Source organism: Ruegeria sp. HKCCA6837 (genome assembly GCF_013034475.1).
Lineage (GTDB): Bacteria > Pseudomonadota > Alphaproteobacteria > Rhodobacterales > Rhodobacteraceae > Ruegeria.
Window position 1 is genome coordinate 1 of record NZ_WQGD01000011.1, and the last position, 55,032, is coordinate 55,032.

The 55,032-nt window shown below is 57.5% G+C and carries 64 protein-coding genes and 2 pseudogenes (1 of these 66 only partly in view); 28 read left to right on the forward strand and 38 right to left on the reverse strand.

Annotated elements, in window-relative coordinates:
• Positions 1–170: 170 nt before the first annotated feature.
• Entirely contained in the window at positions 171–761 is a 591-nt protein-coding gene (locus GOV91_RS15195) for a hypothetical protein (RefSeq protein ID WP_171180722.1), read from the reverse strand.
• 97 nt (positions 762–858) lie between these two features.
• A complete protein-coding gene (parC, locus tag GOV91_RS15200; RefSeq protein ID WP_171236140.1) occupies positions 859–3,207 on the reverse strand; it encodes a DNA topoisomerase IV subunit A in 2,349 nt (782 codons plus the stop codon).
• A gap of 206 nt (positions 3,208–3,413) precedes the next feature.
• Between parC and GOV91_RS15205 the strand changes: the two genes are divergently transcribed.
• The 6 genes from GOV91_RS15205 to GOV91_RS15230 all read left to right on the forward strand — a co-directional run bounded on the left by GOV91_RS15205 (position 3,414) and on the right by GOV91_RS15230 (position 7,737).
• A complete protein-coding gene (locus GOV91_RS15205) occupies positions 3,414–4,058 on the forward strand; it encodes an SH3 domain-containing protein (RefSeq protein WP_245223292.1) in 645 nt (214 codons plus the stop codon).
• Between the two features lie 69 nt (positions 4,059–4,127).
• Positions 4,128–4,955: an SDR family NAD(P)-dependent oxidoreductase gene (locus tag GOV91_RS15210; protein WP_171180726.1), complete on the forward strand. Its 828-nt coding sequence runs from the start codon at positions 4,128–4,130 to the stop codon at positions 4,953–4,955.
• 77 nt (positions 4,956–5,032) lie between these two features.
• The gene (locus GOV91_RS15215; protein ID WP_171180728.1) at positions 5,033–5,236 is read left to right on the forward strand and encodes a twin transmembrane helix small protein; all 204 of its coding nucleotides are present in this window, start codon (positions 5,033–5,035) and stop codon (positions 5,234–5,236) included.
• Positions 5,237–5,809: a cob(I)yrinic acid a,c-diamide adenosyltransferase gene (locus GOV91_RS15220; protein ID WP_171180731.1), complete on the forward strand. Its 573-nt coding sequence runs from the start codon at positions 5,237–5,239 to the stop codon at positions 5,807–5,809.
• Positions 5,810–6,049: 240 nt separating this feature from the next.
• Positions 6,050–6,808 carry an electron transfer flavoprotein subunit beta/FixA family protein gene (locus GOV91_RS15225; RefSeq protein ID WP_171236141.1) on the forward strand — a complete coding sequence of 253 codons (759 nt, stop codon included), beginning with the start codon at positions 6,050–6,052 and terminating at the stop codon, positions 6,806–6,808.
• Positions 6,808–7,737 (forward strand): electron transfer flavoprotein subunit alpha/FixB family protein, encoded by a 930-nt coding sequence (locus GOV91_RS15230; protein ID WP_171236142.1) that lies wholly within the window; start codon positions 6,808–6,810, stop codon positions 7,735–7,737. Before GOV91_RS15225 ends, GOV91_RS15230 begins: the two co-directional genes overlap by 1 nt.
• 59 nt (positions 7,738–7,796) lie before the next feature.
• Here GOV91_RS15230 and GOV91_RS15235 read toward each other — a convergent pair whose 3' ends face one another.
• Complete coding sequence (locus tag GOV91_RS15235; RefSeq protein WP_371732327.1) at positions 7,797–8,765, reverse strand: DUF6473 family protein; 969 nt, start codon at positions 8,763–8,765, stop codon at positions 7,797–7,799.
• On the opposite strand from GOV91_RS15235, the gene GOV91_RS15240 reads away from it, so the two are divergent.
• Positions 8,764–9,639, forward strand: coding sequence for a 3-hydroxybutyryl-CoA dehydrogenase (locus GOV91_RS15240; RefSeq protein WP_171236143.1), 876 nt, complete (start codon positions 8,764–8,766; stop codon positions 9,637–9,639). The two genes, GOV91_RS15235 and GOV91_RS15240, sit on opposite strands and share 2 nt — an antisense overlap.
• Positions 9,640–9,714: 75 nt before the next feature.
• Here GOV91_RS15240 and GOV91_RS15245 read toward each other — a convergent pair whose 3' ends face one another.
• From GOV91_RS15245 to GOV91_RS15275, 7 genes are read right to left on the reverse strand one after another with little or no spacing between them, the layout of a single operon-like run.
• Entirely contained in the window at positions 9,715–10,614 is a 900-nt protein-coding gene (locus GOV91_RS15245) for a lysophospholipid acyltransferase family protein (protein WP_171236144.1), read from the reverse strand.
• A gap of 38 nt (positions 10,615–10,652) precedes the next feature.
• Positions 10,653–10,922, reverse strand: a complete 270-nt coding sequence (locus GOV91_RS15250) for an HPr family phosphocarrier protein (protein ID WP_171096062.1) — start codon at positions 10,920–10,922, stop codon at positions 10,653–10,655.
• Positions 10,923–10,938: 16 nt separating this feature from the next.
• Positions 10,939–11,331 carry a PTS sugar transporter subunit IIA gene (locus tag GOV91_RS15255; RefSeq protein ID WP_171180741.1) on the reverse strand — a complete coding sequence of 131 codons (393 nt, stop codon included), beginning with the start codon at positions 11,329–11,331 and terminating at the stop codon, positions 10,939–10,941.
• The gene (rapZ, locus tag GOV91_RS15260; protein WP_254440691.1) at positions 11,328–12,209 is read right to left on the reverse strand and encodes an RNase adapter RapZ; all 882 of its coding nucleotides are present in this window, start codon (positions 12,207–12,209) and stop codon (positions 11,328–11,330) included. Before rapZ ends, GOV91_RS15255 begins: the two co-directional genes overlap by 4 nt.
• Complete coding sequence (locus GOV91_RS15265; protein ID WP_171236146.1) at positions 12,206–12,676, reverse strand: HPr kinase/phosphorylase; 471 nt, start codon at positions 12,674–12,676, stop codon at positions 12,206–12,208. The genes rapZ and GOV91_RS15265 overlap by 4 nt, the downstream gene beginning before the upstream one ends.
• Positions 12,677–12,679: 3 nt before the next feature.
• Positions 12,680–14,398, reverse strand: a complete 1,719-nt coding sequence (locus tag GOV91_RS15270) for a sensor histidine kinase (protein WP_171236147.1) — start codon at positions 14,396–14,398, stop codon at positions 12,680–12,682.
• 31 nt (positions 14,399–14,429) lie between these two features.
• On the reverse strand, positions 14,430–15,134 hold the full coding sequence (locus GOV91_RS15275; RefSeq protein WP_171180748.1) for a response regulator transcription factor: 705 nt from the start codon (positions 15,132–15,134) through the stop codon (positions 14,430–14,432).
• 343 nt (positions 15,135–15,477) lie between these two features.
• Here GOV91_RS15275 and GOV91_RS15280 point away from each other — a divergent pair, with 343 nt between their 5' ends.
• From GOV91_RS15280 to GOV91_RS15290, 3 genes are all read left to right on the forward strand, one after another.
• On the forward strand, positions 15,478–17,076 hold the full coding sequence (locus tag GOV91_RS15280; RefSeq protein ID WP_171236148.1) for a phosphoenolpyruvate carboxykinase: 1,599 nt from the start codon (positions 15,478–15,480) through the stop codon (positions 17,074–17,076).
• Between the two features lie 313 nt (positions 17,077–17,389).
• Complete coding sequence (locus GOV91_RS15285; protein ID WP_254440692.1) at positions 17,390–17,728, forward strand: hypothetical protein; 339 nt, start codon at positions 17,390–17,392, stop codon at positions 17,726–17,728.
• Positions 17,729–17,740: 12 nt separating this feature from the next.
• A complete protein-coding gene (locus GOV91_RS15290) occupies positions 17,741–18,307 on the forward strand; it encodes a hypothetical protein (protein ID WP_254440693.1) in 567 nt (188 codons plus the stop codon).
• 4 nt (positions 18,308–18,311) lie between these two features.
• Here GOV91_RS15290 and GOV91_RS15295 read toward each other — a convergent pair.
• Positions 18,312–19,076 (reverse strand): annotated as a pseudogene (locus GOV91_RS15295) (TSUP family transporter).
• A gap of 144 nt (positions 19,077–19,220) precedes the next feature.
• Between GOV91_RS15295 and GOV91_RS15300 the strand changes: the two are divergent.
• From GOV91_RS15300 to GOV91_RS15310, 3 genes are all read left to right on the forward strand, one after another.
• A complete protein-coding gene (locus GOV91_RS15300; RefSeq protein ID WP_171236149.1) occupies positions 19,221–20,912 on the forward strand; it encodes an acyl-CoA dehydrogenase family protein in 1,692 nt (563 codons plus the stop codon).
• A 230-nt stretch (positions 20,913–21,142) separates the two neighbouring features.
• A complete protein-coding gene (locus GOV91_RS15305) occupies positions 21,143–21,697 on the forward strand; it encodes a hypothetical protein (RefSeq protein ID WP_171236150.1) in 555 nt (184 codons plus the stop codon).
• Between the two features lie 36 nt (positions 21,698–21,733).
• A complete protein-coding gene (locus GOV91_RS15310; protein WP_171180756.1) occupies positions 21,734–22,126 on the forward strand; it encodes an META domain-containing protein in 393 nt (130 codons plus the stop codon).
• Here the strand turns inward: GOV91_RS15310 and recO are convergent.
• Complete coding sequence (recO, locus tag GOV91_RS15315) at positions 22,110–22,835, reverse strand: DNA repair protein RecO (RefSeq protein ID WP_171236151.1); 726 nt, start codon at positions 22,833–22,835, stop codon at positions 22,110–22,112. The two genes, GOV91_RS15310 and recO, sit on opposite strands and share 17 nt — an antisense overlap.
• Before the next feature lie 195 nt (positions 22,836–23,030).
• Here recO and GOV91_RS15320 point away from each other — a divergent pair, with 195 nt between their 5' ends.
• Positions 23,031–23,282, forward strand: a complete 252-nt coding sequence (locus GOV91_RS15320; RefSeq protein WP_171180760.1) for a hypothetical protein — start codon at positions 23,031–23,033, stop codon at positions 23,280–23,282.
• 262 nt (positions 23,283–23,544) lie between these two features.
• The gene (locus tag GOV91_RS15325) at positions 23,545–23,934 is read left to right on the forward strand and encodes a VOC family protein (protein ID WP_171236152.1); all 390 of its coding nucleotides are present in this window, start codon (positions 23,545–23,547) and stop codon (positions 23,932–23,934) included.
• A 59-nt stretch (positions 23,935–23,993) separates the two neighbouring features.
• Here GOV91_RS15325 and GOV91_RS15330 read toward each other — a convergent pair whose 3' ends face one another.
• From GOV91_RS15330 to era, 3 genes are all read right to left on the reverse strand, one after another.
• On the reverse strand, positions 23,994–24,317 hold the full coding sequence (locus tag GOV91_RS15330) for a SemiSWEET transporter (RefSeq protein WP_171180764.1): 324 nt from the start codon (positions 24,315–24,317) through the stop codon (positions 23,994–23,996).
• Between the two features lie 113 nt (positions 24,318–24,430).
• Complete coding sequence (locus GOV91_RS15335; protein ID WP_171236153.1) at positions 24,431–24,760, reverse strand: DUF1491 family protein; 330 nt, start codon at positions 24,758–24,760, stop codon at positions 24,431–24,433.
• Positions 24,757–25,665, reverse strand: a complete 909-nt coding sequence (gene era / locus GOV91_RS15340; RefSeq protein WP_171180767.1) for a GTPase Era — start codon at positions 25,663–25,665, stop codon at positions 24,757–24,759. The genes GOV91_RS15335 and era overlap by 4 nt, the downstream gene beginning before the upstream one ends.
• A gap of 160 nt (positions 25,666–25,825) precedes the next feature.
• On the opposite strand from era, the gene GOV91_RS15345 reads away from it, so the two are divergent.
• A complete protein-coding gene (locus GOV91_RS15345) occupies positions 25,826–27,208 on the forward strand; it encodes a multicopper oxidase family protein (RefSeq protein WP_171236154.1) in 1,383 nt (460 codons plus the stop codon).
• A 2-nt stretch (positions 27,209–27,210) separates the two neighbouring features.
• Here the strand turns inward: GOV91_RS15345 and GOV91_RS15350 are convergent, their stop codons facing one another.
• From GOV91_RS15350 to folK, 10 genes are all read right to left on the reverse strand, one after another.
• The gene (locus tag GOV91_RS15350) at positions 27,211–27,729 is read right to left on the reverse strand and encodes a GNAT family N-acetyltransferase (RefSeq protein ID WP_171180771.1); all 519 of its coding nucleotides are present in this window, start codon (positions 27,727–27,729) and stop codon (positions 27,211–27,213) included.
• Positions 27,730–27,733: 4 nt separating this feature from the next.
• Positions 27,734–28,426 carry a ribonuclease III gene (gene rnc, locus GOV91_RS15355; protein ID WP_171236155.1) on the reverse strand — a complete coding sequence of 231 codons (693 nt, stop codon included), beginning with the start codon at positions 28,424–28,426 and terminating at the stop codon, positions 27,734–27,736.
• Positions 28,423–29,262 (reverse strand): signal peptidase I, encoded by an 840-nt coding sequence (gene lepB / locus GOV91_RS15360; protein ID WP_171180776.1) that lies wholly within the window; start codon positions 29,260–29,262, stop codon positions 28,423–28,425. The genes rnc and lepB overlap by 4 nt, the downstream gene beginning before the upstream one ends.
• Positions 29,263–29,322: 60 nt before the next feature.
• The gene (gene acpS / locus GOV91_RS15365; RefSeq protein ID WP_171236156.1) at positions 29,323–29,742 is read right to left on the reverse strand and encodes a holo-ACP synthase; all 420 of its coding nucleotides are present in this window, start codon (positions 29,740–29,742) and stop codon (positions 29,323–29,325) included.
• Positions 29,739–30,362 (reverse strand): LysE family translocator, encoded by a 624-nt coding sequence (locus tag GOV91_RS15370; RefSeq protein ID WP_171236157.1) that lies wholly within the window; start codon positions 30,360–30,362, stop codon positions 29,739–29,741. The genes acpS and GOV91_RS15370 overlap by 4 nt, the downstream gene beginning before the upstream one ends.
• On the reverse strand, positions 30,359–31,105 hold the full coding sequence (locus GOV91_RS15375) for a pyridoxine 5'-phosphate synthase (protein WP_171236158.1): 747 nt from the start codon (positions 31,103–31,105) through the stop codon (positions 30,359–30,361). Before GOV91_RS15375 ends, GOV91_RS15370 begins: the two co-directional genes overlap by 4 nt.
• On the reverse strand, positions 31,098–31,796 hold the full coding sequence (locus tag GOV91_RS15380; protein ID WP_171180784.1) for a DUF2062 domain-containing protein: 699 nt from the start codon (positions 31,794–31,796) through the stop codon (positions 31,098–31,100). Before GOV91_RS15380 ends, GOV91_RS15375 begins: the two co-directional genes overlap by 8 nt.
• Positions 31,797–31,812: 16 nt before the next feature.
• Positions 31,813–33,945 carry a bifunctional (p)ppGpp synthetase/guanosine-3',5'-bis(diphosphate) 3'-pyrophosphohydrolase gene (locus GOV91_RS15385; RefSeq protein ID WP_171236159.1) on the reverse strand — a complete coding sequence of 711 codons (2,133 nt, stop codon included), beginning with the start codon at positions 33,943–33,945 and terminating at the stop codon, positions 31,813–31,815.
• Positions 33,946–33,971: 26 nt separating this feature from the next.
• Complete coding sequence (gene rpoZ / locus GOV91_RS15390; protein WP_171180788.1) at positions 33,972–34,325, reverse strand: DNA-directed RNA polymerase subunit omega; 354 nt, start codon at positions 34,323–34,325, stop codon at positions 33,972–33,974.
• Positions 34,326–34,419: 94 nt separating this feature from the next.
• The gene (gene folK, locus GOV91_RS15395) at positions 34,420–34,989 is read right to left on the reverse strand and encodes a 2-amino-4-hydroxy-6-hydroxymethyldihydropteridine diphosphokinase (RefSeq protein WP_171236160.1); all 570 of its coding nucleotides are present in this window, start codon (positions 34,987–34,989) and stop codon (positions 34,420–34,422) included.
• A 138-nt stretch (positions 34,990–35,127) separates the two neighbouring features.
• Between folK and GOV91_RS15400 the strand changes: the two genes are divergently transcribed.
• From GOV91_RS15400 to GOV91_RS15430, 7 genes are all read left to right on the forward strand, one after another.
• Positions 35,128–35,703: an NYN domain-containing protein gene (locus GOV91_RS15400; RefSeq protein WP_050605228.1), complete on the forward strand. Its 576-nt coding sequence runs from the start codon at positions 35,128–35,130 to the stop codon at positions 35,701–35,703.
• A gap of 188 nt (positions 35,704–35,891) precedes the next feature.
• Positions 35,892–36,842, forward strand: a complete 951-nt coding sequence (ispH, locus tag GOV91_RS15405; protein ID WP_171236161.1) for a 4-hydroxy-3-methylbut-2-enyl diphosphate reductase — start codon at positions 35,892–35,894, stop codon at positions 36,840–36,842.
• Complete coding sequence (locus GOV91_RS15410) at positions 36,839–37,291, forward strand: DUF3429 domain-containing protein (RefSeq protein WP_171236162.1); 453 nt, start codon at positions 36,839–36,841, stop codon at positions 37,289–37,291. The genes ispH and GOV91_RS15410 overlap by 4 nt, the downstream gene beginning before the upstream one ends.
• On the forward strand, positions 37,288–37,875 hold the full coding sequence (locus GOV91_RS15415) for a class I SAM-dependent methyltransferase (protein WP_171236163.1): 588 nt from the start codon (positions 37,288–37,290) through the stop codon (positions 37,873–37,875). The genes GOV91_RS15410 and GOV91_RS15415 overlap by 4 nt, the downstream gene beginning before the upstream one ends.
• On the forward strand, positions 37,868–38,335 hold the full coding sequence (gene rnhA, locus GOV91_RS15420) for a ribonuclease HI (protein WP_171236164.1): 468 nt from the start codon (positions 37,868–37,870) through the stop codon (positions 38,333–38,335). Before GOV91_RS15415 ends, rnhA begins: the two co-directional genes overlap by 8 nt.
• Positions 38,332–38,955, forward strand: coding sequence for a trimeric intracellular cation channel family protein (locus GOV91_RS15425; protein ID WP_171180802.1), 624 nt, complete (start codon positions 38,332–38,334; stop codon positions 38,953–38,955). The genes rnhA and GOV91_RS15425 overlap by 4 nt, the downstream gene beginning before the upstream one ends.
• Before the next feature lie 65 nt (positions 38,956–39,020).
• On the forward strand, positions 39,021–39,623 hold the full coding sequence (locus GOV91_RS15430) for an alpha/beta hydrolase (RefSeq protein WP_371732328.1): 603 nt from the start codon (positions 39,021–39,023) through the stop codon (positions 39,621–39,623).
• 1 nt (position 39,624) lies between these two features.
• Here GOV91_RS15430 and speB read toward each other — a convergent pair whose 3' ends face one another.
• The 6 genes and pseudogenes from speB to def (GOV91_RS15460) all read right to left on the reverse strand — a co-directional run bounded on the left by speB (position 39,625) and on the right by def (GOV91_RS15460) (position 42,913).
• Complete coding sequence (speB, locus tag GOV91_RS15435; RefSeq protein WP_171236165.1) at positions 39,625–40,446, reverse strand: agmatinase; 822 nt, start codon at positions 40,444–40,446, stop codon at positions 39,625–39,627.
• A gap of 60 nt (positions 40,447–40,506) precedes the next feature.
• The gene (locus tag GOV91_RS15440; protein WP_171236166.1) at positions 40,507–40,743 is read right to left on the reverse strand and encodes a GlsB/YeaQ/YmgE family stress response membrane protein; all 237 of its coding nucleotides are present in this window, start codon (positions 40,741–40,743) and stop codon (positions 40,507–40,509) included.
• Between the two features lies 1 nt (position 40,744).
• A complete protein-coding gene (locus tag GOV91_RS15445) occupies positions 40,745–40,981 on the reverse strand; it encodes a hypothetical protein (protein ID WP_171180808.1) in 237 nt (78 codons plus the stop codon).
• Positions 40,982–40,987: 6 nt separating this feature from the next.
• Positions 40,988–41,902, reverse strand: coding sequence for a methionyl-tRNA formyltransferase (gene fmt / locus GOV91_RS15450; protein WP_171236167.1), 915 nt, complete (start codon positions 41,900–41,902; stop codon positions 40,988–40,990).
• A gap of 2 nt (positions 41,903–41,904) precedes the next feature.
• A pseudogene (gene def / locus GOV91_RS15455) lies at positions 41,905–42,398 on the reverse strand (peptide deformylase).
• Positions 42,395–42,913 (reverse strand): peptide deformylase, encoded by a 519-nt coding sequence (gene def, locus GOV91_RS15460; RefSeq protein WP_171236168.1) that lies wholly within the window; start codon positions 42,911–42,913, stop codon positions 42,395–42,397. Before def (GOV91_RS15460) ends, def (GOV91_RS15455) begins: the two are co-directional and overlap by 4 nt.
• A 94-nt stretch (positions 42,914–43,007) precedes the next feature.
• Here def (GOV91_RS15460) and GOV91_RS15465 point away from each other — a divergent pair, with 94 nt between their 5' ends.
• Complete coding sequence (locus GOV91_RS15465; protein WP_171236169.1) at positions 43,008–44,180, forward strand: MalY/PatB family protein; 1,173 nt, start codon at positions 43,008–43,010, stop codon at positions 44,178–44,180.
• Positions 44,181–44,424: 244 nt separating this feature from the next.
• Here the strand turns inward: GOV91_RS15465 and GOV91_RS15470 are convergent, their stop codons facing one another.
• A complete protein-coding gene (locus GOV91_RS15470) occupies positions 44,425–44,778 on the reverse strand; it encodes a hypothetical protein (protein WP_171236170.1) in 354 nt (117 codons plus the stop codon).
• Between the two features lie 212 nt (positions 44,779–44,990).
• Here GOV91_RS15470 and GOV91_RS15475 point away from each other — a divergent pair, with 212 nt between their 5' ends.
• On the forward strand, positions 44,991–45,980 hold the full coding sequence (locus GOV91_RS15475) for a glutathione S-transferase family protein (RefSeq protein ID WP_171236171.1): 990 nt from the start codon (positions 44,991–44,993) through the stop codon (positions 45,978–45,980).
• Here the strand turns inward: GOV91_RS15475 and GOV91_RS15480 are convergent.
• Complete coding sequence (locus GOV91_RS15480) at positions 45,962–46,324, reverse strand: response regulator transcription factor (protein ID WP_171180820.1); 363 nt, start codon at positions 46,322–46,324, stop codon at positions 45,962–45,964. The two genes, GOV91_RS15475 and GOV91_RS15480, sit on opposite strands and share 19 nt — an antisense overlap.
• A 185-nt stretch (positions 46,325–46,509) precedes the next feature.
• On the opposite strand from GOV91_RS15480, the gene GOV91_RS15485 reads away from it, so the two are divergent.
• Genes GOV91_RS15485 through GOV91_RS15495 form a run of 3 tightly spaced genes read left to right on the forward strand, consistent with a single transcriptional unit; the run spans position 46,510 to position 49,567 of the window.
• Positions 46,510–47,475 carry a threonine-phosphate decarboxylase gene (locus tag GOV91_RS15485; protein ID WP_171236172.1) on the forward strand — a complete coding sequence of 322 codons (966 nt, stop codon included), beginning with the start codon at positions 46,510–46,512 and terminating at the stop codon, positions 47,473–47,475.
• Positions 47,472–48,392, forward strand: coding sequence for an adenosylcobinamide-phosphate synthase CbiB (cbiB, locus tag GOV91_RS15490; RefSeq protein WP_171236173.1), 921 nt, complete (start codon positions 47,472–47,474; stop codon positions 48,390–48,392). The genes GOV91_RS15485 and cbiB overlap by 4 nt, the downstream gene beginning before the upstream one ends.
• A gap of 11 nt (positions 48,393–48,403) precedes the next feature.
• Positions 48,404–49,567 (forward strand): lytic murein transglycosylase, encoded by a 1,164-nt coding sequence (locus tag GOV91_RS15495; RefSeq protein ID WP_171236174.1) that lies wholly within the window; start codon positions 48,404–48,406, stop codon positions 49,565–49,567.
• 15 nt (positions 49,568–49,582) lie between these two features.
• On the opposite strand, the gene GOV91_RS15500 is transcribed toward GOV91_RS15495, so the two are convergent.
• From GOV91_RS15500 to GOV91_RS15520, 5 genes are all read right to left on the reverse strand, one after another.
• Positions 49,583–49,921, reverse strand: coding sequence for an acyl-CoA thioesterase (locus GOV91_RS15500; RefSeq protein WP_171180982.1), 339 nt, complete (start codon positions 49,919–49,921; stop codon positions 49,583–49,585).
• 223 nt (positions 49,922–50,144) lie between these two features.
• Positions 50,145–50,495: a hypothetical protein gene (locus tag GOV91_RS15505; RefSeq protein ID WP_171236175.1), complete on the reverse strand. Its 351-nt coding sequence runs from the start codon at positions 50,493–50,495 to the stop codon at positions 50,145–50,147.
• Positions 50,496–50,548: 53 nt separating this feature from the next.
• Complete coding sequence (locus tag GOV91_RS15510; RefSeq protein ID WP_171236176.1) at positions 50,549–54,004, reverse strand: chromosome segregation SMC family protein; 3,456 nt, start codon at positions 54,002–54,004, stop codon at positions 50,549–50,551.
• 140 nt (positions 54,005–54,144) lie between these two features.
• Positions 54,145–54,570 carry a hypothetical protein gene (locus tag GOV91_RS15515; RefSeq protein WP_254440694.1) on the reverse strand — a complete coding sequence of 142 codons (426 nt, stop codon included), beginning with the start codon at positions 54,568–54,570 and terminating at the stop codon, positions 54,145–54,147.
• A 26-nt stretch (positions 54,571–54,596) separates the two neighbouring features.
• On the reverse strand, positions 54,597–55,032 hold the end of the coding sequence (locus GOV91_RS15520) for a PLP-dependent aminotransferase family protein (RefSeq protein WP_171236177.1). Its footprint extends 758 nt past the window's final position; 436 of the gene's 1,194 nt are visible here — the last part of the coding sequence; its start codon lies beyond the right edge, outside the window — the gene reads right to left on this strand; it ends in the stop codon at positions 54,597–54,599.

Consider the following 55,032-nt stretch of genomic DNA (forward strand, 5'->3'; position numbering starts at 1 on the left):
CAATCGTGCCGATGTTGACGTGCGGTTTTGTACGCTCAAACTTTTCCTTTGCCATTCCTCAGGCGCCCTTTAGCGATTTGGGGGACCCTTGGTCCCGTGGTTACATCTGCGCGCGCGGAATATTTGGTTCACGGGGGAAAATCAAGCACATCCTGAGGGAAATGCGGCAATCACGCAGGATTTTGCGTGACCTCGGTGGATTCCAGCGGTTGGATCAGGCTCGGACGCTTGTCGAACCAGCCATTCTCTTCATGTTCTTCGGCCAACCATTCTTCGACTCGGTCCGCGACCTTCAGGGCCAGACCGCTCATCTGTTCTTCTTTGGTTCGGGTATTGCCAGAGCCGGTAAGGGCACTTTCACCGGTCGTGTCTTCCAGCACTTGAAACTGTTTCCCTTTGGCCAGAAACTCTTTTTTCTTAACGTCATACACGTTGACCAGCACAATCGCGGTGCTTTTAGGATTGTAGATCACAGGTATCCCCGGGGGTGCCAGCATATACCCCTCAAGGCTGATGCCGATGTCATATTCCTGCGCGCCTTCGTAACGGCCCAATCGAATATCAACCGCGTTCTGAATGGCTTTGGTCCATTCATCTGGTGTGGCGTCGCGCGACACCGGACCCTGCACGGCTTTGTCCGCAAAGGCATAGTTTACGCGCAGTTTGAATTCCCCCAACGACTCAGGCGGTTCATAAACCTGGGTCTGCGTACATGCGCCCATCAGGGCCAATCCGGTAATCAGGGTCAGAATTCGCAACATGTGTCTCTTCTCGATAGGCCTGTTTTACGGGATGTAGCGCACCAACACGGCCTGTGCAAAGTCGTATCGGCAGAAATTGATCGCAGTGGCAGCAGAGTCACGAAAACTTATAGTCCCGAGGGAAGCCGTACGGTGGTTTTTTCCCAACGCTCGCGCGCTTGGCCAACCATTGGGACATATCCGCCTCGTGCCGGGTCTTCTCACCGCCCATGGACCATTTCAGCCCTTCTTCCCAGTTGAAGGTGGTGATGTCCGACAAGCCGCCATCCAGTTCCAGCGTGCCCTGCCGTCCACGCGCCATGTTGTACTTCTGCAGGCGCACACCCTTGCCACGGGTCATTTCAGGCAGTTCTTCTGTCGGGAAAACCAAGAACTTACCGTTCTGGGATACAACGGCCACGTGGTCGCCATCGACCGGTTTACAGATCATCGCCGTCTCGTCGCCTTTGACGTTCAGCACCTGTTTTCCGTTGCGGGTCTGGGCCAGCACGTCATCTTCGGGAACCATAAACCCATTGCCTGCATCCGAGGCCACCAGCAATTTACGCCCCGGCTTGTGGATTAGGATGTCGATGATCTGGGCCTCGTTCGGCAGATCAACCATCAGGCGCAGCGGCTCGCCCATTCCCCGTCCACCGGGCAGATTGGCCGCACTGACAGTGTAGAATCGCCCATTCGAAGCAAACACCAGTAGGCGATCCGTAGTTTCCGCGTGGAAAATGAAACGCGGGCCGTCGCCATCTTTAAACTTCAGCTCTCGTTTCAGGTCGATATGGCCGGTCATGGCGCGAATCCAGCCCATCTGAGAGCAGACGACCGTGATCGGCTCCTTATCGATCATTGCCTCAAGCGGAACTTCTTCGACTTGTCCGGCCTCGGCGAACTGCGTGCGACGCGCGCCGCCGTCGTAGTCTTTGCCGAAGGTCTTCTTCGTCTCTTTCAACTGCTCGGCTATTTTCGCCCATTGTAGGGCCGGATCGGCCAGCAGGTCTTCGAGATTGGCGCGTTCCAGCATCAGCTCGTCACGTTCGCGGACCAACTCCATCTCTTCCAGACGGCGCAAGCTGCGCAGGCGCATGTTCAGAATGGCGTCGACCTGAACCTCGGACAGTTCGCCCTCACCCGGCTTGGGCGTGACGTAATCAGACTCGTCGGTGGCACGAACGTGGTCGATGCCCCAATCCTCGCGCATCAACGCGGCTTTGGGGTCGTCGTCATAGCGGATGATGTCGATCACACGGTCAAGGTTTAGGAAAGCAACGATAAAGCCTTCCAAGACCTCCAAACGGTGGTCGATCTTGGCCATCCGGTGACGTGAGCGGCGGATCAGCACCTCTTGCCGGTGATCGAGGAAGGCGCGCAGCACTTCCTTCATCGAACAGACCTTGGGCGTTACCCCGTCTATCAGCACGTTCATGTTCAGGCTGAACCGCACTTCAAGGTCCGAGTTGCGATAGAGCATGCCCATCAGCACCTCGGGATCTACGTTTTTAGATCGAGGTTCAAGGATCAGTCGGATGTCATCGGCAGATTCGTCGCGCACATCGGCGAGAATTGGAATTTTCTTGGTCTGGATCAGCTCTGCGATCTTTTCGATCAGCTTGGATTTCTGAACCTGATACGGAATTTCGGTGACAATGATCTGCCACTGGCCCCGGCCCAGATCTTCGACCTCATATTTACAACGCAACCGGAACGAACCGCGCCCAGTGCGGTAAGCTTGCGCGATATTCTCCGCCGGCTCGACAATCACGCCGCCGGTTGGGAAATCGGGGCCGGGCACATAATTCAGCAGCGTATCGTCGCGGGCATCCGGCGTCTTGATCAGATGCAGGCAGGCATCGCACAGCTCGGCGATATTGTGCGGCGGAATGTTCGTCGCCATACCCACAGCGATACCGCTGGCACCATTGGCCAGCAGGTTCGGGAATTGCGCAGGCAGCACCACCGGCTCGGTTAGTGTGCCGTCATAGTTGTCGCGGAAATCGACAGCGTCCTCGTTCAGGCCCTCAAGCAGCGCCTCGGCCACGATGGTCATCCGCGCCTCAGTGTAACGAGAGGCAGCAGGGTTATCGCCATCGATATTGCCGAAGTTCCCTTGCCCGTCGACCAACGGGTAACGGACGTTGAAGTCCTGCGCCAATCGCGCCATCGCGTCGTAAATAGCGGCGTCACCGTGCGGGTGATAGTTACCCATCACATCGCCCGAGATCTTGGCGGACTTTCGAAAACCTCCGGTTGCACTGAGTCGCAGTTCCCTCATCGCATAGAGGATTCGCCGGTGTACCGGCTTCAACCCGTCCCGCGCATCAGGCAGAGCACGGTGCATGATGGTGGACAGCGCATAGGTCAGATAGCGCTCACCTATCGCGCGGCGCAGTGGTTCAGCAACCTCGCCCCCATTGTCAGGGGCCTCCATATTGGGGTCGTCGATCGTGTCATTCATACATGATGTGATACGACGCTAGGCTGCCCGGGTAAAGCAAGCAGAGTACATTTTACTGGGGACAAGTCGCGCTTTTTGCAACAGGGGGAGGCAAGTGAGTGTTTTCCCCGAATTTTCGACTCGGCCTCACAATTATGCTACCATTCCAACAATTGAATGATTGCTGCCTATTATTGTTGTTACGATTACCTTGGGGGATGGCCTCTATGCGCCTGATACTTGTTACTTTCGCCGCTCTCGGCTGGACGTTTTACGTGATGAGCGGAGGTCCCGACTTTGAACCGCGCGGTGTGCGCGACGCTAAGCCGGAACGCGTTGCTGTTGCAGCCAAACCGGCGACACCGGTCGTCGAACCCACACCAATTGTCAAACCTGAACCGGTTGAGAAACTGGTGATACGGACCTCTGCCGCGTCAGAAAAAGTGGTGCCGACGCCCGTCGAATCCGATGCTCAGCTGGGCGAAGAGGAGACCAAAGCCTTGCTTTCGCAAGTGGCTGCGGGCCTCAAGGCAAACCCGTCGCTGTTCAGCGACGAAAACGTCACTCTGACCCTGGCGTCGCTTGAGCAAGGTTTGGGGTCACTGGAACAAGTCGCAACGGATGCCGAACTGCCAACGGTTGATCTGGCTGCACCAGTTGAACCACCCAAAGATATCCGCGAAATTTCGGGTACCCGTGTCAATATGCGCGACGGGCCCGGAACCATTTATCCAATCATCGGCAAGGCCCGCATTGGCCAACAGGTCGAAGTCTTAAGCGAATCGGGCACAGGCTGGTTGCGCCTGCGCGTGTTGCCGGGGCAACAGGTTGGATGGATTTCGGCATCACTTGTCCGGAAAACAACAAACTGACGCCGGAGCGTCATTGCCCTGCCGCAAACCCCGCCATAGCTATTGGCGGGGTTCATGTTCGGAAGGCTCATGCAGAAATCGATACTCATTACGGGATGCTCTTCGGGTATAGGCCTGGATGCAGCACACGGTATGCGTGCACGCGGCTGGCGTGTTTTTGCGTCCTGCCGCCAGCAACGCGATTGCGACCGTCTGCGCGCACAAGGCTTTGAAAGCCCCAAAATCGACTATACCGACACCAAGAGCATTACGTCGGGATTATCTTCTGTGCTCGAGGCAACGGGCGGCACTCTGGATGCCTTGTTCAACAACGGCGCCCATGGACTGCCTGGCGCGGTCGAGGACGTGCCTACGGACGGATTACGCCATATCTTTGAAACCAATGTCTTCGGATGGCATGAGCTGACACGCCAGGTGATTCCCGTTATGCGGGAACAGGGTTATGGACGAATAGTTCAGTGTTCTTCGGTTCTGGGCCTTGTCGCCTTCCCCTGGCGTGGGGCCTATGTCGCCACCAAATACGCCATCGAGGGTTTGACCGACACAATGCGGCTTGAACTGCGGGATACCGGAATTCACGTTGTTCTGATCGAACCCGGACCAATCACCTCGAAACTCAGGGAAAAAGCGATCCCGATGTTCGAAAGATTCATTGATTGGGAAAGCTCGGCGTTACGAGAAAAATATGAAGCCTCGCTGTTGAAAAGGCTTTATGAAAGCAGCGGCCCGGATCGTTTCGAACTGCCAGCTTCGGCTGTGACCGACAAACTCGCCCACGCGGCTGAAGCGCGGCGGCCGAAGGCGCGATACTATGTGACGACGCCCACATATGTGGCCGGGATATTGCGCCGAATCTTGCCCACAAAAGCGACCGATCGCATCCTGTCGGACATCTGAGGCGAAATTTCCCGTTCGCTTTTTGACGTCCCAACGCTAGATGGGTCATAATCGAAAAAACCGGACGGTGACTTGAAATGGACCTTTTAATGGTCGTTCTGCTTTTGGCCATGGCGGCAGTTGTCGTAGTGCTGACCCTTGGCATTGCGAATTTCGGCAAAAGCGGCATGGAAGCTGCAAAGAAAAGCAACAAGATGATGCGGCTTCGCATCCTCTTTCAGTTCATTGCCGTGGTGCTGATCGTGCTATTCGTTTACCTGCGCGGACAAGGGGTGCAATAAATGGTCGTTCTCAACAAGATTTACACACGCACAGGTGACGACGGCAAAACCGCTCTGGGCAATGGCGAACGCGTGGCCAAATACGCGGGGCGCGTTGCCGCGTACGGAACGGTAGATGAGTTGAACGCATTTGTCGGTGTGGCCCGAACCGAGGCCCAAGGTGAAACAGATGCAGCATTGTCGCGCATTCAGAATGACCTTTTCGACCTGGGCGCAGATTTTTGTCGCCCCGATATGGATAAGGATTCCGAGGCCGACTATCCACCCCTGCGTATCGTACCCTCTCAGATCGACCGTCTTGAAGCCGAGATTGATGCGATGAACGAAAATCTGGAACCACTGCGCAGTTTCATCCTACCCGGTGGATCACGTCTGGCAGCGCATCTGCACGTGTGTCGTACGGTGTCTCGTCGGGCAGAACGGCTGGCGGTCGAATTGACGAATATGGAGCCGGTCAACGATGTGGCTGTCAAATACCTCAACCGGCTCAGCGACTGGTTCTTTGTCGCGGCTCGCTGCGCGAACGCCAACGGCAAAGACGACGTTTTGTGGGTTCCGGGCGCGAACCGCTGAAAGCGGCGCGGTGGGAAGGCGGCTGTCAAATTTGTGCGCGCCGCAGTCCTTAAAATGCAGAGGCTTCAAACGGCAATCTTTCGCCCTTGTTTGAAAAAAACCGCAAAACGCGACGTCCCGACGCTATGACGTGACGATTTTGCTCTGTTGTGCCACTGCTGCAGGCGCTATCTAGTCCGTCGAGAGCATTGGCAGAGTCGCCTTCGCGGCTTGCCGTTTTTTTGAGGAGCGTACGCAAAAATGAAGGTACTGGTGCCTGTCAAACGCGTGATTGACTACAACGTTAAGGTTCGCGTGAAAGCGGATGGAAGCGGTGTTGATCTCGCCAATGTCAAAATGTCGATGAACCCGTTCGACGAAATTGCTGTTGAAGAGGCGATCCGTCTGAAAGAAGCTGGCAAGGCCGACGAAGTTGTCGCCGTTTCGATCGGCGTCAAGCAGGCGCAGGAAACCCTGCGGACTGCGCTGGCCATGGGCGCCGACCGCGCGATCCTTGTTGTGGCGGCAGACGACGTTCACACCGACATTGAGCCGCTGGCCGTTGCAAAGATCTTGGCCAAAGTGGTCGAGGAAGAGCAGCCTGGCATCGTTCTGGCGGGCAAACAGGCAATCGACAATGACATGAACGCCACCGGCCAAATGTTGTCGGCCCTGCTGGGCTGGTCGCAGGGTACCTTTGCCTCGGAACTGGACATCGAAGGCGACAGCGCCAAGATCACCCGTGAAGTGGACGGCGGCCTGCAGACCATCAGCGTCAAGATGCCGACCATCGTGACAGTTGACCTGCGCCTGAACGAACCGCGTTACGCGTCACTGCCCAATATCATGAAGGCGAAGAAAAAGCCGCTGGATGAGAAAACCGCCGCCGACTACGGCGTGGATGCCAGCCCGCGTCTGGAGATTGTCAAAACCGACGAGCCGCCAGCGCGCGCCGCTGGTATCGTTGTAGGCTCGGTCGACGAGCTGGTCGAGAAACTTAAAGAAGCGGGGGCTGTGTAATGGCTGTACTTCTGCTTGCCGAAGTCAACAATGGTGAACTGGCGCTGGACGCGACTGCAAAAGCCGTCAACGCTGCAAAGGCTCTGGGCGATGTGACCGTTCTGGCCGCAGGTGGGTCTGCCGCTGCTGCCGGTGAGGCCGCCGCAAAGATCGACGGCGTGTCCAAGGTTCTAGTTGCCGAAGATGCCTCGCTGGGTCACCGCCTGGCGGAAACGACCGCGGCGCTGATCGTGTCGCTGGCCGACGGGTACGAGCACATCGTTGCCCCTGCAACCACCGACGCCAAGAACGTGATGCCGCGCGTTGCTGCGCTGCTGGACGTGATGGTGATCTCGGATGCGTCCGGTGTAGTTGACGGCTCGACCTTCGAGCGTCCGATCTATGCTGGCAACGCGATCCAGACCGTGAAATCGAACGACGCCAAGAAAGTTGTCACCCTGCGGACCGCCAGCTTTGATGCTGCGGGCGAAGGTGGCTCGGCCCCGGTTGAGACCATTTCTGTCGGTGAAAACCCCGGTCTGTCGGAATGGGTCGAGGACAAGGTGGCCGAGAGCGACCGTCCGGAACTGACCTCGGCAGGCGTTGTTGTCTCCGGCGGCCGTGGCGTCGGCTCGGAAGAGGACTTCAAACTGATCGAAACCCTGGCCGACAAGCTGGGCGCTGCAGTTGGCGCGTCGCGGGCCGCCGTTGACTCGGGCTATGCCCCGAACGACTGGCAGGTGGGTCAGACCGGTAAGGTTGTTGCCCCTAACCTATATGTCGCCGTTGGCATCTCGGGCGCGATCCAGCACCTGGCCGGTATGAAAGACTCCAAGGTCATCGTTGCGATCAACAAGGACGAAGAAGCCCCGATCTTCCAAGTCGCCGACTTCGGACTGGTCGCAGACCTGTTCCAGGCCGTACCAGAACTGACCGAAAAACTCGGCTGATCAAACAGCGTAAGTTTTCGTCGAAAAACCTTACAGGGCCCGCCTTCTGGCGGGCCTTTTCAGTTTTGGTCCCGCAAAACAGGTAGCAATTTCCCGGCAATCTCACGGTGCGCAGATGGGCCTATCACATGCTCTGCCATTGGCTGTTGCAAGGTTCCAAACAACACATCTTCCAAAGATTCCGATTGTCCTGTCACGCGCACCGAACATTCAACGATACCCGTACACAAGGGCCGAAGCTGATTGATCATTTCGACATTTGGCAAAACGAGGTCGCTGTGCATCCCCTCCTGCCTGTGCACCTCTAGCCAAAGCAAAATTACCGGCGGTTTGATTTGGCTTAGAACCTTGGACGTAGTGCGCACCCAAGCCTCGCGCAGTTCTTGAGCAATGACTTCAAATCGCGCGTCTTGCACTGCTTGCAGCCGCGTTAGCAGATGCCGTACGAAATGGATTTCCGTGAAGTCGACCTCGGGAAAAAGCTGTTCCAGATCGTGCGAAGGGGCCAGAAACCGATCATTGCGGCGCGGATGAACCCGGTAAAACCTGTTCGACAAGCACGGCAAGTCAGGTGTTTGCAACACGCAAATTTCGGCCCTGTTTGCCAACTCTAACACTGCCGGATCAGCAAGTAACGCGTCAGCACCACAAAAAAGGCTACCAAAATTGACACAAGGTCGTCCCAAAAGTTTGGTAAGCTCGGCAGGAAAAGGCTGTTCCACAAAACGGCCAAAGGTTTCCTCTCCACCCAAACACGCAACGAAAGGGTCGCTCAGGTCACTCGGCCGGCCGCGAAACCAGAGTTTGGAGCCCTTGTATTGACAGACGGAGTCCCCGCACCTGTTCATCTCATGAAAGCTAATCCCAAGCCCCCCACATTTCACCCGGTTGCCATCTTGCGGCCTCAGATGTTGAGAAATTCCTAATGCGCGCATTTGAAGCAAAATTGACTGGTTCGATCCCCTTGCCGCATGCCCCGGTCTGCCGATACTGTCGCGGTATCCTTCAGGGCAAAGGCAGCTGTACATGGAAGTAAAATCAGTCGGAGTGATTGGCGCAGGTCAGATGGGCAATGGGATTGCCCATGTTCTGGCATTGGCGGAATACGAGGTCTTGCTGAGCGATGTCAGCCAGGACGCACTGAATAACGCTGTGTCCACAATTGAAGGGAACATGGCGCGCCAAGCCTCTCGCGGGAAGATCACCGACGCAGAGATGCAGGCCGCGTTGAACCGGATCTCGACCACTTTGGAGTTGCCCCGCCTTGGACAGACCGATCTGGTGATCGAGGCTGCGACCGAACGGGAAACGATCAAGCAGGCGATTTTCGAAGACCTGCAACCACATCTTCTGCCACATACGATTTTGACGTCCAACACATCGTCTATCTCGATCACACGTCTGGCCAGCCGCACCGACCGGCCAGAGCGTTTCATGGGGTTTCATTTCATGAACCCAGTGCCGGTTATGCAGCTGGTGGAACTGATCCGGGGCATTGCGACGGACGAAGACACATTCAGCGCCTGCAAAGCTGTTGTCGACCGCCTGGGCAAAACGGCTGCTAGTGCCGAAGATTTCCCGGCCTTCATCGTTAACCGCATCCTGATGCCGATGATCAACGAGGCCGTGTACACGCTGTATGAAGGCGTCGGCAGCGTTCAATCCATCGACCAATCGATGAAGCTGGGCGCGAATCATCCGATGGGCCCGCTGGAATTGGCGGACTTCATCGGGCTGGACACCTGTCTGGCAATCATGAATGTCTTGCACGACGGTCTGGCAGACACCAAGTACCGCCCCTGCCCGCTGTTGACTAAATATGTCGAAGCTGGCTGGCTGGGCCGCAAGACCGAGCGTGGGTTTTACGACTATCGCGAAGAGGTTCCGGTACCGACACGTTGATAGGGGGCCAGCCCCCTCACCCGGATTTCATCCGGGCTCACCCCCGAGGCACTTTTGGCCAGATGAAGACGCGGATCAGGCTTTGTTTGATTGGCCCAAGGACATTGTGCGATTCCGTAGCCATGCCATGAAGCCGCGCGGGTCGCGCTCGAGCAGTTCCATGTCTTCATCGCCGATCGGCTCGCCGATAACCGGCGACTGCGGTTTGTTGCAGGATCGTACGATCTCGTGCAGCAGCAAACCCTGACGCAGAATCGGCGACAGTTTATTGGCAATCTGGTACCAGCGCGAGTTGCTGCCCGGGAAGAAAATCGGCAGCACCTGCGCACCCGAGCGGCGGATCATCTTGGCCGTGAAAACGTTCCATTCCCGCTCGATAGCTGGACCAAACCAGTCATCCGATGACATCACCACACCTGACGGGAACAGAGCCACTACACCGCCGTTCTTCAGGTGCTCCATTGCCTTGCCGCGCATCTCCAGCATCTTGGTTTGCGCCTCAGGGTCATGCGGAAAAGGCACCGGGATCATGAAGGATGTCGCGGCCTCATCCAGCCCGGTCAGAACTGAGCGGGTTAGAATGCGGTAATCGCTGCGGACCCGTCCAATCAGCTCGGCCAGGATCATGCCATCGACCATACCGTGCGGATGGTTGGCGACCACAACGACGGGACCGGTTTTGGGAATCCGGGCAATCTGTTCTTGCGGTGTGGTCAGGTCGATTCCCATAGTCGTAAGGGCACCACCCCAGAACCGCTGACCGCGATAGTATTCGTTCTTTTTTTCGAATTTGTTGACCATTCGCAAAATGGTCAGCTTGCCGGTGCACCACTCGATGGCCCGAATGGCGGTCGAAGTCCAGGCATCGTCAAACGAGTTCGCATAGGTCAGGGTTCTACGGTCGTAGATTTCGCCCTCATCCGCGGTCCCATCCACCACCGGGCTTGTCTTGGTCTCGTGCGTCGTTTCCGCCAATTCCTGGTCTTCCCGTTTTCATGTCGCGGCGGGGCGGATTAAAACCCCTCTCCGAACTTGTCGTTCACAAGCGCTTCCAGAGCTTCCGCCAATGCCTCAGCATCCGGCCCGGACGTCTCGACGTCAATAGTTGTTCCGCGCGAGGCTGCCAACATCAAAAGACCCATAATACTATCACCTGAAGCAGAAAGTCCGTCTTTTGATACCTCGGCACGGGCATCGAACCCTTCCACGACCTCGACCAGCTTTGCCGAGGCGCGGGCATGCAGGCCCTTTTCATTGATAATTTTAAGGCTTCGGTTGGTCATAGTCGTCAATCCGGTCTTATTCCAATGTCACATTTTGTGCATTTATGTATTTCCGTCCAGCCTCCATCGCCTGACGTACAGCATCGCCGATGGGCAGGTGGCGGCTTTTGGCCAATTTGATCAACATAGGCAGATTGGCACCATAAAGAATCCGCCGATCCTGAGGTGCGCAGGCTCTTAAGCTGAGATTCGATGGGCTTCCGCCAAACAAATCTGTAACGACCACGACGCCATCGCCCATGTCTACGCTGTCGGCCGCCTGGCAGATCTCGGCTTGTTTCTTGTCGCGGTCGTGTTCAGCTTCGATCGCAATAGCCACCAGGCCGGGTTGCGGCCCGACCACATGCTGTGTGGCGGCCAGATATTCCTGAGCCAACCCCCCATGCGCAACGATCACAATTCCGATCAATCCGACCTCACATTCAACGTCCGGCGTTCCATCTCGCGATGCCTAATTGCCACTTGCTGACCGCCTTCGGCAAGGGCCTTTGCGACTGCTTCGGCCATTGCAACGGATCGGTGTTGCCCCCCGGTACACCCAAAGGCCACGGACAGGTGCGCTTTGCCTTCTGCCCGAAATGCGGGCAGCAGCAAAGTCAGCAGGTCCATGACTCGTTCAAAAAACGGCGAATAAGTCGTGTCCGATTGCACGTAGTGCGCGACATCAGGATGTCGACCATCGGCCGCCCGCAATTCGGGACGCCAATACGGGTTGGCAAGAAACCGGCAGTCGAACACCATGTCCAACCCGCGCGGTAGCCCGCGTTTATACGAGAAAGACTCGATCGATACCGCAAGGTGCCGCCCGCCTTTAGGCGCAAACCAGGTCTCGACCTCTTCGCGCAGCTGATGGACGTTGAGAAGACTGGTGTCGATCAGGGTATCCGCAATCTCGCGGATCGGGGCCAACAGTTCTTTTTCACGCTGGATGCCCGTTTCGGGGCTGGCATTTCTGGCGACGGGGTGACGGCGACGGGTTTCCGAAAACCGACGCAACAGAACGTCATCGCTGCAATCCAGGTACAATACCGTTAGATCGACCTGCGCCATTCGGCCCAGCTTTTCTGCAAGCTCGATAAACCTGATTGTCGAAAAGTCCCGATTGCGAGCATCAACACCCAACGCCATCGGGCGGTCGCTGTCCGCGCTATCGAGCAGGCGCATCAGCAGCCCCATGGGCAGATTATCGATGGCTTCAAAACCAAGGTCTTCGAGAACATGAATTGCGGTAGACCGACCAGCCCCCGAAGGGCCCGTGACCAATACGATCCGCCGTTGTGAAATCATGTGTTCGGCCATTCCGGATTTACACGCCCATTTTTTAGCAGCTGCATCAACGCTGCAGCCAAATTGGGGACGCCGGCACCGCGAAGCAAGGGAACAGTTTGCCTCAGGACCTGAACAGTGAATTGTTCGGGTAGGCGTTGTGGTTCGCTCTGGTCCAGATCGACGACGTAATCGATCGGAACTGGCTCCTTTGCTTCGGCCCTGAGCAGGCCGATGTAACGCGCTTCGATCAAGTTACGGATATGCGGAACAGCGGACGCAACGATCTGTTCATCGTGCATCTGTAGAATCACACGGTCATCTGCAACCAGGTCAGCCCCATAGGCCATCAGCTGCAACGCCAACTCAGATTTCCCAGCACCAGAAGCCCCGATGATCAACACGCCACGCTGTTCTACCGATACACAAGACGCATGAACGCACGCCCTGTCACGGTTGTTGGCCTCTGACAGTAAGAAGATTTGCATTTCTCAAACAGGCAGCCCCACGACAAATCGTGCGCCCAGCGGATCAGAGGTGATGTCTGCCTCGGTCGGGCGTATGTTTTCGGCCCAGATCACGCCGCCATGGGCTTCGATAATCTGCTTTGAGATCGCCAGCCCAAGACCTGAGTTATTGCCAAAGTGCTCTGCAGGACGCTGCGAATAGAATCGCTTGAACACTTTCGTTAGCGCTTGTTCGGGGATGCCTGGGCCCGTGTCCTCGACCACAACCAGCACTCGGTTGTCGCGCTGACGGACCCAAACACGAATAGCATCGTTTTCTTCGCAGAATGAAATCGCGTTTGTGATGAGGTTTACAAATACCTGCGCCAACCTTGCTTCGAGCCCGTTGATGACAATGGGTTCGGACGGCAGGTCAGTTATATAGTCGATACCTTTGGACCGGGCGTCCTCACCCAAGTATTGGCCAAGGTTGCCCAGCAGTTTGAGCAGATCAAATGGCTGCTCTGCTTCTTTTACCAATTCCGCGTCCAGACGCGATGCGTTCGAGATATCGCTGACCAGGCGATCCAGACGACGGACATCGTGTTCGATCACATCCAACAGCTTGTCGCGCTGATCCTCTCTTTTAACCATACGCAATGTGCCGACAGCGGATTGCAGACTGGCCAGAGGGTTCTTGATTTCGTGGGCAACATCGGCCGCGAACTGCTCGTTTGCGTCGATCCGATTATAAAGTGCGGTCACCATGCCACGCAGGGCGCGGCTGAGCCGTCCGATTTCGTCCGGCCGAGCGCTAAGGTCCGGGATACGGATACGACCGGGATTAACCCCTGTGCCACGATCCTTGCCCATTTCAGCCGCTGCCGCCAAATCCGCCAATGGGTTGGCGATGGTTGAGGCCAGAACCAAACTTAGCCCTACAGAGACAAGCAGGGCCACCACAAACATCTGAAGGATGCGCTCTTGTTCGCGGCGGGCAAGCGCGTCAATTTCCCCTGCCGGACCTGTGATGGCAACCGCGCCCGCTGGGTTGCCTTCGTACAGGATCGGAGCAGCGGCAACAATCACTGTGTCACCCGCGCTATCCTGCACCGCCTGAACCTGTGTTTGCCCGGTAAGAGCCTGCGGAATAATTGTTTGGACTCGCTGCGCCAAGGTCGGAGATTCAGTTTCGGTCGACCAGTTGAATATGTTCGACAGCCCAATCCAAACCGCATTCAATGTGTCGCTGATGACGGTGCCGCCAGTCTGTACTTCGGTGCTTGTACGCAGAAGCACGGGCATATCGGACGCTTGTGGCACGCCGCGTGTCCACCCGATCAAAGTGCCGCTGGCGTCGTACACAAAAACCTCGCCGCCTTCGGGCAGCGTCAGCCCTGAAAGCGTGTCCTTGACGTCAAGGTTTCCGGCATTTTGCGCAGAGATCTGCGCCCCCTGCCGCAGCTGGGTTTCAAAAACGTTGCTGACCAGCTGCGCATCACCCAGCAGATTGCGGGCGGTTTGCTGCACCTTTTCTTTGCGCGAATCGTCCAGATACAGCAGCCCTGTGACCAAAATCACCAAGGCGATCAGGTTGAAAGTGATAATTTTGCGCGCCAAGGGTGAACCGCGCAGAGAAAACAGGTTTCTCCGGGACCGCTTCTCGCTCAGCTCGGCGGATTCGAAATCCTGTGGGATGACCCAGTCATCCCCAAGAACGACATCACCGTCGCGCAGTTCTCTGGTTTCTTCGGTGTCGCGCACGAGAGCCCATTACCTCTTGCAGGCGTCGCGCCTATTCTTCGTTGTAACGATAACCGATACCATACAGGGTTTCGATCGCCGAGAACTCTGGGTCGGCTGCGCGCATTTTCTTACGTAGGCGTTTAATGTGGCTGTCGATTGTCCGATCGTCCACATAAACCTGATCATCATAAGCCACATCCATCAACTGATCGCGGCTTTTGACAAATCCCGGACGCTGGGCAAGCGCTTGCAACAACAAGAACTCGGTCACAGTCAGGGATACATCATTCCCCTTCCAGCTTACAGCATGGCGCAACGGATCCATCCGCAAGTCGCCGCGCTCCATAACCTTCGTGTCAGCGCTGTTGGCGGCAACTGCATCTCCGCTTGTCGCCTCTTGTCGGCGCAACAAAGCACGGATGCGTTCAACCAGCAAACGTTGCGAAAAAGGCTTTTTCACGTAGTCATCTGCGCCCATGCGCAGGCCCAGAACCTCGTCGATCTCGTCATCTTTCGAGGTCAGGAAGATCACCGGCATCTGCGTTTTCTGGCGCAGCCGCTGCAGCAGATCCATGCCGTCCATACGCGGCATTTTTATATCGAGCACAGCCATATCCGGCAGCTTTTTGTTGAACGCATCCAACGCGGCCTGGCCATCATTATAAGTTTCAACCTCGAAACCTTCGGCTTCAAGTGTCATGGATACGGACGTTAGAATGTTTCTATCGTCATCCACCAGTGCAATCTTTGACATCGGGCTCACCCCTATTCCTGCTCACTCGCGCAATAATTCGCTTATTTGTAAGGCATTGTTGGCGGTTTTAAGACGCCGAATCAATCCGTAACCGCGAATCGTGCCTTTGTTGCGGCAGGTCTGCGGCAAATTTGCCTTGATGCCCGCAAAAATCTGCCCGCTTTTCGAACATTGAATTGGTGGTGGCGCTAAACTCGGACTTGGTTGCGCTAACTGCGTCAACCCGCCTGTTCATGTCCCAAACGACCGTGATAAGAGGCGCCCAGCCGCCGGTTTTTACCGGCTCACTGCCCCAATGGCGCACACGGCCAAAGCCTACGCGCCGCCACAGGAGAAGACAAACATGACATCTGGACGGGTTAACCCGCAATTCCGCCTCGAAGATCAGGGCATCGAGGGTCTGGGCAATGTCTATTACAACTTCATGGAACCAGCGTTGATCGAAGAAGCGCTGAAGCGCGGCGAAGGTACACTTGGCAATGGCGGTGCGTTTCTGGTCACCACCGGTAAGTTCACTGGTCGCTCGCCGAAGGACAAGCACGTCGTCAAAACCGACAGCGTCGTCGACACCATCTGGTGGGAAAACAACGCCGAAATGAGCCCCGAAGGCTTTGACGCGCTGTACGAAGACATGCTGGCCCATATGAAAGGTCGCGACTACTTTGTTCAGGATCTCGTTGGCGGCGCTGACCCCGCATACGCGATCAACGTGCGCATGGTCACCGAGCTGGCATGGCACAATCTGTTCATCCGCCACCTGCTGCGCCGACCGGATCGCGAGGATCTGGATGACTTCACAGCCGACTTTACCATTATCAACTGCCCGAGTTTCCAGGCCGACCCGGCCAAGCACGGCTGCCGCAGCGAGACTGTGATCGCGCTGAACTTTGATCGTAAACTGATTTTGATCGGCGGAACTGAATACGCAGGTGAGAACAAGAAGTCCGTCTTCACACTGCTGAACTACATGCTGCCGGAAAAAGGCGTGATGCCGATGCACTGCTCGGCCAACCACGCTGTTGGCAACCCGGTCGACACCGCCGTGTTCTTCGGCCTGTCGGGGACCGGCAAAACAACTCTGTCCGCTGACCCCGCCCGAGTGTTGATCGGCGACGACGAACATGGCTGGTCGGATCGCGGCACCTTCAACTTTGAAGGCGGTTGTTATGCCAAAACAATCAACCTGAACGCCGAGGCCGAGCCAGAAATCTACGCGACCACCAGCAAGTTCGGCACCGTGATTGAGAACATGGTATTCGACCCCGAAACCAAAGAGCTGGATTTCGACGACGATTCGCTGACCGCAAATATGCGCTGCGCCTACCCGCTGGAGTACATATCCAACGCCTCCAACAGCGCCTTGGGGGGCCATCCCAAGAACATCATTATGCTGACCTGCGATGCGTTTGGCGTGCTTCCTCCGATCGCGCGACTGACCCCGGCGCAGGCGATGTATCACTTCCTGTCTGGTTTCACGTCGAAAGTTGCAGGTACGGAACGCGGCGTCACCGAACCCCAGCCCACATTCTCGACCTGCTTTGGCGCGCCTTTCATGCCGCGTCGGCCGGAAGAATACGGCAACCTTCTGCGCGACAAGATAGCCCAGCATGGCGCGACCTGCTGGCTGGTGAACACCGGCTGGACCGGCGGCGCTTATGGCGTAGGCAGCCGGATGCCCATCAAGGCGACCCGCGCTCTGTTGACTGCGGCCCTGGATGGGTCACTGCGCGATGCTGAATTCCGCAAGGATGCCAATTTCGGTTTTGACGTGCCGGTCTCAGTGCCGGGAGTTGCCGAGGTTCTGCTGGACCCGCGCCGCACATGGGACGATCAGGCGGCGTTCGACAAACAGGCGGAAAAACTGGTTCAGATGTTTGCCGAGAACTTCGAGCAGTACCTGCCGTTCATCGATGACGACATCAAAGCCGTTGCAATCGGCTAGCAAGTAAAGGGGCCTACGGGCCCCTTTTTCTTGCGCGGCGTCATTCTTTGATATCAACCTTTGATTGTATGTCACAAAAAGCACATACAAGTGCGTTGTTTCAAATTGCGATCTGCGGTACCCATAGGGCTCGAAGGGACGAAAAAGCCCGGCACGTCAGCGCCGGGCATTGACTGAAAGGACTTTGTGGCAGCTCAAACGCGCACACTCACAATGCTGAATTGAGCAACCTAATCAGGTGCCTAGTCTATGTAAATGGGGATGAGTGTCAATATGGGACTACCTGGTTTGTATTGAAACCGGGGTGGCCCAAATGGTTGCAGACTGGCGATCGTTGGCACAGGAAATTGCAGGTAAGAACATGACAGAAATCTCGAAACTCACCGAACTTCGCAAACTGATGCAAAGCATGGAGCGGACGCTGGGTCTGGAAAAACTATCTCCGGTTGAGCGCGACATCTATTACGCCGCAGAAGAGCTTTCCAAGTCCGATCAGGAAGTGCGCACGTTTGGTTTGATCGAGCATACATTGGTTCAAAGCGTATCGCGCCCGACTTTTTTCCGCGCCCTGAAATCCTTGGTGGAAAAAGGCTTTCTTTCACAAAGCGGCAGCGCCAACCGGGGGCGGTATATCGTTAATGCTCCCAGATGACGACTGCAACATATGCGCGATGCGGTGATCGCAGTGCGCGCCTGGGCGATTGATACGTTTGCGGCCTCATTGGCCTATGTCGTGGCGTCATTCCTGACCTTCGCCGTTCTGATGCCGCTCCAGAACATGTATTTTCCCGAATACCCAAGCCGGGCCAGCCTGCTGTTTTTGCCACATGGCGTGCGGGTTCTTTCTGCTTGGCTGCTAGGGTGGCGCGCGATTTTTGCCTTGTTGCCAGGCGTCTTCATCGTTTTTGCTTATTTGGGGGGTACGGACGTTTTCCTGCCCAGTCGCCTGCTGGCCATTGCCATTGCAGTCACCACGGTTCCAGCAGTGTTTTATCTGTTAAAGGCTGTGGGGTGGGATTTGTTCCCGCGCCCTGATCATAAGCCATGTTGGGTTTGCATCATGGGAGTAGGTGTAATCACGTCCTTTCTTGTCTCAGGGCTGACAAATCTGGCCTTTGGCAGTGAAACCGTCGAATATATTGCCTTTTTGATCGGGGATATCTCGGGCTTGTTCTTCTTAATGCTGGGGCTCTATTTCGCGTTCCGCTTTGCCGATAGACGTACGGGTTGAGAAATCACCCCAACAGACCGCGCCGCAGCAGGTTCAACCCAGCCACCAGCAATACAAGTAAAGTCGCTTTGCGAAAGCTGGCCTGGTCAATCCGGTCCTGCAGTTTGAAGCCGACCCACATTCCGGCCAGAGCCGGTAAGATCAGTATCGCGGAAAACGGAATTGTTTCCGCCCGCAAGATGCCGGATCCTAAATGAGCGGCAACAAGTAGCAGCGCACCTAGCCCATAAATAACACCCTGAATGCGGTTCTGTTCCGTCTTGGGTGTATTCAAGGCCATCAGGTAGGCCACTGTTGGCGGCCCCTAAACACCAGACATGCCGCCCGCAAAACCCGCTTACCCTCCCATGGCAGCCTCAATTCTAGGCGACGGTTGGTTCAGTACCAGACGGACCCCCAGAACTTGAAACAGGCAGAAAACGGAAACAAGACCGCCAATCAAAAGCAACGAAACGGAACTGGGCACCATGGTGACTAGTTGCGCGCTCAGAACCAACATGAGGCCACCGACGATCAGGAACACGCGAAAGTTCAAGACCGAGGAATAAGCGGCGACCGCGCCTCCGCGCAATGCCTGAAGCCCATTCGTCACAAGCGTTGGCAGGATAAGCCCAGCCAAGGTCAACTCCGGGGTAAGAAAAGAATTCAACCCGGACACCATGACCATGGGCATGGCGAAACCAACAATACCCTTTATCCACCCCGCAGCAAAAGCAATGGCCATGGCAAGCATCAGGTCCTGCGGGGAAAGAATGGAAAACAAGTTCATTCCCCCTAGATACCATCTGGAATTTCTTCTGCATTGCAAAAATGATAAGGTAATTTTTGAACTTTTTCGCAGCGTAATAAGTATTTTTGTTGCGCTGCACGTGCAGCATGATATGACCAGACGACCCAGGAAAGGACGCGATTCATGGCCCACGACGGACAGGATATGACCGAGATGACAACTGCTGCAGTTTTGCCCGATCTTCTGGATTTAACCCGAACCGCTGTGCCTGCGGTGGAGGCAGTATTTGAAAAAGCCCGCGAGTCTGTGCGCGGCATGGTCACTGCGGATGGCCGCGTGTCTGGCTCCCTTATTGAAGCGAACCAGACTGCTGCGCATGGCTTGGCTTGGCTCGCCACTTACACTCAGTCACTGCAACAGATGCAACGCTGGGCAGAAGCGCTGCAAGCCGAAGGTAAATTCAGCGAGCTTGAGCAGCTGCTGCACCAGATCGCCTTTGGCGAATATCTGCATCAGGTCGCAGGTGGCATCCCGATGAACCAGAGCGAAGTCGTCCGCCTTCAGGATATGGGCCTTGGCTGGGACGCGCTGTCGGGCTTTCAGTCTAGCGAAGTTCAAAATCTGATGGCGCAGGCCAACTCTCAAGCGGCGCGCAGCCGCTTGGTCGAACTGATGCAGGATCAGGCGGGTGCCACCATGTTCGGCGCATCTGGTCTGGACGAAGAGCTTGAGATGATCCGCGACCAATTCCGCCGCTACGCGCAGGAGAAGGTCGAGCCCCACGCCCATGAATGGCACCTGAAGGATGAGCTGATCCCGCTGGAAATCATCGAAGAGCTGGCGGAAATGGGCGTGTTCGGCCTGACCATCCCAGAGGAATTCGGCGGGTTTGGCCTGTCCAAGGCGTCGATGTGCGTAGTTTCAGAAGAACTGTCGCGCGGCTATATCGGCGTCGGCTCGTTGGGCACCCGGTCCGAAATTGCAGCCGAGCTAATCATCGCCGGCGGCACGGACGAGCAGAAAGCCAACTGGCTGCCAAAACTGGCCAGCGCCGAAATCCTGCCCACCGCTGTTTTCACCGAGCCCAACACCGGGTCAGACCTTGGCAGCCTGCGGACGCGTGCTGTGAAGGATGAAAACGGCAATTACCAGATCACCGGCAACAAAACATGGATCACACACGCAGCACGCACCCATGTGATGACTCTGCTGGCGCGGACAAACCCCGACAGCACCGACCACCGAGGCCTGTCGATGTTCCTGGCCGAAAAGACCCCGGGCACAGACGAGAATCCCTTCCCAACCCCCGGCATGACTGGCGGCGAGATCGAAGTTCTGGGCTATCGCGGTATGAAAGAATACGAGCTGGGCTTTGATGGCTTCCACGTCAAAGGTGAAAACCTGCTGGGCGGCGAAGAAGGCAAGGGTTTCAAGCAGTTGATGGAAACCTTCGAATCTGCCCGCATCCAGACCGCTGCCCGCGCCATCGGTGTGGCGCAAAGCGCGCTTGATATCGCAATGCAGTACGCGATCGACCGCAAACAGTTCGGCAAATCACTGATCAACTTCCCACGCGTGTCCGGCAAGCTGGCCATGATGGCGGTCGAGATCATGATTGCACGTCAGCTGACCTATTTCAGCGCGTGGGAGAAAGACCACGGCCAGCGCTGTGACCTTGAAGCCGGTATGGCCAAGTTGCTGGGCGCCCGTGTGGCTTGGGCCGCTGCCGATAACGGGCTACAGATTCACGGCGGCAACGGTTTTGCGCTGGAATACAAGATCAGCCGCGTCCTGTGTGACGCGCGCATTCTCAACATTTTCGAAGGGGCCGCTGAAATTCAGGCGCAGGTTATCGCACGCCGACTGCTTGGGTAACTGCTTTCAGCATCCCGTTTCCCCAACTGACCCGGCCTTTGCGCCGGGTCTTTTTCTTGATGCAATGGCATTGCAAGGGCAGCCACTGATGTACTTTCAGTAAACAGAGAACATCCGGCGCACTTCCGCTTTGCGGCGCTGAACTCTGCAAACTTCCCCTTTGCATCTGTTTGGAACCCCGGTACAGCACCCAGCGAAACAGGCCCAGTCAACGGAATGGTGAGCATAAAATGATCCGACGACTCTTTGCGCTTTGGGCGATACTTGCTGCACTTGTGCTGGGCGGCTGCTCCGTCAGTCAACCGAACGCGACCCAAAGCGACATCGATGCGCTGACACAGGCCATCCGGTCGCTCGGGCCCGAGGTTGATCCCGTCGAGGCGCAACAGGCTGCCACGATCTCCTACACCTATTCTCAGCAATTGGCGCGGGAATGGAACATCACCGATCCAGCCATCATCCACAATGCCAAGATCGCTAACGGATTTCGCGAGTTTGGTCTGTGCAACGATTGGGCACAGGCCATGACCGCACGGCTACGGCAGGAAAACTTCCGCACGCTCGACTTGCATTGGGTCACGTCTCCACCAACGCAGTTTCGGATCATCCATCATTCCGCGCTGATCAGCGCCAAAGGGGATTCGATGTATGACGGTATCATTCTGGACCCGTGGCGGAATAGCGGCGCATTGTACTGGGCACCCGTGCGCGAGGACACCAAATACAACTGGAGGCCACGCCGTGAAGTGCGCCGGGACTTGCTGAGCGGCACGATCCCCTATTGAGTTTTCCCTACAGCCTAATTGGGTTGAGACCCTGAAATGACCCGCCTGATCCTGACTCTGCCCCTGCTGGGCCTGTTCCAATGTGAAAAAGACGAAACCGTCGCCGCCTATGGCGCTGCGGACCGGACATGGGTGTTGCAGGAAATCGATGGCCAACCTTACGAGGCCAGCGCCCTGCTGCGCTTTCCAGAAGAGGGTAAGATTGCAGGAAACGCCCCCTGCAACAGCTACACAGGCACTCTGAATGCGCCCTACCCCTGGTTTGAGATACAAGACCTGAGCGCAACACGAGCCGCTTGTGCGGGACTCGAGGCAGAGGGGTTCTATTTCGCCGCCCTCATGGCCATGACCCAATCCGAAGTGTCCGGCGACGTGCTGATCCTGCGCAATGAGGATGAGCACGAGATGGTGTTCACAGCCGCCGAGTAACCTGATCCACAAACCGCGCACGTGCTTCTGGCAGCGGGTTATGCCCCAAAGACGGGGCGACACGGTGTTCCAAGAAATACCCGGTCGTACGCAAGGCCTCGGCGATCTCGGTGTCCGACGCGGTACCTTGGCCGCGCAGGCACGGCGGCAACGGCAACAGCTTGTCCGCCCATTCCCCGGCACCTTTTGCACTGACGGCGCGACCCGTTTTGGGTGACACGTAAACCAGCCCTTCCGTCACTCCGGTCACGGCGCAAGTGGTCAGGTCAAGACCAAAGCCCAGCTCATCCAGCAAAGCAAGCTCCCAACGCAAATACGCCAGCGGCCAGATTTCATCCTGACCCAGCAGATCCATCAATTGTTCGGTCTGCTTGTAAAGCGCGGGGTGCGGTTCGCGTTCGGGCAGGCAAAAAGACAGCAACGCCACAACGGCATTGAGCCCGGACAATGCCAGCCGCCCCGAAAACGCGGCCGCCGCGCGGGACCGCAGCGGTTCAACCTGAAACGTGCCCAGATGCTCTTCCAGCCGCGCGCGCCACAGCACGTCCAGCTGCGCGCCTGGTTGCAGAATGGGCGCGACCTTACGGCTGGTTCCACCGCGTACAACACCGGCGTGACGCCCGTGGGCCTCGGTAAAGACCTCTATTATCGCCGCAGTCTCACCGTGGTTGCGAGAGGTCAGAAGTATGCCGTGATCACGCCAGTCCAAAACTCGACCTTGTTGCTGCTTGGGTTAAACCGCAGAAAATCCCAAGCCGAGTTGGCACGCAAGTGCAGAACCTGCCCTGCCTGTACTGTTCAAGGTTCTTTTCAGAAACAGCCATAGTTTTGTGACTTCCGGCCAGCCATCTTGCACAGCCTCACAAGCTCGCCCAACTGCGCTTCAAATGGAAGGGGTCAAGCTATGATTGATGACGAACCGCAACCTGGGGCTTACTACGACGCACGAAACATCTGGACGCATGATCCAACGGCTGCTGACATGCAGGTGTATGAGAGGTTCGCTTCGACCGTTGTCGATCTGGTGCAGGTGCTGGACGACAACAAACCCATGCTATCAAGGGATGTTTACGCGCGCTTGTTCTCATCACTGCTACAGATGTCCAGAGTGTTGGGCGCGTACGAAGACGGCTGGAGTGGTCAAAACAACATGTGAGATTTGCCCACTCAGAATAGCAAGCCAAAACCCTGCCCTTTTGAACATAGGGCCGTGCAAGGCGAGTCTGTCGCAATTCCCTTCAGTCCCAGCAAAGGCAGCCTTCAACACGGATCTAGGTCACTTCCAGCGTGGTATTACATAACGGTCCGAAGTCGCGGTTTCGCGGGGATCGGGCTGACCACAGTACAAGAATCGCATTGCACGAATGCAATTCCGCCATTAATGTTCCCTTTATGTTCTAAATTTAGGGATTTCAGAAATGTCACTCAACTATGTCATGATCGGTTCAAACGACGTTGTTAAGGCGCGCACATACTATGATGCGGTTGTGTCAACAATAGGCGGAAAAGTCGTCGCCGAGTACATGCCGCATGCAGTATGCTATGAGCTGCGCGGTGGCGGGTGCATATGGGTCGCGACGCCGTTCGATAAGGAAGTTGCGACAATCGGAAATGGCAACATGGTTGGCTTGCTTTGCCAAAGCGAAAAAGAAGTGAGAGATGCACACGAAACGGCGCTGGCCCATGGCGGCACAAACGAGGGCGACCCTGGTGATCGCCCCCAATACGGTCCGAACTTCTTTGGCGCCTATGCCCGCGACCCGGATGGGAATAAGATGAGCTTTGTTTACTTCAGTGATGCAGGTTGAAGGCATCGTGACTGATTTTCCGGGGCGATGTTGATAGGAATTCCAAGGTCGTCGGAAGATCAGAACGTCACACCGGCATGAATCAGAATACCCACGACCATCAGCAGATTCAGCACCGTTGAGATTCCGTTGCCCACATAGATGGGCAACTTGCCGACCACCAGCCCATAGGCAAACCACAGAAAAGACAGCCCCGCATAAAGCGACCAGGACAGCAGCGACTGACCTGAGGCGTGATCGGAATGGGTAAAGTAGAGCTTGACCAGTTGCGGAAGCGTGGCGAATGGGCCGACGACACCAACAAAGACCATGAAGTTCTCGAACCGCTGCATCCAGTGGCCAAGTTCCGATTTTTCCAGTTTCTCAGCAAGTGTTTCAGTCACGAGAACACCTCATCGTTTTGCATTGATCCAAGGGGTAATCAGCCCTGGGCGGCCAGATGTCATTTAAAAATAGTCACTTTGATCCACGCGTCAAAGCGCGATCTGTGCAAAGGTTACTCCAAACCCTCTTCGCCAAGCAGATGTCGCCCTTGCCGGTCCTCAACTTCAATCACCCAAAGGTCAGGATCAAAGCTGCGCTGTTTGGTGATGGCGGCGTCCACATCCGTCTCAGTGCCGCTGGAAAGCTCGACCCATTTTCGCTCACCGCTCATCAGGTCAAAGCTGCGTTGGAATGCGGCGGCCTTTCCGTCCAGCGTATTGAGCTTAACCAGAACCGCCCCAGCAGTGTCATCGCCATGGGCCACAACAAAGGCCGGGATTTCCTGAAACCGAAGCCGTGCCAAATAGGCATGGACCCAGAATTCGGCCGTCAGGCGGGTCATGCGTTGCCGTCTTTGAAATCCAGCCCCATTTCCGAATACCGCTCGGATTCCTCCAGCCAGTTGGGCCGGACTTTCACTTGCAGAAACAGGTGAATCTTACGGTCTAGGAACTCTTCCAATTCGGCCCGCGCCGCCTGACTGACAGCCTTGATCGTCTCGCCGCGTTTGCCCAGTACGATGCCTTTGTGGCCGTCGCGCATGACATAGATGACCTGATCGATTTTGGCAGAGCCATCTTTGCGCTCTTCCCAGTTTTCGGTCTCAACGGTCAGCTGATAAGGCAGTTCCTGATGCAGGCGGAGGGTCAGTTTCTCGCGCGTCATTTCAGCCGCGATCATGCGCAAAGGCAAATCAGCGATCTGATCTTCAGGATAGAGCCACGGGCCTTCTGGCAGTTCCCCGGCCAACCATTTGCGCAGATCGTCTACACCATGTCCCTTTTCGGCCGAGATCATGAAAGTTTCTGCAAACGGATAGCGGGCGTTCAGGTCGCTGGTCAGCGCCAGCAACTTCTCGGACGGCACCTTGTCGATCTTGTTGATCGCCAGCGCGATGGTCCGACCCTGCCCGATCTCTTCCAGCCCCTCAAGGATGCGTTCAACCCCTTCGGTGATGCCGCGATGCGCCTCGACCATCAGGACAACGACATCGGCATCCGCTGCCCCACCCCACGCGGCAGCGACCATGGCGCGGTCCAGGCGGCGGCGGGGCTTAAACAGGCCCGGCGTGTCAACAAAGACCAGCTGCGCGTCACCCTCCATCGCCACACCCCGAATGCGGGCGCGTGTGGTCTGTACCTTGTGCGTCACGATCGAGACCTTGGCCCCAACCATGCGGTTCAGAAGGGTGGATTTGCCTGCGTTGGGCTCTCCGATCAAGGCGATAAATCCGGCGCGTGTGGTCATATATCTGGCGTTCCTGTTTGCAATTGCGCTCTGCTATAGCAGAAAGGACCTTTGGGCCAGAGGGATTTGTCGCATTGCAGCTATGCGCGGGCCAAGGCAAGTCAGGCACAGACGCCCAGCCGTTCCCAGCCCGACGACACATCCCTACAGAGAGGTCGCAATGAAACGTCGCAAGTTTCTTCTTGGAAGCGGTGCCGCTGCTGGTGCCTTGGGTTTGGGTGGTTTGTCTTTGGCGGCAAGCGATGCCACGCAAGACCTCGTGTTGCAGCCCGCCAGCTACAGGTTGCGCAATCGGTTGACCACGGGGATGGTCAGCCTTTACCCCGACGCACCACCACCGGTTCTGTATGGACGACAAGGCGAAGTCATGCGGCTTACGGTGCGCAATACCCTTCCCGATTACACCGCAATGCACTGGCACGGGCTGCGCATCGCCAACGAGATGGACGGGGTGCATTTTCTGACCCAGATGCCAATCGGCGAGGATGACAGCTTTACCTATGAATTCACACCACCGGACGCCGGCACATATTGGTATCACCCCCACTGCATGACAATGGATCAAATGGCCCACGGGTTGACCGGCGTCATGGTGATTGCCGAGCGGGAAGACCCCGGTTTCGACAGCGAGCAAGTGATCAATCTGCGTGATTTCCGACTGGACGAAGAAGACGCGTTTTTGCCCGCTTATACGGCGCGTGGTGCTGCGCGCGCAGGTACGTTTGGCAATGTCCAGACTGCAAACTGGTTGACAGAAGCAGTGTATGATCACGCGGCAGGCAGCCTTGTGCGGCTGCGCGTCGTCAATACGGACACAACCCGCATCTACAAGCTGCATCTTGAAGGGGCTGAGGCGCAGATCATTGCGTGGGACGGGCATCCGGTTGAGATCGACCTGACCTTACCCACACCCGATGCACCGCTTTTGCTGGGCCCGGGTCAGCGGGCGGATTTTGCCGTACTGATGCCAGACGATGAAGGGCAGTCGGTGGCACTTGTCGCCAAATTTCCTGGACAGAAACACCGCGCGATGGCGCGGTTGCGCGCGACCGGACAATCCACAGCGCGCGATATGAGGGAATTGCGCCCTTTGCGCAGAAACCCTGTTCTGCGCCCTGAACTGAACCAAGCCGAGCTGCATGAGTTCGTGTTCGGCTGGACGCCTGAAGGTGGCCCTCCGAATGACGGGTTCTGCGGATCACTGGGGTATAGTTTCTGGTCGATCAACCGCACGCCGTGGCCCGGAGATGCAGCAGAGGGAACCGGTCCGCTGGCCGTGCTGGAACAAGGCAAGAGCTATGTTTTGCGCCTCCGTAACGAATCTCCTAACTTGCACCCGATCCACCTGCACGGACTGGCTTTCGTGCCGCTGAAATCGAACCTGCGCGCCCTGCCGCCCTTGATGACCGACACGATGCTTTTGTTGAAAGACGAGACCATTGATATCGCGCTGGTCGCTGACAACCCCGGCGACTGGGCCTTTCATTGCCACGTGATAGAGCATCAGAAAACCGGGCTGGCAGGGTTCATTCGGGTGGTTTGACCCTAGCCCAGCGTCGCTACGTCCAGCGCCAGAACATGGTTCGGATAGGCTTGGTCGCCGATCCGAAAGTCCGAAACGCCAACCTGCCTGAACCCTTTGGACAGGTAGAAATCGATAGCGGGTGCGTTTTCGGAATTTGTTGTCAGCCAGATCTCGCCCTGCCCTTTATCTCGGCAGTGGTCGGTCGCTAATTGCAGCAAGGCTGACCCAATACCCTTACCATGATGCCGCGGCTGGACATAAAATGTCACGATCTCAAGATCGGACAGCCCGTCGACAGGAGCTGCGCGACCTTCTGAAACCCGAATATAGCCATCTATACCATCCCGGTTTTCCAAGACCACCAAAAGGTCCGAACCTTCCTCGATAAGTGCTTCAAACCGCGCCGCTGTAAACTCAGCCAGTACAAACTCGGCGAACAAAGAACTCACGCCATGACGCAGGTAGGTGCCCACCCAGACTTCAATCGACAAAGCAGCCAGGCTGGCAGCATCCGCCTTTACGGCTGGCCTGAAATTCATTTCCCTAAGAGGAACTGGGCGGGCTCAACCTCTCAAGCAGCGCCTTCGCAGCTGCCTGCTCGGCTTGCCGTTTGGATCCCGCAGTGGCCTGTGCCTCGGTTCCGTCCTGAAGGCGGGCGGCAATGGTAAAGATCGGCGCGTGATCCGGACCGCTGCGCTTGATCTCGACATATGAGGGCGGTCTTTGGCCGCGGGCCTGCGCCCACTCCTGAAGCGAGGTCTTGGCATCGCGGGCGTCGGCCTCGACTTTGTGAATACGGTCCCCCCACAGGGCTAAGATGACATCGCGGGCGGCCTCAAACCCGGCATCGCGATAGATGGCTGCAATGACAGCCTCCATCGCATCACCCAGCAGCGCCTGTTTGCGGCGACCTCCGGACAACATCTCGGACCGGCCCAGCTTCAGCACCGCGCCCAGATCGATCTGACGCGCAACATCGGCACAAGCCTCTTTGCGGACCAATGCGTTGAATCGAGGGGCCAGCTGACCTTCGGAGGCTTTCTTATCGGCCTCTAGCAGCGCCGTGGCCATAACAAGGCCCAACACTCGGTCGCCCAGAAACTCCAGCCGCTGATTGTCGGGCCGGGTAGACGACGACACCGAGCCGTGGGTCAACGCGCGCACCAGCAGTTCGGGGTTGGTGAACTCGTACCCCAAACGCTGCTGGAACGCTTTTATTTCAGCCGATAGCTTCAATTGACCGCCTTGAAGAACCGATCACCGCGCCAGGTCCAGAAAAACAACATCGATCGGCCCGCAGACGAGAACATGATCCGATCAGCGCGACCGATCAGGTTTTCGTACGGCACATAGCCCACCCCACCTGCAGATTGCGGCAGGCGGCTGTCGCTGGAATTGTCGCGGTTGTCGCCCATGAAGAAATAGTGGCCCTCGGGCACGGTATAGATGCCGGTATTGTCCGACCCCTGATTGCCGATGTTCAGCACGTCATAAGACACCCCATTTGGCAGGGTTTCGATCAGGCGTGATTTTTCACAAGCACCACCAATGCCAACAGCTCCATTTTCACAACGGGGACGCAGACGCTGAGGCCCCTGAGGTTCAGCGACTTCGGTAAAGACGCCGTCGGGCTGCTGTGGAACCGGCGTACCATTGAGGATGATCTGACCTTCACGGATCTGGATGCGATCCCCCGGCAAGCCGATCAGACGCTTGATATAATCGCGGCCCGTGACGGGGTGGCGGAAGACGATGACATCGCCGCGCTCAGGCTCACCGCCCCAGATGCGCGTATCACCATCGCCCTGCATCCAGCCGCAGATATCTTCGGCATCAACATTCAAACCGACGCTTGGAATGATCAGACTGGGGCAAGACGCGTATGAGTACCCATAGGCCATCTTGTTGACGAAAAGGAAATCGCCGATCAGCAAGGTCTGCTTCATCGAGCCCGAGGGAATCCAGAACGGCTGAAAGAAGAGGGTGCGGAACACGCCTGCAATCAGCAGCGCATAGACGATGGTTTTGATCGTCTCCCAAACGGGATTTCCGGTTTTGGCTTCCTCGGCCATACTGCTCTCTCCAGTTCTGTGCTTGGCTTGGCTGCTACATGCGGGGGGGATGGGGGCAAGTCAAGGCTGCGTGGCGTGATCTTGAAGCGGACGCGCCTCGATCACCACAAATGCCTGGGCCCAGGGATGGTCATCCGTCAGGGTGACATGGATGATGGCCTCATATCCTTCGGGTGTCATTTCCCTGAGGCGCTCGGCGGCCCAGCCAGTGACATGCATGACAGGCTGGCCGGTTTTCAGATTGGTAACGGCCATGTCCTTCCACGCTATGCCCATGCGCAGCCCAGTGCCCAGCGCCTTAGAGCATGCCTCTTTCGCCGCCCACCGCTTGGCATAGGTGCCAGCGGTGTCGTGGCGGCGTTCGGCTTTGCGCTGTTCGATGTCAGTAAAGACACGATTGCGGAACCGATCGCCAAAGCGGTCAAGCGTGCCTTGGATGCGGTCGATGTTTGCGAGGTCTGTGCCGATACCGAGGATCATGACAACCGCACCGTCAGGATCTTGTAACTCGCCAAGCCAAAGAACCCGGCAAAGGCAAAATCGAACCAGCGGCGGGCGCGGCGGTAGGTTCGGACCATACGCTCGGACGAAAACAGAAACGCATAGCCGATGAAGATCATCAGCGATCCGGCATACAACATGGCGAAATAGCCCAGCAGCATCGACAGGCTGGCATTATTGGGTGCGACAATGGCATAGATCGAGCCCCAGCTGAGGATCGCTTTGGGGTTGGTCAGGTGGATCGCAGCGCCTTTGGCAAAGATCGTCGGCAGAGACCCGATGACTGGCTTGCCCAACGCAACCTCATTCGACGTCATCGCACGGCGCAGGGCCTTGAAGGCCAGCCAGCCCAGATAGGCGACACCGATGTACCGGATCACCTCGAACACCCAGACATTGGCCAGCATGATCGCCGACAAGCCCAGTGCAGCTGCTATGCCCCAAGCGGCGGACCCGGCGCAGATGCCCAGCGCAAAGACCAGACCGGCACGGCGGCCCTCGTTCATCGCGGTTCCGGCAATGCCCATCGTGGCAGGCCCCGGAGAGCCGCCAGCCATCAGCCAGGCCAGCCAGATGGCGACAAAGCCGGGCGTAATCACGCGCGGGCCTCGTCCATCAGGCGGCGCATTTCCTGAATGGCGGGGGTGAGGCCCAGATAGATAGATTCACCAATCAGGAAATGGCCGATATTTAGCTCTTTCACCTCAGGGAAGGCCGCAATCGGCTTGACCGTGTCATAGGTCAGACCATGCCCCGCGTGCACCTCAAGCCCCAGCGAGTGGGCAAACGCAGACATCTGGCGCAGCGATTCAAGTTCTTGCGTGGCATCTCCCATGCGGCCCTCTGCGTGGGCGTCGCAATAGGCACCGGTGTGCAATTCGATCACTTCGGCGCCAATACGGTGGGCCGCCTCGATCTGGCGCTGGTCAGCGGCGATGAAGATCGACACGCGGCAGCCGACATCGCGCAGCGGCGCGATAAAATGAGCCAGCTTGTTTTCTTCACGCGCGACTTCAAGCCCGCCTTCGGTGGTGCGTTCCTCGCGCTTTTCAGGCACGATGCAGACCGCGTGCGGTTTGTGCCGCAGGGCGATTTTCTGCATCTCTTCCGTGGCGGCCATTTCAAAGTTCAATGGCACCGACAGAACTTCCATCAACCCGTCGATATCAGCGTCCGATATATGGCGGCGGTCTTCGCGCAAATGCGCCGTGATGCCATCAGCACCAGCCTCTTCCGCCAGTTTGGCGGCGCGTAGCGGATCGGGATAAGCCCCGCCCCGCGCATTGCGCACAGTGGCAACGTGATCAATGTTCACACCAAGCCGCAGATGGTTCTCAGACATCCCTCGATTCCTTTTGAGTCGTTTGGCCCGAGCCTAGTGGCTCTGCCGGATAAACGGCAGTCGATTCTTCGGCCAAGCGCTTGATTTCCTCAAACTTCGCCTTGATCTTGGCGCGACGTCGCTGCTGATAGGTTAGGATCAATGGCAGGCTGAGGTAATAACAGACCACACCCGCCACAATGCCGGGGATGATGCCACCAATCATATAGGGGTAGAAGACGTCATCGTAGAACTGCGCCAACCCATGCCAATCTGCCACGCGGTCTGTAAACAAGGCCACAAAGTTATTCTTGAGATCACCGATGGCGTCAGCGAACTTTCCCATCAGCCCCTGTGTGTCACCCTCTTCATATTCGGTTCCCAACAGAAAGTGCCCGGTCTGCAGGCAGATCACACCGATCGGCACATAGGTCAGAGGGTTACCGAAAAATGTGCCACTCAGCGCGGCCAGAATGTTTCCCTTGATCAGCCTTGCGCCAACAGCCGCGACCAGAAAATGCAATCCGTAGAACGGGGTGAACGCCGCAAAAACCCCTGCCCCAATTCCACGCGCAATTCGGTCAGGCGAATCTGGAAGACGGCGAACTCGGTGTTTTACATAGTGAAAAGCGCGGGTCCACCCACCACGCGGATAGACAAACTCCGACGCGACTTGGACAGCAGAGCGTCGGTCTCGGCGCTTGAATACCACGCGTGCTCACCCTTCCTCAGCCAGCCGCAACCGCAGCTTTGGTCTGATCCCGATACCGTTCGACGGCCGCAACATCGCTTTCCGCCTCAAGCATCAGCATAAGCGAATGCAACTGTTCAAGGTCGCGCAGTTCGACATTGATCAGCAGACGGTAAAAATCCGGTTTGCGGTCAACAAATTCCAAGTTTGAGATATTGGCCTTTTTCTCGCCGATCAATGTGCAAATACGACCCAGAACTCCTGCATCGTTGCCGATGGTCAGATCCAATGTCGCACCATAGACGGCAGGGTGGGTTCCCGAATGCCAGTGCAGATCGACCCAGCGGTCGGGTTCGCCTTCAAACTCACTCAGCCGGTTGCAGTCGATGGCGTGTACCACCACGCCCTTGCCCCGGTACGTGATGCCGACAATACGTTCTCCCGGCAATGGCTGGCAGCATGGGGCGCGATCGAATTTCTGACCTGGTTCAAGGCCGATCACGGCGCGACGCAGCGGAATGGCGTCACCATCGTCCTTAGCCAGTTCAGGATAAACAGCCTCGACCACTTCATGCGCCGTCAGTTCCGCGCTGCCCAGACGGGCCAGCAATTCATGCCGATCTTTCAGGCGCAGGTGCTTGGCAGCAGTGTCCAGCGCCTTGTCTGTTGCCTTGCGCCCAACATGTTCGAAACCGGAACGCGCCAGCTCCTTGCCCAGCTTGATGAACCGCTCTCGGTCGACCTCGCGCAAGGCGCGACGGATGGCGGTGCGGGCCTTGCCGGTGACGGCGATCTCAAGCCACGTGACCTGGGGCGTCTGACCGTCGGCGGTGATGATATCCACCGATTGCCCATTCTTCAGTCGGGTCCAGAGCGGCACGCGAATGCCGTCCACCTTGGCCCCGACACAGGCATGGCCGATCCGGGTGTGGATAGCATAGGCAAAATCAATCGGCGTCGCCCCGCGCGGCAGCTTCACCACATCCCCTTTGGGCGTGAAGCAGAACACCTGGTCGGAATACATCTCGAGCTTGACGGCCTCGAGGAAGTCTTCGTGATCTTCTTCGTTGTCGAACTGCTCAGTCAGGTTGGAAATCCACTTGGCCGGGTCAACGGCAAAGGGGTTCTCGGTCCGTACACCGTCACGATAGGACCAATGCGCCGCAACGCCGGTTTCAGCCACGTCATGCATCTGGCGGGTGCGGATCTGAACCTCGACCCGTTTTCCGTCGCGCCCTGAAACAGTGGTGTGGATCGAGCGGTAGCCGTTCGATTTCGGCTGACTGATGTAATCTTTGAACCGCCCCGGCACCGCGCGCCAGCGTTGGTGGATGGCACCAAGTGTGCGATAGCAGTCCTCTTCGGTCTGGGTGATGATGCGAAAGCCGTAAATGTCCGACAGGCGTGAGAAGCCCTGATCCTTTTCCTGCATCTTTCGCCAGATCGAATAGGGTTTTTTGGCGCGGCCAAACACTTCAGCCTCGATCCCCGCCTTTTCCAGCTCGTGCCGCATGTCGCCGGTGATGCGATGGATCACGTCACCGGTTTCGCGTTGCAGCGTGATAAAACGCCGGATGATCGATTGACGGCCTTCGGGGTTCAGGACACGGAAAGCGAGGTCTTCCAGTTCTTCGCGCATCCATTGCATACCCATCCGGCCTGCAAGCGGCGCATAGATGTCCATCGTCTCGCGCGCTTTGATCACCTGCTTTTCGGGGCGCATTGCCTTGATCGTGCGCATATTGTGCAGACGGTCGGCCAGCTTGACCAGAATAACCCGCAAGTCCTTGGACATGGCCATAAACAGCTTGCGGAAGTTCTCGGCCTGCTTGGTTTCGCGACTGGACAATTGCAGGTTGGTCAGCTTGGTCACGCCATCGACCAGCTTGGCGACCTCATCCCCAAACAGCTCGGCCACCTTGCCGTAATTGGCTTTGGTGTCTTCGATCGTGTCATGAAGCAGCGCCGTAATGATGGTCGCATCATCCAAACGCTGTTCGGTCAGGATGGCGGCAACGGCAACGGGATGGGTAAAATAGGGCTCGCCAGAATGGCGGAACTGCCCCTCATGCATCTGCTGACCGAATTCGTAAGCCAGAGTGATGCGTTCAGCATTCGTCTTGGGATTGTAGTTGCGGACCAGCGCAATCAGGTCGTCAGCAGAAATCATCCGGTCCGCACCTTCGTCTTTGGGGCTTACCCCTGTCCCTGTGCCTCCATCAGAGCGCGCAGGAGTTTTTCTTCAGACATGTCGTCCATGGCAGGTTTGTCCGATTCGGCACCCATCAGCAGCGCCATCTGATCTTCTTCCGGCTCATCAACCTCGATCTGGGTTTGGTTGGCTTCGATCAGGCGCTCGCGCAGTTCATCCGCACTTTGGGTTTCGTCGGCGATTTCACGCAGGGACACGACAGGGTTCTTGTCGTTGTCGCGGTCAACGGTAATCGCTGCACCGGCGGAAATCTCACGCGCCCGATGGGCGGCAAGCATCACCAGCTCGAACCGGTTTGGAACCTTATCTACGCAATCTTCAACCGTCACGCGGGCCATGGGGCGCTCTCCGTTTCTGAATCCATGTCAGGAAGAGGTTTATCTAAGCGCGAATCCGCGCCTTGACAAGCAGGAAATACCCCAATTGCAAGGATCACAGTGGTGTGACCGCTGCAATATCGTCCGCAGGCAAATCGGTGACCATCTGCGATACCGTGCGATCCAGAACAGGATGACGCCAGTCGGGGGCGATATCGGCCATCGGCACCAGCACAAAAGCGCGGTCCTGCAGACGCGGATGAGGCAGGATCAGTTGATCCGGGGCCTCTTGCCGCTGCGCCTCTGGTGGCAACGTCAGCCAGCGATCGAACTGGGCGCGATCAGGCAGCACCTGTTCATCAAAACACACCAGGTCCAGATCCAGAGTTCGCATTCCCCAACGTTGTATCCGTTCGCGCCCAAACTCATGTTCCACGGCGTGCAGCACACTTAACAACTCGGTCGCAGGTTTTTCGGTGGCGATCAAAGCCGCAGCGTTCACATAGTCCGGACCCGCCCCGGCGGGGAAGCAAGGCGTCGCGAAAAACCGGCTGACCGCGCGAATCACTACACCTTGACGCGAAATAGCGTCAAGTGCGTTCCGCAGCGTAACTTCGGGCCCATTTCCTCTCAAGCTGAGATTTGCGCCCAGCGCAACAACGGCATTTGACAACGAATTGCTCATATAGCACCCTATATTCGACACATTGCATACTTGCGATAACCAGCAAAAGTTCTAATTATAGATCGACAGATCGCGCCAAATCATCACTCACTCACTCACCATGCGGGGCGGTCTGGATTATACCGGAAGGGACTATTTATGTTTTATAAAGACGAACGGCTAGCGCTGTTCATCGACGGCTCGAACCTTTATGCCGCGGCAAAAGCACTCGGTTTCGATATAGACTACAAACTTCTGCGGCAGGAATTCATGCGCCGTGGCAAGTTGCTTCGGGCTTTCTATTACACAGCGCTCCTGGAAAATGACGAGTATTCGCCGATCCGCCCATTGGTTGACTGGCTGCACTACAACGGCTTCACCATGGTCACGAAACCCGCCAAGGAATACACCGACAGCATGGGGCGTCGGAAAGTCAAAGGAAACATGGATATCGAACTTACCGTCGATGCCATGGAGCTTGCACCGCGCGTGGATCATATCGTGCTGTTCTCGGGCGATGGGGATTTCCGCCCGTTGATTGCCAGCCTGCAACGTCAAGGCGTGCGCGTTTCTGTCGTGTCGACGATCCGCAGCCAGCCGCCGATGATCTCGGACGAACTGCGCCGCCAGGCTGACAACTTCATCGAACTGGAAGATTTGCGTGACGTAATCGGGCGCCCGCCGCGTGAAATGCCGGCTGAGCCGCGAAACGTCGCCATGGCCAGCAACAGCTGATCCGGCACTCTCTTTCTGATGGGGTAAATTTCGCGCGGTCAGGACCGAGGTCCTGGCCGCGCTTCTTTAACTATAAACAGGTGCTGAAACAAAACCTGACTAGCATCGATTCGTGTCAGTTGAATGACGATCTCCTGTCTGGACCAAGGCCGTGAAAAGACTTACCTGTGCCTTAAGGAGACAACTCAATGACAAAGCCACCACTGACTCTTTACCTTGCCGCTCCCCGGGGTTTCTGCGCCGGTGTGGATCGTGCCATCAAGATCGTAGAAATGGCCCTGCAAAAATGGGGACCTCCGGTCTATGTGCGCCATGAGATCGTGCATAATAAATTTGTCGTCGACGGATTGCGAGACAAGGGTGCGGTCTTTGTCGAGGAGCTACATGAATGCCCTGATGATCGTCCGGTGATATTTTCCGCTCATGGCGTCCCGAAGTCAGTGCCCGCCGAGGCCTCAAAGCGCGAGATGATCTATGTGGACGCGACCTGCCCGCTGGTCTCGAAAGTGCATGTCGAGGCACAGCGCCATGCGGATGCGGGATTGCAGATGATCATGATCGGCCACAAGGGACATCCCGAGACCATTGGCACCATGGGACAATTGCCCGAGGGCGATGTTCTGTTGGTTGAAACCGTCGAAGATGTGGCCACGGTTGATGTTCGCGATCCAAAGAAACTTGCTTTTGTCACCCAGACCACCCTGTCGGTTGATGACACCAAAGACATCATAGCCGCGCTTCAGGCCCGGTTCCCGGCCATTGTCGTACCACACAAGGAAGACATTTGCTATGCCACGACGAACCGGCAAGAGGCCGTCAAGGCCGTGGCGCCTAAGGCAGACGCTCTGCTGGTTGTGGGTGCGCCGAACTCATCGAACTCGCGCCGTCTGGTCGAGGTCGCCTCGCGCGAGGGCTGCAAATACGCGCAACTGGTGCAGCGCGCCACCGAGATCGATTGGCGCGCGTTGGATGGGATCTCATCCGTGGCCGTCACCGCAGGCGCATCGGCCCCCGAGTTGTTGGTAAACGAGGTGATTGACGCCTTCCGCGCGCATTATGATGTCACCGTCGAATTGGTCGAGACAGCCGTCGAGAACGTCGAATTCAAAGTCCCCCGCGTCCTGAGGCAACCAGCGTGATCGGAGTACCAAAGGCACCGCTTTATCTGGGGTTGGCAGGGCTGATCCCTTTTGTCTGGGGTGCGTTGACCTATCTGAACGGCGACCTGAACGCTTGGGGCACACAGAACCTTGGCGCGCGGTTTGTGGGCCCATATGTGCAGCTGTTCTATGGCTCGGTGATCCTGAGTTTCATGTCCGGTGTTCTTTGGGGGTTTGCCACCAAGACTTCGGGCAGCAAGGCAGGTCTGTGTTGCACACTGTCGGTCCTGCCCGCGCTTTGGGCCTTTTTCATGACGGGCGGCGGGCCGGTGCAGGCGGGCACAAACCTGATGTACGGGTTTGCCGGCCTGTTGGTGCTGGATGCCCTGTTTTCTTATTGGCGGCTGACACCGGTTTGGTGGATGCGGTTACGCGTCCTGCTGACCGCCGTTGTTCTGGCCAGCCTTGCCGTCGGAGTATACCTGTGACCGATAAACGCACGATCGACGCATATACCAACAGGTTGGCCGAATACCTGAACATTCCCCTGCCCGAAGCACAGCTTGAGGCCAGACAAGCATTTGTAGATGCAGTCGTCGCAGGTGGATATGTTCTGGATCTGGGATCCGGGCCGGGTTCAGATAGCAGTTTCCTGATGCGTCAAGGATTGACGGTAAAGGCGCTGGACGCGACGCCTGCCTTCGTGGATCACGCCCGGCAGAACGGAGTGGACGCGTATCTGGGCACGTTCGATGACGTCACCGAAACCGCTATCTATGACGGTGTCTACGCCAGCTTTTCCCTGCTGCACGCGCCACGCGCAGATTTCCCGCGACACCTGAAGGCGATTCACTCTGCTCTGAAGCCTAAGGGGCAGCTTTTTCTCGGCATGAAGCTGGGTACAGGTGAGCACAGGGACGAGTTGGATCGGTATTACACCTATTATACCGAAGCCGAGATCGAAGACGCGCTGACCCAAACCGGGTTCACAATTGATCGCTCGGTCAAAGGGATGGGAAAAGGTCTGGCAGGCTCTTACGACGGTTTTATTCTGGTGTTCGCCCATGCCTGATTTGTTTGCCTATACCGATGGTGCCTGTTCCGGCAATCCCGGACCCGGAGGCTGGGGTGTTTTGCTGCGCGCGATGGACGGGGACACCGTTTTGAAAGAGCGTGAGCTGAATGGCGGCGAGGCCGAGACAACCAACAACCGAATGGAACTGCTGGCCGCCATTTCAGCGTTAGAGACGCTGGAACGCCCTTCGAAAATCACCATTGTGACCGACAGCGCCTATGTGAAGAACGGCGTCACCGGCTGGATCTTTGGCTGGAAGCGCAACGGCTGGAAAACCTCGAACAAGAAGCCGGTCAAGAATGTCGATCTGTGGCAACGTCTGGATGAGGCGCAAGAACGGCATGATGTGACCTGGGAATGGGTCAAAGGACATGCGGGCCATCCGGAGAATGAAAAGGCCGACGAACTGGCCCGCGCGGGTATGGCCCCATTCAAACCTAAGAAGGCGCAGGTGTGACCGCGCTTTCGTTGCTGGATTACGCCTCGGTCCTGATATTTGCTCTGACCGGGGCTTTGGTGGCAAGCCGTGCCCAGCTGGATCTTGTTGGGTTTGCTTTCATGGCTTGCTTGACCGCAGTCGGCGGCGGCACAGTGCGTGATCTGTTGTTGGACCGACATCCGATCTTTTGGGTCGGTCAGCCGGATTACATCCTGATCGCCGTTGCCGCTTCAGTGCTGGTGTTCTTTACCGCACACCTGATGGAAAGCCGCTACAACTGGCTGATCTGGCTGGACAGTTTCGCTCTGTCGGTTGCCGTCGCTGCCGGTACAGGCGCTGCGCTGTCATTGGACCAATCCGGCGTCATCGTCGTGTTGATGGGCGTAACAACCGGGTGTCTGGGCGGGCTGATGCGCGACGTGGTCTGCAACGAGGTGCCGCTGGTGCTGAAGCAGGGCGAGCTCTATGTTTCATGCGCTTTTGCGGGGTCATTGACGGCAGTTCTGGCCGTTCAGGCCGGAACGGAGCCCGCGCTTGCACTGGCTTTGTGCGCGTTGGTCTGCTGGGCCTTGCGGGCCGGGTCACTGGTGTTTGGCTGGCAATTGCCCGTCTACAAAAGCCGCCCACCGCGCAACTGAGCCTGTCGATGGACGTCAAAGCAATGTGCTGATACCTCTGTGAACATTGCAGCCCGGAGGCCAGCGTGATCTTTAGACTAACATCATTTGCAGCCTGTCTGACCCTGCTAGCCTCATGCGGGGAATACTACACACCAGTCAGTTTCGTTGCGCAGGGCGACCAGATCATTGCCTCCGGCACAATTGATGAAACAACGTTATCCGCTTTTGAGGAGGTCATCGCAAAAAACCCCGAAGCCCGAATTTTGGTTCTTCAATACATCGAAGGATCAGTGGACGATGATGCCAATGTCATCTTCAGCCGCGAAGTGCGCAGGGCCGGTTTCGATACGGTCGTTCCTTCAAACGGTCTGGTCGCCAGCGGCGGCACCGATCTGTTTCTGGCTGGAAACCGCCGCACCCTGCAGCCGGGGGCCTGTGTCGGCGTTCACAGCTGGGCCGGATCGGGATTGGTGGCGACAGAATTGCCCGAGGACGACCCGGAACATGACCGGTACCTGGACTATTTCAAAGACATCGGAGTGGATGCGGAGTTTTACTGGTATACCCTGTTCGCTGCCCCAGCCGACAGCATGCACTGGATGACCGCCGCTGAGGCGAACCAATACGACATGACCACGCGGGGTGCTCCGGCGCTTGGATCGGCCACGGTCTGCGACGAGCGGTAAATCACCCCGTCAGCAAGCGCGCACCGATTTCCTTGACGAATTTTGCGGCCACCATTGCGGTCATACCGTAAGGGTCGCGATGCGGATTGAGCTCGACAATGTCTGCCCCGACCAACTGACCTTCGAACCGGTGGATCAGGTCGATGACCTCGCGCGTGCTCAGCCCTCCGGGTTCGTGATGCGAGACACCAGGGGCAAAAGCAGGATCCAGCGCATCCAGATCCAGTGACAAATAGACAGGGCCATCAAAGGAAATCTGCAGGTCGGGGCTCCAGTTTCGCATGTCGATCACCTCGACCCCGAATTTATCAGCCTGTTCGCGCTGATGGGCGTTCATGGTGCGGATGCCGACCTGCACCAATCGGTTGATCGGGCAATTCTCCATCACCCGCGCAAAGGGACAGCCATGGCCCAGTGGGCCGATGTCTTGCTGGTCGTACAGATCAGGATGGCTGTCGATATGCAGGATGTTCAACCCTTGGTAACGATCCGCATGGGCTTTGATCAGCGGATAGGCTACGGAATGATCCCCGCCCAGAGACAACAGGCGCGCGCCAGTTGCGATCCGCTTGGCTGCTTCGGCTTCGATCCGGTCAATCGGTTCCTGTCCGCGCATTTCGAACACGTCAAGATCTCCGGCATCGCAAAATCGCATGCTTGCACCCAGATCAGTGCCATCCTCAGCAGTCAGGTTGGCGGCGCCGGAATGCAGCGCCTCGCGGATGCGTCCGGGGGCAAAGGCCGGGCCTTGCAGGAACGAGGAATGCAGATCCAGAGGCACCCCCATCAGGGCTACATCCGCAGGCTTCAGATCGTACTGCATCAAGATCCTCCAAATCGTTTAGACACGATCTGGCCGGGCAAAAGGTACTAGGTCAAGGGGTTAGCGGCGCAGGTAAGTCTGCCAGATCCAGATCACCAGCAACGCACCAAGGATCGCCCCGACAAAGCCAGACATCCAGCCCATTACCGTCGCCAGAAAACGCAGCAGAAGCCCGCCGATCAGAGCCCCAATAATGCCGATCAACATGGTTGTCGGGATATCCGCCTCGATCCGCATCAGTCGGGTGGCCAGAAATCCGGAGGCAGCACCGATGACGATCAGGGCGACAATGGGCATCTCATTTCCTCCAGTGGGTCGGCACAATGATCAGGGCACCAACGGATGAGATCACCGCATCCAGACCCGGAGGACCAAAGCTGATGCCGAACATGATGCGCAAGAAATAGAACAAAAATGCCCCGCCTACACAGATGATGATCGATTGCAAATAGCCGTTATGGGTAAAACCGGTCTGTTCGGACAGGTAGCCCACGATCCCCGCAATCACGACGGTGCCCATCAACACCATGAACATATGGCTTTACTCCGAAGATAACCGAGTGCCAGTTGGTATTGCCCAGCCCCGCAGAAACGTTTCCCTATCCTGCGCGCCTTTGCCTGCCCTTTGCAAGCGCAGCAGTTCAACGGCCCCCTGCCCACAAGCCACATGCAGATCCTGGTTCAGAACCTCACCCGGTGCGCCCTGCCCCTCTGCAAGGCGCGACGCCAGCAGCTTGATGCGTTCACCATCCATTTCGGTCCAAGCCCCGGGAAAAGGCGAAAGGCCCCGGATTTTCCGGTCAACCTCGACCGACGGGCGGGTCCAGTCGATGCGCGCCTCAGACTTGTCGATCTTAGCGGCATAGGTCACACCGCTCTCAGGTTGCGGTTCGGGCACCAGGTCCGGCAGCTTGGCAAGTGCGTCGACGATCAACACGGCCCCAAGGATCGAAAGCCGGTCATGCAGTTGCGCGGTGGTTTCTTCGGATTCAATTTCAGTTGCCTGCCGCAGCAAAACCGGACCAGTGTCCAGACCAGCCTCCATCTGCATGATGCAGATCCCGGTCTCGGCATCGCCGGACATGATCGCCCGATGAATCGGCGCAGCCCCGCGCCAACGCGGCAGCAGACTGGCGTGGATGTTTAGGCACCCATGCTTGGGCGCATCCAGAACGGTTTGCGGTAGGATCAGGCCGTAAGCCACCACAACGGCCACATCCGCGTTTAGCGCGGCAAAGGCGTCTTGCTCCTCGGCTGATTTCAGCGAAACGGGATGGCGCACGAGCAAGCCCAGAGCCTCGGCCCGGGCGTGAACGGGCGTTGGGCGGTCTTTCTTGCCGCGACCAGCGGGGCGCGGAGGCTGACAATAGACAGCAGCAATTTCGTGCCCGGCCTCGACCAGCGCATCCAGCACCGGAACCGAAAAATCCGGGGTTCCCATGAAGATAACGCGCATCTTTACCCCTGCTTTTTGGCTTTGCGCAGCAGTATGTCGCGTTTGACCTTGCTGAGACGGTCGAAAAACATCTTCCCGTTCAGGTGATCGATCTGATGCTGCACGCTGGTTGCGTCGATCCCGACAAAGTCGCGACGGTCCACCATACCCTGTTCGTTCAGGAACTTTACAGTCACTGCACGCGGGCGTTTGATCTTGGCCGAAACGCCGGGCAAGTTCGGGCTGGCCTCTTCATGTTCGCGAAGTTCGATCGAGCTGTGCAGGATTTCCGGGTTCGCCAGACGCACGGCCTTGCCACGTTCTGCTGAACCATCAACCACGGCCAGACGCAGCATCACACCGATCTGTGGCGCGGCCAGACCAACACCGGGCATCGCTTCCATCGTGTCGATCATATCGCCCCAAATCGCCGAATTTCCTCAGTTATTTCAGTTACCTCATCCGCTTTGGTGCGAAGACGTTTGTCGGGCCATGGCAGGCAGGGGCGGACGGTCATGCGCGCGCTCGTTCGCGTTTGAGTTTTTGCATCTTTCGCGTAATCATCTGCCGTTTCAGCGGCTTGAGATAGTCGATGAAGAGCTTGCCGTTCAGATGGTCAATCTCATGCTGCACGCAGGTGGCCCAAAGCCCATCAAAGGTTTCCTGCTGCAGATTGCCGTTTTGATCCATCCAAGAGACATCCACCACCTTAGGGCGGGTCACTTCGGCGTATTGATCGGGGATCGACAGGCAACCTTCCTCATAGACATTGGTCTCATCCGATGATGCGATGACCTCGGGGTTGAACATGATCAGGGGGCGCGGGGTTTCACCTTCTTCCTTGACACAATCCAGAACAATCAACCGATCCAGCACACCGATCTGCGGCGCGGCCAGGCCGATGCCGGGCGCGTCATACATGGTTTCCAGCATGTCATCAGCCAGTTTGCGCAGCTCGTCCGTTAGGTCGCCCACGGGCGCGCAGACCTTCTTCAGGCGGGGATCGGGATGGATCAGGATATTGCGTTTCATGAGGCTGATTTAGGCCATCCCGCCTCGCGCCGCAACGCCCCCCTTGCACCTGCCTGATTTGCGGTTAGCTTTCGTCCAACAGAACGGAGCAGACATGACTTTCAACGACCTGATCGATCGCCGGGACACCAACAGTTCCAAATGGGATAAGATGGAGATGCTCTATGGTGTCTCACCCGAGGATGGGCTGGCCATGTGGACGGCCGATTCCGACTACCAAACAGCGCCTTGCGTGATCGACGCTTTGCGTAAAGCCGCAGATCAAGGCGTTTTCGGGTACTCATGGACGCACCCGGATTATCTCGCTTCGATCCAATGGTGGATGAAAAGCCGTCATGACTGGGAAATCGACACGGATTGGATTCTGACGACCCAAGGTCTGGGCAATGCAATCGCGCTGTCGCTGGATGTTTGGACCGAGCCGGGCGATGGCATCGTGATCTTCACCCCAGTCTACCACGAGTTTGCCCATAAAGTGAACAAATCGGGCCGCCGGGTCGTGGAATGCCCGCTGGTGCGTGATGGCGATAGCTATGGGCTTGATTTGGACGACGCGCAGTCGCGGCTGGACGGGTCCGAAACGATGCTGCTGTGGTGTTCGCCGCAAAACCCATCGGGTCGGGTCTGGACGCCAAAGGAACTTCGCGCTGTGGCCGCGTTTGCCGAACGCAATGGCTTGATCCTGGTGTCCGATGAGATCCACCACGATCTGGTTTACCCCGGCACCAAATTTGTGCCGATGGATGTGGCAGCGCCTGATGCACGGCCTTGGACCGTGACCCTGACCGCGGCGTCAAAGACCTTCAACATCGCGGGTCAGCGCACTGGCAACATGATCATCCCTGACCCAAAACTACGCACAGCTATGAAGAACCGGCTACAGGCACTGGATTACGATCCCGGTGCATTGGGCGTAGAAATGATCACCGCCGCTTACAGCCCGGAAGGGGCCGAATGGGTGGATGCCCAGGTCGCACATCTGGAAGGCAACAAGCGTTTGTTTGATCAGACCATTGCCGGGATTCCGGGCCTGTGGTCGATGCCATTGCAGGCGACTTATCTTGCCTGGGTCGATTTCTCGGGCACCGGTATGGACCATGACGAGTTTGTCCGCCGCCTGCGTGAGGACGCAAAAATTGCAACCTCCTCAGGCCCCGGTTTCGGAACGGGGGGCGAAACGTTTGAGCGGTTCAACCTCGCCACCCAGCGCGCGCGGGTCGAAGAAGCCTGTACGCGGTTGAAACGGGCCTTCGGTGATTTGCAGTAAGTCATGATTTGGCTGGGATTGGTGTACCTGGCCCCGTTGACCGTATGTGCCAGCCAGCTTGGCTTGCACTTTTTGTGCCTAGCCCATCCGCGTCTTCAGTTACGCCCCGAACTTAACGTTTCGATCCTAACCTGATCGAGAAAACCGCCCGAAGACCGGACATAAGGCCAGATTGCATCGTCGAACGCCTGAATGGCCACCATTGGAGCCTGACTAAAACCGGTACAACGAAAGAAATCAGGCCTTAATCTTCGTGCCCCAACAAAGCAATCGGCGCGTCCGGCGCGCGATAGAAATCCAGCGGAGCCCTGTCATGCGCCGCCGTGCTGCGTTTGAATTCATACCGCATCTCACCACCCTCATCTTCGTCCGCGACGATCAGACATTGGTAGAGATGGTTGGCCCCATCATAGATATCGACCAGACCGCGCAAACGCGGCGTAGTTTCAGCCTCAACTGTGAATCCATCCTTCCACAATTTGAGGATTTTGTAGGTATTGTTGCCCATTTCCACCCTTAGACGGCTGGCTTTCTTCAGCGTGGCGATTCGGGCAGCGTCCAACTCGGCGCGTATTTCCTTTGAAACATAAGTACTCATTAATCCGTTCCCCCGTGAATGACTTCTATTGTGCGGGAAAGGTTGTAAAAATCCAGTGAAGGAGATCACGGAAATCGAAGCCGGTACAAATTGTTGCCCGGATATCCCAACCGCGACTGTGCGCTAACGCAGGGATTTTGCGCGGCCATTCGCATAGGAACGGGTCCTGCTTGGGCTTATCTTTGACGAAACGCTCTTGCGGAGGAAAAGGTATGGGCCTGCTGGTCGACGGAACATGGCACGACACTTGGTATGACACGAAATCGACAGGCGGCGCATTCAAACGCAGCGCGGCGCAATTTCGCAATTGGCTGACAGCCGACGGCAACGCGGGGCCGTCCGGCAAGGGCGGTTTCAAGGCGGAGGCCGGGCGCTATCACCTCTATGTCAGCTATGCCTGCCCGTGGGCACATCGCACGCTGATCTTTCGCGAGCTGAAAGGGTTGAGCGATCTGATTTCAGTCTCTGTTGTGCACCCCGACATGTTGGGCAAGGGCTGGACTTTTGAAAAAGACGATCATGGCGCGACGGGCGATGACCTCTATGGGTTCAGCTACGCGCATCAGATCTACACCAAGGCTGACCCCTCCTATTCCGGGCGCGTGACGGTGCCGATCCTGTGGGACAAGCAGCAAGAGACCATTGTCTCGAATGAAAGCTCGGAAATTATCCGCATGTTCAATTCCGCCTTCAACGGGATCACGGGCAACACCGATGACTACTGGCCCGAGGCGATGCGGGACGAAATCGAAGAGGTCAACGCCCGCATCTATTCAGACGTGAACAACGGCGTCTACAAGTCCGGTTTCGCCACTTCACAAGAAGCATATGACGACGCTGTGGGCCCGCTGTTCGACACACTGGACTGGCTTGAAGAGCGCCTGTCCCGCAATCGGTATTTGATAGGGGGTCGGATCACCGAGGCTGACTGGCGACTGTTCACAACACTGATCCGTTTTGATCCGGTCTATCACTTGCATTTCAAGTGCAACAAGCGCCGTCTGATCGACTACCCCAACCTTTGGGCCTATACGCGTGAGTTGTATCAGTGGCCGGGTGTCGCGCCCACGGTGAACATGAACCATATCGTGCGCCACTATCACTTTAGCCACAACAGCATCAATCCACACCGGATCATCCCGACAAACCCTGTGCTGGACTATATGGAACCGCACCGACGCGATCAGCGCCCCGCTGCGTAATGTTCAACCATCGCCGCCAGGTCCTCTGGCGGCGTTTCGCTTTGCACATAGGCACAGGCATTCGGGCTATGAGCAAAGATCGAACCGTCCGAGAAAAAGGTGGTGTTGGTGACAAAGATCACCCGCGCCTCGGGGCGGCGATAGCTTGCGAAATCGGCCACGGCTAATGCGCTGCCGGTTTCCAGAACCAGATCCAGCACGATGATTTCAAAATCCGTGCCGTAAAGCGCCAGAATGGCGGCCTCCTGCGTCTCGACCAGCGTGACCTCGGCGCCTTGCCGTTCCAGATGCCTTTTCCAGACCCGACCAAGGTCGGGGTTACTCTCAACAATCAGAACTTTCATTTGCAACAACCTCGGCACTTGATATGGTGAGTGGTGCCGACCCCCGTGATCCGTGATCTCGTTATTTCCTTAACAAAGTGTTAACAGCGCCCCCACAGCTCCGTGATCTAGCGGATTTGCTTGTAAAAGAGGCGAAAATCCGCTTGAAACGCGCCAAAACCGGTCATTTCCCGCAGAGAGAGCAGATGAGCACATTGGATCACGGGCTGGACCCACGCGCGGTGCGCGACCACGGCGGCGGGCTGGACAGAGCGATCATCAGATATGGCGGTCAACGTGGCGACTGGATTGATCTGTCGACCGGCATCAACCCACATCCCTATGAGATTACAGGACTGACCGCAGGGGATTGGACTGAGCTGCCGGATCATGGTGCTTTTGAACGACTTAGCAATGCCGCGCGCCGGTTCTGGAACGTGCCGGATGGGGCAGCGATCCTTCCCGCACCCGGGGCATCAGCCATTATCGCCCGGATCCCAGCCCTGGCTAAATCCGGCACGGTTCAAATCACGCCACCCACCTATAACGAACACGCGGCCGCCTTTACATCTCAGGGTTGGAGTGTTCAGGCAAACACACCCGGAGACGCCCGAGTGATCGTGCACCCGAACAATCCCGACGGGCGGATCTGGCAGGAAAGCGATGTCTCTGCCCCGCTGACCGTAATTGATGAAAGCTTTTGCGACGTCACGCCCGACGTCTCTCTGATCCATCTGGCAGACCGCCCCGGCGTGATCGTGTTGAAGAGCTTTGGCAAGTTCTGGGGATTGGCCGGAATGCGACTTGGTTTTGCGATCGGGCGGCCAGATGTGATTGGCCAGCTGAATGCTCTGACTGGCCCCTGGTCGGTGTCAGGCCCAGCCCTGCGGGTCGGAACTCAGGCCCTGTCAGACACTGGCTGGGCGGACTCTATGCGTGCGCGGCTGGCAGATGAGGCATCTCGACTGGATACGCTGCTGACAACCAAAGGTGCCGAGGTCGTTGGCGGCACAAGCCTGTTCCGCCTTTATCAGGTTGATGGTGCCGAGAAATGGCGCGATCGGCTTGCTCAGACCCATATCTGGAGCCGCATCTTTCCTTATTCGACCACCTACCTGCGCCTCGGGCTGCCGCCTGCAAACGGGTGGGATCGGCTGGAGGCCGCGCTGTGAGCCTTGGCCTGATGCTGGTCTGTGCCATGTGTCTGGACGCAGCGCTGGGAGAGCCCGACTGGCTATGGTCGCGCGTCAAACACCCGGCAGTGATGATCGGCAATTTGATTGGCTGGCTGGATAAACGCTTAAACCACGGGGCATCACGACGATTGAAAGGTGCGGGCGTGCTTGCCGTACTGGTCGGCGGTGCATGGGGAATTGGATGGGCAATGTCCATGCTGGGGCCTGTGGCCGAGATCCTGCTTTGCACGATCCTGCTGGCACAGAAATCGCTGGTTGAACATGTCCGTGCAGTGGGCGACGGTCTGCTGACCTCACTGACCGAGGGGCGGGCACAGGTGGCCATGATCGTCTCACGCGATACGCGGGACATGACCGAGGCGCAAGTGGCGCGTTCGGCCATTGAAAGCGCCGCGGAAAACCTCAGCGACGGGGTCATTGCGCCTGCTTTCTGGTTTCTCGTCGCCGGGTTGCCGGGGCTCTTGGTCTACAAAGCCGTGAATACCGCCGACAGCATGATCGGTTATCGCAATGAAAAGTACAGCGAGTTTGGCTGGGCCTCGGCCCGGTTCGACGACCTGCTGAACCTGATCCCCGCCCGGCTGACCTGTGTGCTGATCGTGGCGCTTTCTGGTCAGCGGTCGCGCTGGCGCGAAATTGTTGGGGATGCACGCGGCCATATCTCGCCCAATGCAGGCTGGCCCGAGGCCGCGATGGCTCGCGCGCTGAACGTCGCCCTGGCAGGGCCACGCAGCTATGATGGAAAGCTGCGGGACCTGGCCTGGGTCAATGGCGACGCGCCGCGCGAGATCGGGGCGGCGGAGGTTTTCCGCGCATGTCACATGTTGTGGAGCGTTTGGGGGCTTGCGCTTGGGCTCGTGTCGGTGTGGGTTGGGGTCAAGCTGATTTTCTAACGGGTCTCTTCATGCGTTTACTCTCTGGGTTGATTGCAGCCGCGTTGTTTGCCTCTCCTGCCTTTGCCCAATGTGGGGGTGGGTTCAATTCCTTTGTCAAAGGGCTGAAGACCGAAGCGGTACAACAAGGCTTTGACAAATCCACCGTGAACGCGTTTTTCAAAGGGGTGCATCAAGACAATGCCGTACTCAGGGCCGACAGGGCGCAAGGCGTATTTCAAAAACCGTTTATCGAGTTTTCGCGCCGTCTGATTTCAGCAAACCGGATTGAGCGCGGGCAGGCCATGTCGCGCAAATATGATGCGGTCTTTGACCGGATCGAGCGTGAATACGGCATCTCTCGCGGCGTGCTGCTGGCATTCTGGGCGTTCGAGACCGACTATGGGTCATTCCAGGGCGACTTCAACACCCGCAACGCACTGGTGACTTTGGCGCACGATTGTCGCCGCCCAGAACTGTTCCGCCCACAAATCTTCGCCGCCATCGAACTGTATCAGAACGGCGATTTCGACCCGGCCCGAACAACAGGCGCATGGGCCGGAGAGATTGGAATGGTCCAGATGCTGCCGCGCGACATTTTGGAAAACGGCGTCGACGGTGATGGCGACGGGCATGTCCGCCTGAAAACCTCTGCCGCTGATGCGCTGATGTCCGGGGGCAAAATGCTGTCGCATCTGGGCTGGCGCGCAGGCGAGCCTTGGCTGCAAGAGGTCACGGTGCCCGCACAGATGGACTGGTCCCTGTCCGGCCCCGGCAAACCGCGTTCGGTGGCCGACTGGCAAGCCATGGGCGTGCAGGCGCGCAGCGGGTCGTTGGCCAACTTGCCTGCCTCGCTGATCCTGCCGCAAGGGCGCAATGGTCCGGCCTTTTTGGCCTACCCGAATTTCGACGTCTATTTCGAATGGAATCAGAGCTTTGTCTACGTTCTGACCGCGGCTTATTTTGGTACACGACTGGAAGGGGCACAAATCTATGATGCGGGCAACCCGGCGCAAGGTTTGAATGGCGCGCAAATGAAGCAATTGCAAACCAAACTGCAAGCCAAAGGGTATGACGTGGGCAAGATCGACGGGATTCTTGGGGCCGGCACACGTGCCGCGGTGCAGGCTGAACAGGCCCGCTTGGGCCTGCCTGCGGATGCCTGGCCAACGGTCGACTTGCTGAACCGGCTTTGACTTGGCACGCCGCGTTTAACTGTCGTCGAACACAGGGCGCGGCGCACCGTTGTCGTCCAAAGCGACGAATACGAACTCGGCTTCCGTAACCTTTTTTCCATTCTGCGATTGCCTCGGGCGTGCCCAGACATCCACGTGAACACGAATGGATGTGCGCCCGACATGCGTCAGCGCCGCATACAGTGTCACTTCGTCCCCAACTTTGACCGGTTGCAAGAATTGCATGGCCTCAACGGAAACGGTCGCGGCGCGTCCTTGCGCCACACGCGCCGCCATATTACCCGCCGCCAGATCCATTTGTGACATCAGCCACCCGCCGAAAATATCACCAGCCGGGTTGGTATCCGCGGGCATTGCAATCGTTCGAATGACCAGAACACCTTCGTCCTGCTGACGACCATGTGAGCCGCGTTGCTTTCCTAAAGCGAGCCGGTCGTCGGTGTCTTCTGCCACAGGTTCAATCCCTTCCTAAGCCATAGACTGGCATGGTCCTCCGTTCAGTCTGGCAAGGTTTCCTACCAAAATGAAGAGAGCACCAGCTTTGCGCTCAGGTCGAGCGCCTCAATTTCGAAAAGCATTAATCAGGCCGGACGGGATAGCGGTCTCCTTTCTGATCAATCAGAATCAGCCGTTCACCGCTTCGTACATAAAGATCACACCGGCTGAACCCGTTGCGATAGGCGATACAAACGCTGCCGTCCTCGGAGATGGAATAGGTGCCAAAAGCCGAGTCTCCGCTGGCATAGGTATAGGAATAAGCCCCACCAGCCGAGAATTTGGCCTGACCATCATCGTAGAAGGTGATCGTTTGGCCTGCCAAAGCGTCAAGCTCTGCTGATGTCAGAGGAGTGTCCCCGGACTTTAAAGGCCAGTCTGCAGCATAAGCAAAGCTTGCTACGAACAGGGCGGGGATCAGAAATCGTGTCATGCGCCCAAGCTAGCGCGATCCGAACGCAAACGTTGTAAACTTGCAGTGAACGGTCACGCGACCATCTGTTCGGCCTTTTTCAGATCAACCGAGACCAGCTGGCTCACGCCTTGTTCCTGCATCGTGACGCCGAACAATCGGTCCATTCGTGCCATTGTCACTGCGTGGTGGGTGATGATCAGAAAGCGTGTGTCGGTTTGGCGGCACATCTCGTCCAGCAAGTCGCAAAAACGCGTGACGTTGGCGTCGTCCAGCGGCGCGTCGACCTCGTCCAACACACAGATTGGTGCGGGATTGGCGAGGAAGACACCAAAAATCAGCGCGGTCGCAGTTAGGGTTTGTTCCCCGCCCGACAACAGGCTGAGGGTCGACAGTTTCTTGCCCGGCGGCTGGCACATGATCTCAAGCCCCGCATCCAGAGGATCGTCGCTTTCAACCATGACCAAGTTGGCCTCGCCACCCCCAAACAGGTGCTTGAAAAGCATCGCGAAGTTCGAGTTCACCTGTTCAAACGCGGTCAGCAGACGTTCGCGCCCTTCGCGGTTGAGGCTTGCGATACCGCTGCGCAGGGCCTTGATCGCCTCTTCCAAATCGGCCTTTTCGCTACTGAGCGTGTCGAACTCTTCCTGAACTTCTTTGCTGTCTTCTTCCGCCCGCAGGTTCACCGCACCCATGGCGTCGCGTTGACGCTTGTGGCGGTTCACCTCGGATTCCAGAACATCCGCAGCAGGCATCTGGTCGGGGTTCACGTCCAACTGGTTCAGCAACTGGTTCGGGGTCAGTTGTTGATCCTCGGCGATCCGTTCTGCCGCAGCGACCACACTTTCCTTTGCCGCATCACAGCGCGCCTCGGCCGCCGCGCGGCTTTCGCGCGCTTCCGACGCCAGGCGTTCCGCTTCACGTTCTGCCAGAACAACCTCACGCTGCTGGGCCTCAGCCTCGGCCAGCTTGTCCGCAGCCTCTGCCCGGCGCGCTTCGGCAGCTTCGATCAATTCGTTCAGCTCTTCCCGCGCTTCGGCGATTTCTGCCGGTGCGGCCATGGCCTCGGTCAGTTCATCTTCCGAACTTTCCTTGCGCTCGGCCAGTTCCGAAATCCGCTTTTCAGCGGTTTCCAATCGGTGCCGCCACCCGCTGAGATCCTTAGTGACCTCTTGCGAGCGGCGGGTGCGTGCGTCCCCCTCACGACGCAGCTCATCATGGGTCGAACGGTGGGTCAGCATCGTGATCCGCGCCGCCTCGACAGTTTGTTTGATGTCTTCGACCTCGGCACGTGCACTGTCGAGATCGCCCAAGCCATTCAATGCGCCCTCGGCTTCGCGCAGTTGCGAGCGGGCCGCCATAGCGTCTTCCTTGTGGCGATCTACGGCAAGGGTCAAAGTCTCCAGCTTGCCCTGCGCCAGATTACGATCCGCTTCGGCGCGGCTTAGCAAGCGCGCAGTTTCGGCCATGCGCTGATCCGCAGCACGGCGGGCTTCTCGCGCACGGCGGTCGGCCTCAGTCACATCCGCCAGTTGCCGCGACAGCGCCTCATGCGCGGCGCGCGCACCTTCTGCCTGCGCCTCGGTGCGGGCAAGTTCCTGTTTCAACGCTTCCAGCTTGTTGAGCTGCTCTAACCGCAGCGCTGCCGCGCTTGGGGCATCCTCGGCCCACGCCCGGAACCCATCCCAACGCCACAGGTCGCCTGAGCGGGATACAAGCCGCTGCCCCGGTTTCAAAGACGCCTGCAAGCGTGCGCCTTGATCAGCATCTATAACACCGATCTGCGCAATCCGACGGCTGAGACGATCCGGGCCGGATACGTGCAGCGCCAGCGGTTCAACCCCATCCGGCAAAGGCTGATCCCCGTCATAGCCCGCCACCTGCACCCAGCCAGAGGGGCCATCGCCGTCGACCAGCGGCGCGCGCAGATCATCGGTCAACGCCGCGCCCAGAGCCTTTTCAAAGCCCGGCTCGACGCGCAACAAATCCAGCACCTGACCGCCCTCGGCCGTGTCGCGTTCCACCAGCTTGGCCAGCGCCGTGGTTTCGGCCCGGATCGCACCAAGCTCACCTTCGGCCTCAGAACGCTGTGCGCGTGCTTCGGCCTCGCGGGCTTGCGTTTCGTTGCGCAGCTCATCTGCAGCAGCCAGCGCCTCTTCTGCGGCTTCCGCTGCTTCTCGGGCTTCCTCTTCGCCCTCAAGGGCTGCTTCGAACGCTTCGCTGGCGCGGGTCAGGGCTGTCTTGGCCTCATCCACAGCCTGTCGGGCTTTCTCTTCTTCGCCCTCGGACCGGGCCAATGTCTTGCGACTGTCTTCCACCAATCGCTGTGCCGATTGATGCCGTGCAACAAGGCGAGCCATATCTTCGGTCTGTTGCGACAGGTGGTCTTCACGGTCCTGCAGAATCGAGGCTGCTTCGCGTGCGATTTCTGCCGCATCGGCCACTTTCTCGTCATGACCCTCGGCTGCTTTCGCCAGCTCGCGCGCTTCCCATTCAAGGCGCTCGATCATCTGCCCCGCGTCGCGGTTCAGACCGGTTTCTCGTTCAATATCATTGCCAAGCTGCTGGATACGGTTGGTCAGTGTCTCAATGGTTTGCCGCGCGCGAGTTTCCTGATCCGCAAGCTGATCGCGCTGCACCTGCTGGCGTTGCAAGACAGCCGCAGCAATGGCCTCTTCTTCCCGCAAAGGCGGCAAAGTTTCCTCGATTTCAGCCCGTTTTGCAGCGGCGGCGCGCGCCTCAGCTTCGGCACGAGAGGCTTCGGCGATACGTTCACGCAGCTTTTCTTCAGCCTGCTGGCGGGCCATATCGGCCTCTTTCCAGCGCCGATAGAGCAGCATCCCTTCGGCCTGACGCAGTAGCTCGCCAATCTCGCGGTATCGTGCAGCTTGGCGGGCCTGGCGCGCCAGTTGAGCCAATTGCCCACCAAGCTGCTCCAGAACGTCATCCACGCGGGTCAGGTTCGCCTCGGTGCCCTTCAGCTTCAATTCGGCTTCGTGCCGACGCTGATACAGGCCCGAGATCCCAGCGGCTTCTTCCAGAATGCGGCGGCGCGCGCGGGGTTTGGCGTTGATCAATTCGGCGATGCGGTTCTGCCCGACCAGCGCAGGCGAATGCGCCCCGGTCGAGGCATCGGCGAACAGCATCTGTACATCGCGCGCGCGCACATCCTTGCCGTTGGTTTTGTAAGCGCTGCCAACATCGCGGGTGATGCGCCGTACGATCTCCAACTGATCGCTGTCGTTGAACCCGGATGGCGCGAGGCGTTCCGAGTTGTCCATGGTCAGGACAACCTCGGCAAAATTGCGCGCGGGCCGCGTGGCTGCACCGGCAAAAATCACATCCTCCATCGCACCGCCACGCATGGATTTGGGGCGATTCTCGCCCATCACCCATCGCAAAGCTTCCAGAAGGTTGGACTTGCCGCAGCCATTTGGCCCCACCACACCGGTCAACCCGTCCGCGATGATCAGATCGGTCGGATCAACAAAGCTTTTGAAGCCGGTCAGTTTGAGCTTGCTGAAACGCAATGGCAGCGTGTCCTGTGATTCCTATGAGTTGAAAGTCTGCGCAAGGGATAGGGTCCGAGTCAACGGAGTTGCGCAGGATATGGGATATCATTTTGAGTTATCCACAATATCTTGCCGGAATACCCGAAAATACGCGTATATCAATATGGGGTGCACTCAAAGACCTGATAGCCGTAGTCATCCCCAACGTTTTCGTAGATGCCATAGTCGATGCATTCATAATTGGGCGTAGAAACAGCGGTTAGCAGCAACCGCTCGCCAGCGTCTTGATCACAGCCCAAAACACCAACCGTTACCGCCGCATCGCCCAGCACATCCAGAATCGGACAACCCGAAACCTGAGCCATCGCAAGGGCAGCCCGGTCTCGGACGGGACCCAGCCGGGGTGCGTATTGCGCGTTGACCCGAACCGCTTCGGCCAGCTCACCGCGAACGCGCACGTCGAATACGCTGCCATTCACCGCCACGCGCGTGGCAGGCACGTCGCGAAAATGAGGGGTTCCGGCCGCGCAGGCGGTCAACAACAAAGGGACAAGACACCGGATCATGCCGCAGAGTTGCAGCATTTTGGTTAACAGATCCTTTCTACGTATCAGGCCCGCAGTACTTCACCCAACCGACGAATACCTTCGCGGATTGCTGCCTCGTCAGAATTTGAAAAACTCAGGCGAATGGTATTTGCGCCGCTGCCATCCGGGAAGAATGCCTGACCCGGCACAAAGGCCACTTTCACCGTGTCCAACGCACGCGCCAGCAATTCAGACCCACTGACCCCTGCAGGCAGCGTGACCCAGATGAACATACCGCCCTCGGGCCGGGTCCACTCGACCCCGTCGGGCATATGCTGTTCCAACGCGTCCAGCATCACATCGCGACGGTTTTGATAAACCGCACGCACTTGGGGAATATGGCTGTCAAAACACGCTTGCGCCACGTCATGAACGGCCATTTGGTTTATGGTCGCCGAATGCAGGTCCGCCGCCTGCTTCAACAAAACCAACTGAGATATGGTCGGTTTGGGCGCCACG

Bases quoted from the DNA above. Each gene is read 5' to 3' on its own strand.
- GOV91_RS15195 (WP_171180722.1), bottom strand. From the start codon at position 761: ATGTTGCGAATTCTGACCCTGATTACCGGATTGGCCCTGATGGGCGCA.
- parC (WP_171236140.1), bottom strand. From the start codon at position 3,207: ATGAATGACACGATCGACGACCCCAATATGGAGGCCCCTGACAATGGG.
- GOV91_RS15205 (WP_245223292.1), top strand. From the start codon at position 3,414: ATGCGCCTGATACTTGTTACTTTCGCCGCTCTCGGCTGGACGTTTTAC.
- GOV91_RS15210 (WP_171180726.1), top strand. From the start codon at position 4,128: ATGCAGAAATCGATACTCATTACGGGATGCTCTTCGGGTATAGGCCTG.
- GOV91_RS15215 (WP_171180728.1), top strand. From the start codon at position 5,033: ATGGACCTTTTAATGGTCGTTCTGCTTTTGGCCATGGCGGCAGTTGTC.
- GOV91_RS15220 (WP_171180731.1), top strand. From the start codon at position 5,237: ATGGTCGTTCTCAACAAGATTTACACACGCACAGGTGACGACGGCAAA.
- GOV91_RS15225 (WP_171236141.1), top strand. From the start codon at position 6,050: ATGAAGGTACTGGTGCCTGTCAAACGCGTGATTGACTACAACGTTAAG.
- GOV91_RS15230 (WP_171236142.1), top strand. From the start codon at position 6,808: ATGGCTGTACTTCTGCTTGCCGAAGTCAACAATGGTGAACTGGCGCTG.
- GOV91_RS15240 (WP_171236143.1), top strand. From the start codon at position 8,764: ATGGAAGTAAAATCAGTCGGAGTGATTGGCGCAGGTCAGATGGGCAAT.
- GOV91_RS15235 (WP_371732327.1), bottom strand. From the start codon at position 8,765: ATGTACAGCTGCCTTTGCCCTGAAGGATACCGCGACAGTATCGGCAGA.
- GOV91_RS15250 (WP_171096062.1), bottom strand. From the start codon at position 10,922: ATGACCAACCGAAGCCTTAAAATTATCAATGAAAAGGGCCTGCATGCC.
- rapZ (WP_254440691.1), bottom strand. From the start codon at position 12,209: ATGATTTCACAACGGCGGATCGTATTGGTCACGGGCCCTTCGGGGGCT.
- GOV91_RS15265 (WP_171236146.1), bottom strand. From the start codon at position 12,676: ATGCAAATCTTCTTACTGTCAGAGGCCAACAACCGTGACAGGGCGTGC.
- GOV91_RS15275 (WP_171180748.1), bottom strand. From the start codon at position 15,134: ATGTCAAAGATTGCACTGGTGGATGACGATAGAAACATTCTAACGTCC.
- GOV91_RS15280 (WP_171236148.1), top strand. From the start codon at position 15,478: ATGACATCTGGACGGGTTAACCCGCAATTCCGCCTCGAAGATCAGGGC.
- GOV91_RS15285 (WP_254440692.1), top strand. From the start codon at position 17,390: ATGGTTGCAGACTGGCGATCGTTGGCACAGGAAATTGCAGGTAAGAAC.
- GOV91_RS15290 (WP_254440693.1), top strand. From the start codon at position 17,741: ATGCGCGATGCGGTGATCGCAGTGCGCGCCTGGGCGATTGATACGTTT.
- GOV91_RS15300 (WP_171236149.1), top strand. From the start codon at position 19,221: ATGGCCCACGACGGACAGGATATGACCGAGATGACAACTGCTGCAGTT.
- GOV91_RS15305 (WP_171236150.1), top strand. From the start codon at position 21,143: ATGATCCGACGACTCTTTGCGCTTTGGGCGATACTTGCTGCACTTGTG.
- GOV91_RS15310 (WP_171180756.1), top strand. From the start codon at position 21,734: ATGACCCGCCTGATCCTGACTCTGCCCCTGCTGGGCCTGTTCCAATGT.
- GOV91_RS15320 (WP_171180760.1), top strand. From the start codon at position 23,031: ATGATTGATGACGAACCGCAACCTGGGGCTTACTACGACGCACGAAAC.
- GOV91_RS15325 (WP_171236152.1), top strand. From the start codon at position 23,545: ATGTCACTCAACTATGTCATGATCGGTTCAAACGACGTTGTTAAGGCG.
- GOV91_RS15335 (WP_171236153.1), bottom strand. From the start codon at position 24,760: ATGACCCGCCTGACGGCCGAATTCTGGGTCCATGCCTATTTGGCACGG.
- era (WP_171180767.1), bottom strand. From the start codon at position 25,665: ATGACCACACGCGCCGGATTTATCGCCTTGATCGGAGAGCCCAACGCA.
- GOV91_RS15345 (WP_171236154.1), top strand. From the start codon at position 25,826: ATGAAACGTCGCAAGTTTCTTCTTGGAAGCGGTGCCGCTGCTGGTGCC.
- GOV91_RS15350 (WP_171180771.1), bottom strand. From the start codon at position 27,729: ATGAATTTCAGGCCAGCCGTAAAGGCGGATGCTGCCAGCCTGGCTGCT.
- lepB (WP_171180776.1), bottom strand. From the start codon at position 29,262: ATGGCCGAGGAAGCCAAAACCGGAAATCCCGTTTGGGAGACGATCAAA.
- acpS (WP_171236156.1), bottom strand. From the start codon at position 29,742: ATGATCCTCGGTATCGGCACAGACCTCGCAAACATCGACCGCATCCAA.
- GOV91_RS15375 (WP_171236158.1), bottom strand. From the start codon at position 31,105: ATGTCTGAGAACCATCTGCGGCTTGGTGTGAACATTGATCACGTTGCC.
- GOV91_RS15385 (WP_171236159.1), bottom strand. From the start codon at position 33,945: ATGATTTCTGCTGACGACCTGATTGCGCTGGTCCGCAACTACAATCCC.
- rpoZ (WP_171180788.1), bottom strand. From the start codon at position 34,325: ATGGCCCGCGTGACGGTTGAAGATTGCGTAGATAAGGTTCCAAACCGG.
- folK (WP_171236160.1), bottom strand. From the start codon at position 34,989: ATGAGCAATTCGTTGTCAAATGCCGTTGTTGCGCTGGGCGCAAATCTC.
- GOV91_RS15400 (WP_050605228.1), top strand. From the start codon at position 35,128: ATGTTTTATAAAGACGAACGGCTAGCGCTGTTCATCGACGGCTCGAAC.
- ispH (WP_171236161.1), top strand. From the start codon at position 35,892: ATGACAAAGCCACCACTGACTCTTTACCTTGCCGCTCCCCGGGGTTTC.
- rnhA (WP_171236164.1), top strand. From the start codon at position 37,868: ATGCCTGATTTGTTTGCCTATACCGATGGTGCCTGTTCCGGCAATCCC.
- speB (WP_171236165.1), bottom strand. From the start codon at position 40,446: ATGCAGTACGATCTGAAGCCTGCGGATGTAGCCCTGATGGGGGTGCCT.
- GOV91_RS15440 (WP_171236166.1), bottom strand. From the start codon at position 40,743: ATGCCCATTGTCGCCCTGATCGTCATCGGTGCTGCCTCCGGATTTCTG.
- GOV91_RS15445 (WP_171180808.1), bottom strand. From the start codon at position 40,981: ATGTTCATGGTGTTGATGGGCACCGTCGTGATTGCGGGGATCGTGGGC.
- fmt (WP_171236167.1), bottom strand. From the start codon at position 41,902: ATGCGCGTTATCTTCATGGGAACCCCGGATTTTTCGGTTCCGGTGCTG.
- def (WP_171236168.1), bottom strand. From the start codon at position 42,913: ATGAAACGCAATATCCTGATCCATCCCGATCCCCGCCTGAAGAAGGTC.
- GOV91_RS15465 (WP_171236169.1), top strand. From the start codon at position 43,008: ATGACTTTCAACGACCTGATCGATCGCCGGGACACCAACAGTTCCAAA.
- GOV91_RS15470 (WP_171236170.1), bottom strand. From the start codon at position 44,778: ATGAGTACTTATGTTTCAAAGGAAATACGCGCCGAGTTGGACGCTGCC.
- GOV91_RS15475 (WP_171236171.1), top strand. From the start codon at position 44,991: ATGGGCCTGCTGGTCGACGGAACATGGCACGACACTTGGTATGACACG.
- GOV91_RS15480 (WP_171180820.1), bottom strand. From the start codon at position 46,324: ATGAAAGTTCTGATTGTTGAGAGTAACCCCGACCTTGGTCGGGTCTGG.
- GOV91_RS15485 (WP_171236172.1), top strand. From the start codon at position 46,510: ATGAGCACATTGGATCACGGGCTGGACCCACGCGCGGTGCGCGACCAC.
- GOV91_RS15495 (WP_171236174.1), top strand. From the start codon at position 48,404: ATGCGTTTACTCTCTGGGTTGATTGCAGCCGCGTTGTTTGCCTCTCCT.
- GOV91_RS15500 (WP_171180982.1), bottom strand. From the start codon at position 49,921: ATGCCCGCGGATACCAACCCGGCTGGTGATATTTTCGGCGGGTGGCTG.
- GOV91_RS15505 (WP_171236175.1), bottom strand. From the start codon at position 50,495: ATGACACGATTTCTGATCCCCGCCCTGTTCGTAGCAAGCTTTGCTTAT.
- GOV91_RS15515 (WP_254440694.1), bottom strand. From the start codon at position 54,570: ATGCTGCAACTCTGCGGCATGATCCGGTGTCTTGTCCCTTTGTTGTTG.